This window comes from Micrococcus sp. iso_229 (genome assembly GCF_058072725.1).
Window position 1 is genome coordinate 621,595 of the sequence record NZ_CM176514.1, and the last position, 55,506, is coordinate 677,100.

Below are 55,506 nucleotides of genomic sequence, written 5' to 3' on the forward strand. Positions count from 1 at the left end.
GTGCCCCGGGTGACGACCAGGCCGGCCCCACAACGGTTGCCGGCAAGCGCGGGCCGATCCCACGGCCCCTCTCGACGGCGCCGGGTCATCTCCGGCACCTCGACGACGCCGGTCCCCGGATCGGCACGTCGGCCGGCGGGCGGGGCGGACGGGTCCGGCCCCTGAACCCTTCAGGAGGGTCCGCCATGACCGACCAGCCCACCCCGACCCCCGACGCCTGGGGCTTCTCCACCGCGCAGGTCCACGCGGGCGTCGCCGTCGGCCAGCACGCCTTCGGTGCGACCGCCCTGCCGATCTTCCAGACCACCTCGTACGACTTCCCGTCCGCCCAGGTGGCCGCGGACCGGTTCGCCCTCAAGGACCTCGACCCGCTCTACACCCGCATCGGCAACCCGACGCAGGGCCCGGTGGAGGAGAAGATCGCCGCGCTCGAGGGCGGTGTGGGCGCGCTGCTGCTGGCCTCCGGTCAGGCGGCGACGACGTTCGCGATCCTCAACCTCGCCGGCGCCGGCGACCACGTGGTCGCCTCGGCCAGCCTCTACGGCGGCACGCAGAACCTGTTCAAGCACACCCTCGCCAAGGTCGGCGTCGAGACGACGTTCGTGACCGACCCGGACGACCTCGAGTCCTGGCGCGCCGCCGTGAAGCCGAACACCAAGGCGTTCTTCGGCGAGACCCTCGGCAACCCGCGCGGCGACGTCCTGGACGTGCGCGCCGTCGCCGACGCCGCCCACGAGGCCGGCGTGCCGCTGATCGTGGACAACACGCTGGCCACCCCGTACCTGCTGCGGCCGATCGAGCACGGCGCCGACGTCGTCACCCACTCCGCCACGAAGTACCTCGGCGGGCACGCCGCGGCCATCGCGGGCGTGATCGTCGACGCCGGCACGTTCGACTACGCGCAGCACGCCGAGCGGTACCCCGGCTTCAACGAGCCGGACGAGTCCTACCACGGCCTCGTCTACGCGCGGGACCTCGGGGTGGGCTCGCCGCTCGGCGCCAACCTGGCCTTCATCCTCAAGGCGCGCGTGCAGCTGCTGCGCGACTACGGCTCGGCCATCTCCCCGTTCAACGCGTTCCTGGTGAACCTCGGCCTGGAGACCCTGTCCCTGCGCATGGAGCGGCAGGTGGCCAACGCGGCCGCGGTGGCGCGCTGGCTGGAGGGCCGCGACGACGTCGAGCACGTGGTCTACGCCGGCCTGGAGTCCAGCCCGTGGCACGAGCGGGCCCAGCGCTACCTGCCGAAGGGCGCGGGCGCGTTCGTCTCCTTCGAGATCGCGGGCGGCCGCGAGGCCGGGGCCGCGTTCGTGGACGGGCTCACCCTGCACCACCACGTGGCCAACATCGGCGACGTCCGCTCCCTCGTCGTGCACCCGGCCTCCACCACCCACGCCCAGCTGACCGACGACGAGCAGCGCGCCGCGGGCGTCACCCCCGGCCTGGTGCGGCTCTCGCTCGGCGTGGAGGACGTCGAGGACATCCTCGCCGACCTCGAGCGCGGCTTCGCGGCCGCCGCCCGCCGCGGCGACGACGACGCGGGGGAGCGGGCGTGACCGCCGTCGCCACGCGTCCGTCGCGCACCGCGCTGCCCCGCGGCGGCCGCCACCGCCTGCGGGTCGGCGAGCTGCACACCGAGACCGGCGGGCTGCTGCCCGACGTCGAGCTGGCCTACGAGACCTGGGGCACCCTCGCCGCCGACGGCTCCAACGCCGTGCTCGTGCTGCACGCCCTCACCGGCGACGCGCACGTGGCCGCGCACGAGCAGGACCCGACGCCGGGCTGGTGGGACGCCCTCGTCGGCCCGGGCCGCGCCGTGGACACGGACCGGTGGTTCGTGGTCGCCCCCGCCATGATCGGCGGCTGCCACGGCTCCACCGGGCCCTCGACGCCGGCCCCCGACGGGCGGCCCTGGGGCTCCCGGTTCCCGTTCCTCACGCTGCGGGACGCGGTCGAGGCCGAGCGGCGCCTGGCCGACCACCTCGGGATCGGCGCCTGGCGCGCCGTGATCGGCGGATCGATGGGCGGGGCCCGCGCCCTCGAGTGGGCCGCGACCCACCCCGCGCGCGTCGCCGGGGTGGGTGTGCTGGCCGCCACCGCGGCCTCCTCCGCCGACCAGATCGCGTGGGGGCAGGCGCAGACCGCGGCCATCCGCCTCGACCCGGACTTCCAGGGCGGCGACTACTACCCCGGCCCCGGCCCCGTGGCCGGCCTGGGCATCGCCCGGCGCATCGCCCACACCACCTACCGCACGGCCGGCGAGCTCGGCCAGCGGTTCGGCCGGGAACCGCAGGGCGTCGAGGACCCGTTCGGCGCCGTCGTCGGGGTGCCGGGCGGGCGCGGGCGCTACGCCGTGGAGTCCTACCTGGACCACCAGGCGGCCAAGCTCGCCGACCGGTTCGACGCGAACTCCTACCTCGTGGTCACCGAGGCCCTCATGGGCCACGACGTCGGGCGCGGGCGCGGCGGCGTGGCGGCGGCGCTCGCGGACTACCGCGGCCGGGCGTTCGTGGCCGCCGTCGACTCGGACCGGCTCTACCTGCCGGCCGAGTCCGAGGCGCTCGCGGCGGCGCTGCCCGCGCGGCCGCCGGTGCACACGATCGCCTCGCCCATCGGCCACGACGGCTTCCTCACCGAATACGGCCAGGTGGCCGACACGCTCAAGCGCGCCCTCGCCCTCTGAACTTTCGTTCGGAAAACGGCGGCGTGTCGCGGCACTGTCGTTCGAGAAACGGCCACCGGCCCCCGCCGGCCGGGCTCAGGGCTCGACGATGTCCAGCGGCTCGGTGTGGTCCGAGCCCTGCGGCATCGGCGCCCCGAAGAGCGGCTCGGGGACGGGGCGCTTGGCCGTGACGCCGTCGCCGGAGGAGACGCCGCGGAGGCGGCGGACCACCCACGGCGCCAGGTGCGTGCGCACCCACGCGGCGTCCGACGCGCGGGCCTCGCGCCACGTGCGCGGCGCCGGCGGGGCCAGGCGCAGGTGCTCGAGGCCGTGCTCCACGCCGAGGGTGTCCAGCACCATCGCGGCGATCGTGTGGTGGCCGAGCGCGGAGAAGTGCAGACGGTCCTCGGCCCACATCTCCCGCCGGGCGAGGTCCTTGAGCGACCACATGTCCGGCACCAGCGCGTCGTGCCGCAGGGCGATGGTGCGCACGTTCTCGTTGTAGATCGCCACGGTGCCGCGGATGCGGCCGATGACGGGCGTGCCCTTCACGTCGGTCGCGTTGAACAGCAGCACGGTGGCGCCGTCGGAGGCCAGACGCTCGACGACGGCGTCCAGCCGGGCCGCGATCTCGTCCGGGTCCGCGCCGCGCAGGATGTCGTTGCCGCCCGCGCAGACGCTGATGAGGTCCGGCCGCAGGGCGAGCGCCGGCTCGACCTGGTCCTCGGCGATCTGGTCCAGCAGCTTCCCGCGGACCGCCAGGTTGGCGTAGGCCAGGTCCTCACCGGCCGGGGTCAGGCGGGAGAGTTCCTCGGCCAGGCGGTCGGCCCAGCCTCGGTGGTAGCCGGGGCGGTCCGGGTCCGGGTCGCCGATGCCCTCGGAGAACGAGTCCCCGATGGCGACGTAGCGGCGCCACGGATGGGCGGCGGGGTCGTCGACCGGGGTCGCGTCGGAGGCGTGCGGAGGCTGGGAGGAAGATGGGTTACCCACGGGTAGGATTCTGCCCGCCCCGCGCGGGAGGGGTCAACCGCCGGGCGGGGCCGACCGCGCCGCTCGCTAGGCTGGCGGGCGTGAACCCGAACCCCACCCCCGCCGTCGAGCCCGTCGTCCGCTGGTCGCGCCCCGAGGGCGAGCGCACCGAGGACCTGCTGATCGTCCTGCACGGCTACGGCGCGAACGAGGACGACCTGTTCGGCCTTGTCCCGCACCTGCCCGAGCACGTCACGGTGGCCGCCGTGCGCGCGCCCCTGCCCCTGCAGCCGGGCTCCCACGCCTGGTTCCCGCTCTCCCAGGACCCGGTCACGGGCGAGCTGGGCTCCACCGCCGAGCCGGTCCGCGAGGCCGTCGAGGCCCTGCACGCCTGGGTGCAGGCCGTGCGCGGGGACTTCCGCACCGTCTCCCTGCTCGGCTTCTCCCAGGGCATGGCGATGGCCACGTCGCTGCTGCGCCTGGACCCGGAGGCCTACGCGTGCATCGTGGCGCTGTCCGGCTTCGTGGTGGACCCGGAGCTCACCGAGCCGCGGCTGCGCGAGCTGTTCACCCGCGACGACGACGTCGCCCGCGCCCGACCGAAGGTCTTCTGGGGCCGCGGCCAGGAGGACCCGATCATCTCCGAGCCCCGGGTCGAGGAGACCCATGCCTGGCTGAACGCCCACGTGGACCTCATGAAGATCGTCTACGCCGGGCTCGGCCACGCGATCAACGAGCAGGAGCTGGGCCACGTGAAGGAGTACCTCGCCCACATGGTGCCGCCCCGCGGCTGACCCACCGGGCCTGTTCGACGACGGCGCCGCGGCCGCCCGCCGGTGCGTCGGCTCAGGCCTGTTCGGCCTGGACCACGAACGCCTCGCCGTTGAACTCCACGACGTCCCCGTCGTGCAGCTGGGCTCCGCGACGCGTCTCGACCGCGCCGTTGACGGTGACGAGACCGTCGGTGACGACGTCGCGGGCCATGGCGCCGTCCTCCACGAGGGAGGCGAGCTTGAGCGCCTGGCCGAGGCGGATGGATGCGTCACGGATGGGCAGGGGCTGGGCGTCGGGTGCGTTCGTCTCGGTCATGGTGTCCATCATGGCCGGTAGGCTGGACGGGATCGACCGGCGCGCCGCGCCGGAACGGGCCCGCCGCGTCGAAGGCGGCCGGGTGCCGTCGTCGTCGTGATCCCCTCCCGCCCCGCCGATGAGTACGGAAGTGATGCCCCCATGGCTGCCAAGTCCCCGCTGGACAACGTCATCAACCTCGCCAAGCGCCGAGGCTTCGTGTTCCAGGCCGGTGAGATCTACGGCGGTTCGCGCTCCGCGTGGGACTACGGGCCCCTGGGTGTGGAGCTGAAGGAGAACATCAAGGCCGAGTGGTGGAAGACCTTCGTGCGCTCCCGTGAGGACATGGTGGGCCTGGACTCCTCCATCATCCTGCCGCGCGCGGTGTGGGAGGCCTCCGGCCACGTCGAGACCTTCACCGACCCGCTCGTGGAGTGCACCCAGTGCCACAGGCGGCACCGCCAGGACCACCTGCTCGAGGCGTTCGAGGCCAAGAAGGGCCGGCCGGCCGAGGGCATGGCCGAGATCGTGTGCCCGGACTGCGGAACCAAGGGCGCCTGGACCGAGCCGCAGCTGTTCTCGGGCCTGGTCAAGACCTACCTCGGCCCCGTGGACAACGAGGAGGGCCTGCACTACATGCGCCCGGAGACGGCGCAGGGCATCTTCGTGAACTTCCTCAACGTGCTGGGCGCGGCCCGGAAGAAGCCGCCGTTCGGCATCGGCCAGATCGGCAAGGCGTTCCGCAACGAGATCACCCCGGGCAACTTCATCTTCCGCACCCGCGAGTTCGAGCAGATGGAGATCGAGTACTTCGTGCCGCCGGCCGAGGCGGGCCAGCACTTCGACCGCTGGGTGGAGGACTGCTGGGGCTGGTTCATCGACCTCGGCATCGACCCCGCGCACCTGCGGAAGTTCGACGTCCCCGCGGACGAGCGGGCCCACTACTCGGACGCCACGATCGACCTCGAGTACGACTTCGGCTTCACCGGCGGCGACGGCTGGGGCGAGCTGATGGGCATCGCGAACCGCACCGACTACGACCTGGGCCGGCACACCGAGCACTCGGGCACCAAGATGCAGTACTTCGACCAGGCCAACAACGAGCACTACACCCCGTACGTGATCGAGCCGTCCTTCGGCCTGACCCGCGCCATGATGGCGTTCCTCGTGGACGCCTACGCCGAGGACGAGGCCCCGAACGCCAAGGGCGGGGTGGACGTGCGCACCGTGCTCAAGCTGGACCCGCGCCTGGCCCCGGTCAAGGCCGCCGTGCTCCCGCTGTCGAAGAAGCCCGAGCTGCAGCCGGCCACCCAGTCCCTCGCGGCGGAGCTGCGCACCCTCTGGAACATCGAGACGGACGACTCCGGCGCGATCGGCCGTCGCTACCGCCGCCAGGACGAGATCGGCACCCCGTTCTGCATCACCGTGGACTTCGACACCCTCGAGGACCAGGCCGTGACCATCCGCGAGCGGGACACCATGGCCCAGGAGCGCGTGGCGCTGTCCCAGGTGAAGTCCTACCTGCTGGAGCGCCTGGTCAAGTGAGCGGGGACGTGACGGGAGCCGCCGGGGCCGCGGGGCACGACGACGGCGGCGCGCTGTTCGACTCCGCCGCGGTCGCCGGTGGGGAGATCGTGCTGCGTCCCTGGCGGCCCGGGGACGACCTGGCCCTGCTCGAGGTGTGGGGTGACCCGGCCAACGCGCAGCAGCACCAGGACCGGGCGATGCTCGCCGAGGACGCGGAACGGCCCTGGCGCCGCGCGCTCGTGGCCGAGGCCGCCGGTGTGCCGGTGGCGGCCGGCGTCGTCTACGCCTCGTCCGTGCACCCGCGGCGGCTGTGGCTGTACGTCGAGACCGCGGCCGCCGAGCGGCGCCGGGGCATCGGCCGGGCGCTCGTGGCGGCCCTGCGGGGGCTCGCCGCACAGGCGCACGCCGCCGGCGCCATCCCGACGACGGCCCTGAAGGCCAGGTTCGCCAAGGACGCCCTGGTGCCCGGCGTGGCCGGCGCCGACCCGCAGACCGAGGCCGACGGTGCCACGGGCCGCCCGCCCGTGGACACGGACGCCGTGCGGTCCCAGACCGCCGCCCTGGCCGCCGGCACCGAGGCGTTCCTCGTGGCCGAGGGCTTCACCCCCGTGCAGCGCTCCCGCCGCGTCGCGATCGCCCCGGGGGCCATCGGCCTGCCGGACGTGCGCGGGGAGGAGCACCCGGACGGCGTGGTCCTCGAGGAGGCCTCGACCGGCTCCGTCGAGCTGACGCAGGCGGTCACCGCGTTCTACGACGCCGTGCACGCGTGGGACCCGTCGACCCTGAGCGTCGGGGCCGCCCAGCAGCTGCTGCTGGGACCGGCCACCGGGGCCGCGGGCGCCGTCGTGCTCCGCGACGCGCCGAAGGCCGAGGGCGGGCGCATCCGCGCGTTCGCGGTGTCCTACACGCCGGAGCGCCAGGACGCGCCGGCCGATGTGCTCGTGGGCTGGGACCCGGAGCTGGGGGAGGAGGACGCGCTGCAGGCCGTGGCCGACCTGCTCGCCCTGCTCGTGGCCCAGTACCCCGTGCAGATCGAGGTGGACGAGGCGATGGCCCCGCTGGAACGGATCGTGGACGGGCTCATCGGCGGCAACGCGGCGCGGACCCTGGTGGACACGTACGTGTTCGTGGACGACGCGCCGGGCGCGTGAACCGGGCGGCCGCAGCGGACCGCCGGCGCGCCCGCGCCCTGCGGGGCACCGTCCTCGCGGTGGCCCTGCTCAACGGCGCCTACCTGGTGGTCGAGATCATCCTGGCCCTGGGGATCGGCTCGGTGGCCCTCGTGGCGGACTCCGTCGACTTCTTCGAGGACTTCGCCGTCAACCTGCTGATCTTCGTGGCGCTGGGGTGGACGGCGGCCCGGCAGGCGGTCATCGGCAAGGTCATGGCCGGGATCATCGTGCTGCCGGCCGTGGCGGCGCTCGTCATGGCGGCCACGAAGGTCGGGGACCCCGAGCCGCCGGCCGCGGGCGTGCTGCTGGGGGTGGCCGTCGGCTCGATCCTCGTGAACCTCGTGTGCGTGGCCCTGCTGTCCCGCGTCCGCACCGACGGCGGCTCCCTCACCCGGGCGGCGTGGCTCGCGGCGCGCAACGACCTCGTGGCCGGCGCCGTGCTGATCGCCCTGTCCGGGATCACGGTGCTGACGGCGTCGGGCTGGGCGGACATCATCGTGGGCGTGCTGCTCGTGCTGCTCGTGCTGCTCAACGGCTCCGCCGCCAAGGAGATCTGGGAGGCCGCGACCGAGGAGCACCTGGCGGCCCAGGCCCTCGCCGGCGAGGTCGACGACGACTGAGCGGTTCCTGCCGAACCCCGGGCCGGGCCCCGGCACAGAGTGGTCACGACACGCCGCGTGCACCCTCGCGAGACGGCGTGTCGTGACCACTCTGCGGGGCGGCGGGCAGCCGGGCGGCCAGCACCGCCCCGACGGCGGCCAGGCCCAGGAACACCGTCAGCGCCGGCGCCAGACCGACGGCGCCGGCCAGTGCCCCGACCGCCGGGCTGAGCCCGACCCCGGCCAGCCGCATGCACCAGCTCGTCACCGCCAGCCCGGTCTGCGGCCGGAGCCCGGGCGCCTCGTCGCCGAGCGCATAGGCCACGGGCACCACCACGGCGCAGCCCAGCCCCGCCAGTGCCAGCCCCGCGAACGCGGCAGGCACGGCCACCGGCCCCGGCAGCGGCGCCAGGGCCAGTCCCAGCCCCACGACGACGGCGCCCAGCCCCGCCGTCAGCGCCCCGCGTCGTCCCAGGGCGGCGAGGGTGCGGTCGCCCGCGAGGCGGCCGATGAACTGCGCGCCCAGCAGGGTCGACGCGCCGAGCACCGCCGCGGCCGGGTCCAGGCCGCGCTCGGTGATCAGGAACAGGGTGGCCCACGCGTTGCCGAACTCCTCCACGCCGAACCCGGCCATCCCGATCACCACGGCGGGGAGGAGCGCGGCCAGCGCGGCACGCGGCGGGAGCACCCTGCTGCGGGCCGCTGGGGCGGGCGGTGCGGACGTCTCCGACGGCGCGGATGGCTGGTCCGCGGCGTCGCGGGCGGACGCCGAGTCCGTGGGCGCCTCCGCCAGGAACAGGCGCCGGACCCCCAGCAGCACCGCGACGCACACGGCGCCGTTGAGCCCCAGGTGCAGGGCCGCGGGGCCGCCCACGGAGATGACCGCCGCACCGAGCCCGGCACCGGCGGCCGCTCCGAGGCTCCAGCCGGCGTGCATGGTCGTGAGCACGGGCCGGGCCAGCCGGGTCTGCACCTGCAGGCCCTGCGCGTTCTGGGCGGTGTCCACGACGGCGTCGAGCACGCCCGACGCCAGGACGAGGCCCGCGAAGACCCACAGCGGCCAGCCCGCAGCCGTGCCCGCACCGTGCCCGGCCCCCGCGCCCGCCCCGGCGATGTCGAGGACGAGACCGGCCGCCGTCGTCAGCAGGGCGATGGCCACGCTGCCGGCGAGCATGACGCGGCGGGCGCCGAACCGGCGCAGGATCGGCGCGGGCAGGGGCCCGGCGAGCGTGCCGCCCACGGCGAGCGCGATGACGAGCAGGCCGAACCCGGCCGGGTCCAGTCCGAACGCGGCCTTCGCCTCCGGGTAGTGCGGGATGAGCGCGCCGAGCAGGGCGCCGTTCGTCGCGAAGGCGGCGGTGACGGCCCAGCGCGCGCGACGGGCTCGGGCGAAGCCGTCGTCGGCGGCCGGGACGTGCGGCGCGGCCTCGCTCATGCATCCCAGCCGAGCAGGCGCCAGACCTCCGCCCAGCCGGCGAAGATCTTCGCGTTGTACTCGACCCCGAGCTGGTTGGGGTTGGCGAACAGGACCCAGTCGGCGGCGGCGACGGCGTCGTCGGCGGCGAGCTTCTCCGCCACCTCCTCGGCGGACCCGGCGTAGGTCGGGCCGGAGCGGGCGGCGCCGCCCTCGAGCATGCCGGAGGAGTCGCGCGAGGCCCGCTCGCGGCCGAAGTACAGCTCGTCCTCCCGGTCCTGGATGACGAACGCGGAGCGCGTGACCGCCGTGCGGCCCGGACCGGCGTGGCCGGCCGCGGCGAAGGCCTCCCGGTAGCGGGCGATCTGGTCGGCCTGCTGGACGTGGAAGGGGCGGCCGTCGTCCTGGAGCAGGAGCGTGGAGGAGAGCATGTGGTACCCCTCGCGCCCCGCCTCGACCGCCGACGGCGTGGACCCCGACCCCCACCAGATCCGGTCCGCGAGCCCGGGGGAGTGCGGCTCGACCCGCAGCGGCTGCGAGCTGTGCGCCCAGCCCGAGGTGAGGTCCGGCGTCGCGATGCCCTCACCGCGCACGGCGGAGAGGAACCGGCGTCCGCGCTCGCGGGTCACGTCGGCCCAGGTCCGCCCCTCGGCGAGGGTGTAGCCGAACTGCGCCTGGCCGTCGAGGGCGGCCTCGGGTGAGCCGCGGGAGACGCCGAGCTCGAGCCGGCCGCCGGAGATGAGGTCCGTGGTGGCCGCGGCCTCGGCCATGTACAGGGGGTTCTCGTAGCGCAGGTCGATCACGCCCGTGCCGAGGCTGATCCGCTCGGTGCGGGCGGCCATCGCGGCGAGGATCGGGAACGGCGAGGAGAACATCCGCTGGAAGTGGTGGACGCGGAGCCAGGCGCCGTCGAGTCCGGCGTCCTCGGCGGCCACGGCCATCGCGACGACGTCGTCGAGGGCCTGCCGCGCGTCCGGCGCGGTGCCGGGCCGCTGGATCCAGTGGCCGAAGTTGAGGAAGCCGAGGTGTTTGCGGGTCATGCCGGGTGCAACCGCGGGGCGGGCGGGGCTGTTCCCGGGGGCCGGTCCTCGTCTGACCGCCGGCCCGCGACATCACCTGCGGGCAGACCCGCGGAGATGTCGCTGCGGCGCGGTCGATCGCCGCGGCGTCCGCCATACTGGCGGGCATGAGCGAGCAGTGGAGCGAGAAGGACATCGAGCTGGCGAACCGGCTCTTCGACATGGCGCGTGACGGGGACACGGCCCAGCTGAAGGCGTACCTGGACGCCGGGGTGAGCACGCGCCTGCGCAACCACGCGGGCGACTCCTTCCTCACCCTCGCCGCCTATCACGAGCACCCGGACACCGTGGCGATGCTGATCGAGGCCGGCGCCGAGATCGAGCACGCCAACGACCGCGGCCAGCGCCCCCTGACCTGCGCCACGTTCAAGCGGGACGTCGCCTCCATGCGCCACCTCCTGGCTGCCGGTGCGGACCCGGACGCGGGCACCCCCTCGGCGCGCCAGACCGCCCAGATGTTCGCCGGCGATGACCTGCTGGCGGTGCTCGACGGCGGGGACACGGCGCCGTCGTCCGAGGCCTGACCCGCCGGGAGGACGGTCTGCCCGTCCTGGCGGGGCGCCTCGGCGATCGCCTCCCAGCGGGCCTCGTGGTGGGGCACGGTGACGCGGGTGCCGGGCGGAATGGAAGAATGGACCCGACATGACTTCTTCCCACACCCTCCCCGCCGCGGCGGCGGTCGACGGCGCCCCCGACGTCGTCGACCCCCACGCCGCGCACTACGCCAAGTCCGCCGGTGCGGGCCGCCGCATCGCCGACGACGACCAGCTCCACGAGGGCCGCCACGCGGCGCCCGCGACGGACCGCCTGACCCTGCCCGCGCTGACGCTCGGCCCGCTGACGATCGAGACGCCCGTGGTCCTGGCCCCCATGGCCGGCATCACCAACACCGCGTTCCGCCGCCTGTGCCGCGAGTACGGTGGCGGCCTCTACGTCAACGAGATGGTCACGGCCCGCGCGCTGGTCGAGCGGAAGCCCGAGTCGATGCGCATCATCCAGCACGACCCCGACGAGGTGCCCCGCTCCGTCCAGCTCTACTCCGTGGACCCGGTCACCACCGGCGCGGCGGTGCGGATGCTGGTCGAGGAGGACCGCTGCGACCACATCGACATGAACTTCGGCTGCCCCGTGCCGAAGGTGACCCGGCGCGGCGGCGGCTCGGCCCTGCCGTGGAAGTCGGAGCTGTTCGCCTCGATCGTCAAGGCGGCCGTCACCGAGGCCTCGAAGAGGGACATCCCGGTGACCGTGAAGATGCGTCGCGGCATCGACGAGGACCACCTGACCTTCCTCGACGCCGGCCGCACGGCCCGCGACCTCGGCGTCGCCGCCGTGGCCCTGCACGGCCGCACCACGCGCCAGTTCTACTCGGGCACCGCCGTGTGGGACGACATCGCCCGGCTGCGCGAGGCCCTGCCGGACATCCCCGTGCTCGGCAACGGCGACATCTGGTCTGCGGAGGACGCCATCGCGATGGTCGAGCAGACCGGCGTGGACGGCGTCGTGATCGGCCGCGGCTGTCAGGGCCGGCCGTGGCTGTTCGGCGACCTGCAGGCCGCGTTCGAGGGCCGCCAGGACCGGTTCCAGCCGACGCTCGGCATGGTCGCGGACACGCTGTACCGCCACGCCGAGCTGCTCGTGGACACCTTCGGCGGCGACGAGCTCAAGGCCCTGCGGGACATCCGCAAGCACGTGGCCTGGTACTTCAAGGGCTACCCCGTGGGCTCCGAGATCCGCACCGCCCTGTCCACCGTCCCGGACCTGGCCACGATGCGCGAGATCCTCGCCCGCGTGGACCGCGACCAGCCCTACCCGGGCGAGGCCGCCGAGGGCCCGCGCGGCCGCTCCGGTGCCCCCAAGCGACCGCACCTGCCGGACGGCTGGCTGGACTCCCGCGAGCTCAACCCCGAGCAGCAGGCCATGATCGCCGCCGCCGAGCTGGACGTCTCCGGTGGCTGAGCCCACGACGCCGGTGCCCGCCGCCGGAACGCCCGCCGCGCCGTCGTCGCCCTGGACCGGCGCCGCCCACCAACCGGTGCTGTTCGGCCCGGAAGGCCGGCCCCCGTATGCCGGCCGCGCCGTGCAGACCCCCGGCTACACGCCGTGGGACCGGGAGCGGTGGTTGCCCGAGCCGCCCAAGTCCTCGTACCGCTCGGACTTCGAGCGGGACCGTGCCCGCGTGCTGCACTCCGCGGGCCTGCGCCGGCTGGGGGCCAAGACCCAGGTGGTCGCCCCGGACGCGGACGACTTCGCCCGCACCCGCCTGACGCACTCGCTCGAGGTGGCGCAGGTGGGGCGTGAGCTCGGTAGGTCGCTGGGCTGCGACCCCGACCTCGTGGACACCGCCTGCCTGTCCCACGACCTCGGCCACCCGCCCTTCGGGCACAACGGGGAGAAGGCGCTCGACGCGGCCAGCGAGGACGTCGGCGGCTTCGAGGGCAACGCCCAGACCCTGCGGCTGCTGGCCCGCCTCGAGCAGAAGAAGCTCTTCGCGGACGGCTCCTCCGCGGGCCTGAACCTCACGCGCGCCGCCCTCGACGCCGCGTGCAAGTACCCGTGGACCCGTGAGGACGCCCCGCTGCGCCCTGACGGCACGCGTTCGCGGAAGTTCGGCGTCTACGAGGACGACCTGCCCGTGTTCCGCTGGTTCCGCGCCGGGGTGCCCGGCACGCGCACGTCCATGGAGGCGCAGGTCATGGACCTCGCGGACGACATCTCCTACTCCGTGCACGACGTCGAGGACGGCGTGGTCAACGCCGTGTTCCAGCTCAAGTGGCTGGCCATCCCGGAGCACCGGGAGCGCGTCGTGGAGACCACCCGCCAGTGGTACCTGCCGCACACGGACCCGGCCGAGGTCGACGCGGCCCTGGCCCGCCTCGAGGCCACCGACGTGTGGGTCTCCGAGATGGACGGCTCCCGGCGGGCGCTCGCGGCGATGAAGGACATGACGAGCCAGCTGATCGGCCGGTTCTGCAGCGCCGCCTTCGACGCCACGCGCCAGGTGTTCGGCAACGAGCCGCTGACCCGCCACGGCGCCGACGTCGTGGTGCCCGAGGAGACGGAGACCGAGATCGCCGTGATGAAGGGCATCGCGGCGGCCTACGTGATGACCGCCGAGCAGCGCCAGCCGCTCTACGCGCGGCAGCGCGAGGTGCTCGCGGAGCTCGTGGCGCTGCTCGACGCGACGGGGGACCGGTACCTCGAGCCGATGTTCGCGTTCGACTGGGCGCAGGCCCCCGACGACGCCGCCCGCCGGCGCGTGGTGATCGACCAGATCGCCTCGCTCACCGATTCGACCGCCGTCGAGTGGCATCACACCCTGGTGCAGGGCGCGCAGTTCCGGCGCGTCTGGCTCTGACCGGCGGGTCCAGCAGCGCGGGCAGCACAGCCCCGGCGGGACCCCGCAGGACGTGCGTGACCGCGCCGCTCAGCTCGGTCTCCACCGGATTCACCTCGACGACGGCAGCCCCGGCCCCCAGCGCCACGAACGGCAGGGACGCCGCCGGCTGGACGATGCCCGACGTGCCGACGACGACGCACAGGTCGCAGTCCTCGAGCGCGGCGAACGCGCGGTTCCAGGGCTCGGCCGGCAGCATCTCCCCGAACCACACGATCCCCGGGCGGATCAGCCCGTCCCCGCACACGGTGCAGGTCGGCGGTGCCTCGCGGAGCATCGCCTCGAGGTCGGCCTCGGAGCCGGCCGTCGCCTCGTCCGCGGGCGCGCCCGGGTCGACGTCGGCGGGGGCCCCGCAGTCGGCGCAGCGGTGCTCGAAAAGGGAGCCGTGCAGGTGCGCGAGGACCCGGGCGCCGGCGCGCTCGTGCAGGTCGTCCACGTTCTGGGTGACCACCTCCAGGCCGGGTGTGCGGCGCTGCCAGGCGGCGACGGCGTCGTGCCCCGGGTTGGGCCGACGGGCCCGCACCATCCGGGCACGCCACCGGTACCAGGACCACACGAGCGCGGGATCCGCGAGGAACGCCTCCTCCGTGGCGAGCTCATCCGCGGAGAACCGCTCCCACAGGCCGGTCTGGGCGTCGCGGAACGTGGGGATGCCGGACTCGGCGCTCATCCCCGCCCCGGAGAGCACCACGGGACGCTCGGCGGCGGCCACGAGCCCGCGGACGGCGTCCAGCGCGTCCGGGTCGAGGTCGGGAGCGGAGGCGGCGAGGACGGGGTGCGGATCGGCCATGTCCCCAGCCTAGGCAGGCAGCACGGGTGGGTGCCCCCCTCGTTCGGGGGCGGTTTGCGGCGGTATTCCGTCGGAATACCGCCGAATATCGCCCCCGAAACCTCTGGGTGGGGTCAGGCGACGTCGGGCGCCGTCGTCGGCAGGCCCGTTCCGGCGGCGCGGGCGAGGGCCCGGCGCAGGCCGCGGGCCTTGAGGAGGACCTCGTCGTGCTCGGCGGCCGGGTCCGAGTCCGCGACGATCGCCCCGCCGGCCCCCACCGACCACCGGCCCCCGGCGAGCACGGCCGTGCGGATCACGACGGACAACGACGTCGTCCCGTCTGCGCCCAGCATCCCCAGCGCCCCGGAGTACACGCCGCGCGGAGAGGCCTCCCACGCGGCCAGCAGCTCGACGCTGCGGCGCTTCGGCGCGCCGGTCATCGACCCGCCGGGGAAGAGGGAACGGACCACGTCCACGGGTGCGACGCCGGCCCGCGCGGTCCCCGTGACCGTGGAGACGAGCTGGTGGACGGTCGCGTAGCTCTCCACCGCCATGAGGGAGGGCACCTGCACGGAGCCGGGCGCGCACACCCGCGAGAGGTCGTTGCGCAGCAGGTCCACGATCATGAGGTTCTCGGCCCGGGTCTTGGGGTCGGCGGCGAGCGCGCGGGCGGCCTCGGCGTCCGCGGCCGGGTCTGGCAGGCGGGCGGCGGTGCCCTTGATCGGCTTGGTGCTGTACCGGCCCTCGCGCCCGGCGAGGAAGCGCTCGGGGGAGGCGGAGACCACGGCCCACCTGCGGGAGCCCGTGCCGTGCTCCAGCAGCGCCGCATACGGGGCCGGCTGGTGCGCAGCGAGCTCGTGGAACAGGACCAGCGGGTCCACGCGCAGCCCGGGATCGGCGTCGAAGCGGGTGGTCAGGCACAGCTCGTAGGAGTCGCCGGCATACAGCGCGGCGCGGCAGCGGTCGATCTGCTCGGCGTACGCCGCCCGGTCCTCGCGCCACGTGCCCGGTGCCTCCTCGTCGGCCCGGGGTTCCGGGCCGGCGTCCTGCGGGGGCGGCACGACGGCGTCGCCCGCCGCCGTCTCGAGATCGCGGCGGGCCGCGGCGAGGGCGCGGCGCACGTCCGCCGCCCAGCGGTCGGCCCCGGCCTCGGCGGCGGTCGGGTCGAGGGAGACGACGCAGCAGTGCAGCACCCCGGCCGAGTGGTCGGCCACGGCGTAGCGGGACGGGCGCACCCAGAACTGCGCGGGCAGGGACGCGGGGTCCCCGGGTCGACGTGAGGGCGGGGACACCCCCAGATCCGCCAGACCGAGCTCGTAGCCGAGCCACCCGACCAGGCCGCCGCGCAGGGGCAGTCCCTCGCCGCCGACCACCGGCCGGGGTGCGGCTGCGGCCGCGAGGTCCGCCCACGCGCGGTCCGGATCGGCGGGGTCGTCGTGCCGGACCAGCCGCGGGCCGGGGGAGGGCACGCGACCCTGCTCCTCGCCGAGCACGTCCAGCCCGTCGCCCGCCACGGACCAGCGCGCCTCGGCCGGGTCCGGCAGAGCGGAGTCCAGCCAGAACGACGCGGCCCCGCGCATGACGGCGTGCGCATAGACCGCGGCCACGGCGGTCGCCGCCGTGTGCCCGGCCGCCGCGAGCGCCGCGACGTCGAGCGTGCGCACGGCCACGTGCAGCGGGGTGGCGGCGGCCTCGGGCGGTGCGGGGGCGGTGGGCATGGCCCCCAGCGTAGGGGTCAGCCCCCGCCCGGATCGCTCCGTACGCTGGCGGCATGCCGTCCTCCCCGCCCCGCCGCGCCCTGGTCGCCGCGCTCGAACGCCACCAGGTGGCGCTGTACCTCGCGGGGATCGCCGCGGGCGCCGTCGTCGGATGGGCCGTGCCCGGGGCCGACGCGTGGGCGGTGCTCGTCGAGCCGGTCCTCGCGCTGCTCCTGTTGGCGACGTTCCTGGCGGTGCCGTTCGCCGCGCTGGGCGCGGGCCTGCGGGACGGGCGGTTCCTCGGGGCACTGCTGGTCCTGAACTTCGTGGTGGTGCCGGCGGTGGTGTTCGGGCTGAGCCGGTTCGTGGCCCACGACGACGCGCTGCTCGTGGGCGTGCTCCTCGTGCTGCTGGCCCCGTGCGTGGACTACGTCATCGCGTTCACCGCACTCGCGGGCGGGGCGGCCGAGCGGCTGCTGGCGGCGGCTCCGCTGCTCATGCTCGTCCAGCTGGTCGTGCTGCCCGTGCTGCTGCGCGTCGTCGCCGGCGAGGCGGCGGTGGCCGCGGTCGACGTCGGGCCCTTCGTCCGTGCCCTGGTCATGCTGATCCTGGTGCCGCTCGCGCTCGCGGCGCTGCTCCAGTGGGGTGCGGTGCGCGGCCGCGGTGGGGTGCGGGACACGGCGGCCGGGGTGGTGCGCGGGTTCACGGCGGCGATGGTCCCGCTCATGGTCGTCACGCTGTTCACGGTGGTCGCCTCGCAGATCCGCGGGGTGGGGGAGCGGCTGCCCGCGCTGGCCGCCGTCGTGCCCCTGTTCGCGGCGTTCGCCGCCGTGATGGTGGCCCTCGGCGTGGTGGCTGCGCGGTGGGCGCGTCTCGACGTGCCCGCAGGACGGGCGCTCGTGTTCTCGGGCGTGACGCGGAACTCCCTGGTCGTGCTGCCGCTGGCGCTGTCCCTGCCGGCGAGCCTGGACCCGGCCCCGCTCGTGGTGGTGACGCAGACGCTCGTGGAGCTCGGGGCGATGGTGAGCCTCGTCCGGCTGGTGCCCCGGCTGCTGCCGCTGCACGGGCAGTCCGCGGGGGCGGGCGCGCGGCGAACCGTGACCTGACCGCCCAGAATGTTGCCTTTCCGTGACCGGAATCACGGCCCCGGGTGGCTATCGTGGGCGACATGAGCCTCTCGTTCGTGTCCTCGGCGCGCCGCCGTCACGGCGGCCTGGCGTCGGCAGCACTGTTCCATCCGCTGGTCGAGGCGGCCACCGGCGCCCTGCCCGTCATCGACCCCGCCACCGGGCGCCCCGCGTCCGAGGGGGCGGACGCGGCGCGGACCGAAGCGCCCCGCGCGGCGGGGACCGGTCCTGCACAGGCCGCAGCGGAGACCGAGCCGTCCACGGAGGCCGGTTCCGCTCGGGGCTGACCGCCCCGCCCCGTCCCTAGAATGGTCCGCATGGCTGGACTGATCGTGCGCAAGGACATCGACCTCGTCCGCGAGCGCACGGACCTGAAGGCCGTGGTGGAGGAGTTCGTCACCCTGCGCTCGGCGGGCGTGGGCTCGTTCAAGGGACTGTGCCCGTTCCACGACGAGCGGACGCCGTCGTTCCACGTTCGCCCCGGCGTGGGCACCTATCACTGCTTCGGATGCGGCGCGCACGGGGACGTCATCAGTTTCCTCATGGAGCTCGAGCACACCACGTTCATGGAGACCGTGGAGCGGCTGGCGTCCCGGGTGGGGGTGGAGCTGCACTACGAGGACGGCGGCACCGGCCCGGACAAGGCGGAGACGGGGCGCCGTCGTCGCCTGTTCGAGGCGAACAAGGTGGCGGACGAGTTCTTCCGTCGGGCCCTCGGCTCGCCCGAGGCCCAGGCCGCCCGCGACTTCCTCACCCAGCGCGGGTTCACACAGGAGCACGCGGCGCAGTTCGGCCTCGGGTACGCCCCGCAGGGGTGGTCGCATCTGCTGGACCACCTCCGGCAGCGCGGCTTCCGGGACGAGGAGCTGCGCGCCTCCGGGCTGGTGTCCGAGGGGCAGCGCGGCCTGTACGACCGGTTCCGCGGCCGCCTGCTCTGGCCCATCCGGGACATGACCGGCGCGACCATCGGCTTCGGCGCCCGCAAGCTCTACGACGACGATCCCGGCCCCAAGTACCTGAACACCCCCGAGACGCCGCTCTACAAGAAGTCCCAGGTGCTCTACGGCATCGACCTGGCCAAGCGCACGATCGCCAAGGAGCGCCAGCTGGTGCTCGTCGAGGGCTACACGGACGTGATGGCGGCCCACCTGGCCGGCGTCGGGACGGCCGTGGCCACGTGCGGCACCGCGTTCGGCGCGGACCACATCAAGGTGGCCCGCCGCCTGATCTCCGACGACGGCACGGGCGGCGAGGTGATCTTCACCTTCGACGGCGACGAGGCCGGGCAGAAGGCCGCCCTCAAGGCGTTCGACGAGGACCACCGGTTCCTCGCCAAGACGTTCGTGGCCGTGGAGCCCAGCGGCATGGACCCGTGCGACCTGCGCATGCAGAAGGGCGACGAGGCGGTGCGCGCGCTCATCGCCTCGCGGCGCCCGCTCTTCGAGTTCGCGATCCGGGCCGGGCTCAAGGACTACGACCTGAACACCGTGGAGGGCCGCGCCGGCGCCCTGCGCCACGCCGCGCCGATCGTGGCGGGGATCAAGGACGCCGTCCTGCGCCCGGGCTACGAGCGGGAGCTGGCCGGCTGGCTCGGCCTGGACCCGAACGCCGTGCACCGGGCCGTGGCCGCGGCCGGGCGCGCACCGCGGCGGGGGCCCGAGCCCGAGGCGCGGCCGACCCCGGCGAGTGACGGGCAGGCGGTCGGGCCCCAGGGCCGCCACGGAGAGGCCGCCGCCCCGGCGCCGCGGATCGTGGTGCCGGTGGACCCGCGCGACCCCGTCGCCCGCCGGGAGCGGGAGTCCCTCGAGGTGGTGCTGCAGCACCCCACCCTGCTCTCTGCGGAGCAGTGGACCGCGCTGTACGCCGCCCGCTTCACGGTCCCGCAGTACGCCGCCGTCCACCAGGGCGTGAAGGTGGCCGGCTCGGCCGGGGCCACGCCGCAGCGCTGGGTGGACGCCGTGCGGGACGCGGTGCCCCAGGAGGTGGCCGGCGTCGTCTCCGAGCTGGCCGTCCGCGACCTGCCCGCCCGCACTCCCGAGGATGTGGACCGGTACTGCCGGGACATCATGAACCGCCTGTTCGCCCTGCAGATCGTGCACCGCAAGGAGGAGCTGCTCGGGCGCCTGCAGCGGCTCGGACCCGAGGGCGACCCCGCCGAGTTCACCCGCCTCAACAGCGAGCTCATGGAACTGGAGGCGCGCCGCCGTGCCCTCCGCGCCGACGACTGACCCCCACTCGTTTTCGTTCGCGAAACGGCGGCTCCAGGGGCGTTTTCGTTCGGGAAACGGCGGTCCGTCGGCCGCGCAGCGTCAGCGCTCGTCGACCGTGAGCACCTCGCCGGACGTGGCGTCGATCTCGACCTCGGGGCCGTCGGAGCCGTCCTCGCGATCGAACCCGACCTCCCACTGGAGGGTGCCGTTGTCGTCGTCCAGGTCCATCTCGTCCAGGGTCACCCCATCACGGCCCTCCCGGGCGGTGTCGAGGGCCTGCTGGGCGGTGACCTCGGCCTCCTTCGCCTTCTGGACGTCCTCGGGATCCGATTCGCGGTCGGTCTCGGTGATGTCGCCGTCGGCGGTGACGTCCAGCTCCTTCACCTCCTCGCCCACCACGACGTCGGCCTCCCAGGTCGTGTCATCGTCGTCGGCATCCACCGCGACGATGATGCCGTCGCCGTCCTCCTCCAGGACCGCGTCGATCACCGCGTAGGCGGGATCGTCGGCCTGGCCGGTGGCCGAGCCGCTGCCGGCCGCGGCGGCCGTTGACGAAGCCGAGGCGGAGGACTGCGTCGATGCCGACGACGACGCCGAGCCCGACGCCTCGTCCGTGGCGGGGGTGTTCGCCACCGCCGAGGGGGCGTCGACCTCCGGCGAGGCGGAGCCGTCGTCGCCGTTGTCGGCCGTGGTGCCGCAGGCCGCGAGGGCAAGCGCGGCCAGCACGCCCGTTCCGGTCAGCGCGGTCTTGCGCGTGAGGGTCGTGATGGTCATGGACACGTCTTTCCTTCGGGTTCGTTCCTGATGGTTCTGGGAATGTCCTCGCACCGTAGGCCCGCCGGAGCCGTGCCTGGCAAGGGCCTGGTCCCCGGGCGTGGGCGGGACGACGACGGCGCCCCGCGGCCGGGTGGCGCGCAGGCAGGGGCTCTGGTAAAGTTCCATCCGTTGTCCGAACGGCTCCGGCGGTTCGCGGCACATTCCCCCGTAGCTCAACGGCAGAGCATTCGACTGTTAATCGAAGGGTTGTTGGTTCGAATCCAACCGGGGGAGCCGAGCAGAGGCCCCTGCACCGACCATGTCGGTGTGGGGGCTTCTTCGTGCCTGGAGGACGACGGAGCCTAGAGTGCGTCTGGCAATGGATCCAGGGGCCAGCTGACGCCCCGGATCGCATCTCTCGTATCCAGACGGTCTCCGACGCCATTGGGAGCCGACCACTTCGATGCTCCCGGCCCGGGCCAGCCGGCAGGGCCGGCCGTTCGCCGATGTCAGGGCGATGATCGAGGCGACCATCTACCCGCATCGGCACGAGATTCCGTAGCGGGATATGCCCGAGGTCTACGGGCCCTGGCAGACCGCGCTGACCTGGTGCTGGCGGATGGCAGCTGAGGGCACCTGGGATGAGGTGCTAGCAACATTGGCGGCCGCCAGCGACGCTCAGGGCCTCATCGATGGATCGGTCCGGACTGGACTCCGCGATCGCCCACGCCCATCAGCAAGCCACGGACATTGCCCGCCATGCAGGGGATGGATCGAACTACGGGAATCTGCGGGATGAACCTGCCGGTCGCGGTATCGGACGCTCACGTGGCAGGTTGAGCACGAAGATCCATCAGCTCGACGCGGGGGCAAAAATGCCATTGGCCAGCTTGATCGCCTGAGCCAGGCAGGGGATTGACCGATGCCGACTCCACTGCGTGGCAGCCGCGGCGGTCATCCCCGTGTGAGCTGGCCATCAGGGCCACCGCAGGCGTCGTGGCTGCAGCAGCGGGTGCCCCGTCGGCTTCGACGCAGTCGCCTGTAGGGGCCGCAATGTCATCGAACATCAGTATGCGCCCCTGCAGCAGTCGCGCGGACGGGTGGCCAGGTATGACGAGTGCACGATCATCTACCGGCCCGCCGAGCGCCTGACCACTGGGGTCACATGGTTGAAGCTGGTGTCAGACACGCCCTGGGCGCGCCCGGCGCCGTAGTTCTGCTCCGCATGCTGCCCACCTCTTCGAGGCCGATAGAGGAGCGGGAACGGACTGAGGGCGTCATCAACACCCGCACCATTCCCATCCCTTGATCAGCGCGCTCGAGAGAGCCTCAGCGTCCTAGATGTGATGTCCAGGGACGTTGTTGCGTGAATAGCTGACAGGCGAAGGCCTCCTGTTGCGAGAGTGGAGTTGTCGAGAAACCGCTCACGCGAACAGAAGGCCTTCATGCCCCACGCTAACGCCGCCCTGACCCCTCGCGCCCGCCTACGCCTGGCCAAGCTCATCGTCGAGGAGCACTGGCCGGTCGCCACCGCGGCCAAGATGTTCATGGTCTCCCCACCCACCGCACGCAAATGGGCCACACGCTTCCGGGCCGAGGGACCTGCAGGGATGGCAGACCGGTCCAGCCGGCCGTCCACGATGCCGACCAGAACACCGCCGGCGGTGGTGAAACAGATCGTGGCCGCCCGATGGCGCCGACGCCTGGGGCCGGCACAGATCGCTGGAGAACTCGGGATGCCGGCCTCCACCGTCCATGCCGTGCTCGTGCGCTGCCGGATCAACCGCCTCGCCCGTCTGGACCGGGTCACCGGCGAGCCGATCCGCCGCTACGAGCACCCCCACCCCGGCTCGCTGATCCACGTCGACGTCACCAAGTTCGGGCGCATCCCCGACGGGGGCGGACACCGATTCGTCGGGCGCCAGCAGGGCATGAAGCACCGCGCGGCGACCTCGGACCGCGAAGGAACCCGTGATGCCCGATACCAGCCCCGGCTCGGGGTGGGCTTTCTGCACACCGTGATCGATGATCACTCCCGCTTCGCCTATGTCGAGATGCACTCCGATGAACGCAGCCAGACGGCCATCGCGGTGTTGCGCCGCGCGGTCGCCCACTTCGCACGCCTGGGAGTGGAGGTGGAGCGGGTGCTCTCGGACAACGGCTCGGCCTACCGCTCGCATGCCTGGCGTGATGCCTGCACCGAGCTCGGGATCAAGCCCAAGCGGACTCGGCCCTACCGGCCGCAGACGAACGGGAAGATTGAGCGGTTCCATCGCACGCTCGCTGACGGGTGGGCCTACGCCCGGTTCTATAGCTCAGAGACGGAGCGCAGGGCCGCGTTGCCTGGATGGCTGCACTTCTACAATCATCATCGCGTCCACTCCGCGATCGGCGCCGCGCCTGCCACCCGGCTCAACAACCTCCCTGGACATCACACCTAGACGCATGCCGTCGTGCTCCAGGGCCGCCAGCGCACGCTCGATGAAGACGGGAGCAAGAGTCTCTACATACGTTGGGGTGAGGTGGTTGTCGTCCCAGTACACATGGACGTTGCCCACCGTGGGCTGGCACTGACGGCCCGGGCAGATCATGTCGTTCAGCTGCACCTGCGCGATGCGGGGATGAGCATCGGCCAGTCCGGTCAGGGGGCTGGTGTTCGGATCGAGCACGGTATGCGTCCAGCGGCATGTCGCCGCATCGATCCCGTGTGTCCTTCCGCAGGTTGTGGGTGATCCGGCCGCGAACCGGGGGTTGTCCCGGAGTGCGAGGACATGGGCACCCGTCCCCGCAATCTCCTCCATCCGCCCGACCATCCCCGGGGTGAGCATCTCCTCGTCCTCATAGGTGCTGCGTGTGCCCTGCATGAAGACGACGTCCGGGCGTACATGCTCCACGACCAGGTTGAGGTCCGCGAGGAAGTCCGGGCACTTCGGGGAGTCGTCCACCTGCTCCTCCATCGGCGCTACCAGGCAGCTGCCCCGCGTATAGCTGACGACCTCCAGCCGCCTCTCCTCGCCGAGGTGCCGGAGAGCGGGGGACCACTGCATCACGTGGCTGTTGCCGGCCATCAGCACGACGCCGGCCGGATCTGCTTGTGGGACGAGGACATGGCACGACTCGGCTCCGACCTCGGTCAACCGTGCTTCCAGGGCGGGGTCGCACTCCTCGGGGTACTCGGGGAAGGGGTACCGGCCCTCCACCACGGGCAAGACAGGGGCGCCGGGATCGCCAGCCGGCTCGTAGTCGGGGCGCAGGACGGCGGCGCCCGGGTTGTTCCGGTCGGCCGCCACGAGGACGCGTGCGGACTCCGCTGCATCGGCGCCGCGCCACAGGGCCACCGGCGCCACAACGAGAGCGGCGCAGGCCCCCAGTACGACGGCGGACCGCCAGGCGGCCGTCTGGGGCCAGCCCCACGCCCGCAGCGGACGCTCCACGCGCGCCGAGAGGAGGATGGCCGTGCCGAGGGAGACAAGGACGAGAGCAACGCCCGCGGCTGCGCCGGGCTTCTGCGATCCTGTGAGGACGGAGTAGGTGATGAGCAGCGGCCAGTGAACGAGGTAAAGGGCGTAGGCGGAGTCACCCAAGCGGGTGAGGGGCCGGGAGGCCAGTATCCGGTCCACACCGAAATGGGAGCCGCTGGTGCCCGCGACGATCACAGCAGTGGCCGACATCAGCGGCCACAGCGCGATCCAGCCGGGGAAGGCGCCCTGGACGTCCACCACGACGCCGACGGCGATCATGCTCGCGAGCCCTGCCCAGCCGAGGAACACCCGTGTGCGCCGTCCCAGGTGAAGGAATGGAAGGGCAAGCGCGAGGAGGGAACCGAGGGCGAACTCCCATAGGCGCGCCCGGGTGTCGAAGTACGTGAACGCCTGGTTCTGGGAGGTCTGGGTCACCGACCACAGCAGGGACACGACGAACACCGAGGCGAACGCAGTCGTGAGGACGGCTCGGGGCCGCGCCCCGGTGCGGCGGGCCACCAGGGCTGAGACAAGGAAGAGGAGCGGCCACAGGATGAACACCTGCCCCTGGACCGACAGCGACCAGAAATGCTGGAAGGGGGACAGCGAGGTGTTGTCGGCGGCGTAGTAGTCGACGGCGTTGAACGCCAGGGTCCAGTTTTCCACGTAGAGGGCCGACGCCAGCGCCTCCGTCCGCCACGAAGCACGGTCGGCCAGCGGATACACCGTGGCAACGGCAACCAAGGTAAGCAAGATCGTCAGCACCGCCATGGGCATGAGGCGCGTGAAGACGTGAAGCCAGTAGCGCCCCACCGCGAGGGGCCTTCCAGCCTCCATCTTGCGGGTGAAGGAGCCTGTCAGGAAGAAAGCCGAGATGAACAGGAAGATGTCGACGCCGCCCGACACCCTGTCCGTGAAGATGTGGAACACCACCACCAGGAGGACTGCGACCGCGCGCAAGCCCTGGATCTCCGGTCGCCAGTCTGCCTGCCTTCGGGCCACCACAGGAGTCGAATCGGGCCCATCAGCCGCGTGTCGGGGGCGGTAGCCGCGGGGATAGACGGACGGATTGGTCATGGTGGCCTCGGCAGTGTCAGAGGGGTGGGAAGGCAAACGGCAACATCATGCCTGAGGGTGGTTCTTTCGAACGGGAAGCTGACCAGCGGATTAAGGCTCGTGGTCCAGCCCTCACGTCGCACAACGGCGCCCGCACCCTCGCGGGGTAGGGCGCGGGCGCCGTCGTGGGGGTGAAAGGGAACGCCTCAGGCGCAGGCGTCGTCCGCCTCCTCGGACTACTGCTCGCCGAACACGGGGTTGGGGGCTTGCACCTCGCGGAGGTTGATAGGCGCCGTCTGCTGATCGGCGTGGAAGTCGACCGCGCGGCAACCGCCCCCCATGGCCCAGGCCGGAGGCCCTCACGCCGCCGAACGGGGTGCGCAGGTCGCGCACGTTGTTGGAGTTCAGCCCTGCGCCCCGGGGCCGTCTGTCGTCACTGCCACCATGTATCTCCCACGACAGGCAGTCCCATTCCCTGGAGCGCTGTCAGCAACTCGGCGTACTCCCGAGCTAGCGCCTCTCGCACCGCTGCGGGCCACCTCTCCGGCTCAAGTCCCTCGCCGTGATGCCGGTAGTCGAAGGCGTCGCTCATCCTGCTGTCCCAGGCGTCGATCCTGGCCTGGAGATCACGGGGGATTGCCGCGGATATCTGCGCCGCCATAGTCGGACCCTCAGTGTCTGATCTATAGACGTCTATGAAGTTTTCGTCTCCATGAAGGTAGGTGAATCGAACGGACCCTTCCTCCGGTCCAAAATTCTTCGACATCACCATGAGGACGTCGGGAACGACGACACGACCATCTCGTGGTTCATGGACACGGTGACGCGCGGATATCGGGTATACACATGCTGGGGCTTGGCGCTGACGATCCGATCCTGCTGGCGCCGGGCGTGGATGTGCCCGCCTCCGCTGCGGCCGCAACGCGGGGGGATCATCCCGTCGTGCTTTGAACTGAACTTTTCGATCGCGTGAGTCGACCGGCCGGCATTGCGGAGGCCGATGGAGATCGGATTGAGCAGAGGTTGGATTGCCATCGCGTCCCTCCGTAACTGGTTTGTCGTCGATGTGCGCTCGTCCGGGTTGATCCTTCCATCCAGCATGACTGTCTCCGTAGGACCGACCGCGTACCCGGCGCCAGCGCGTGCTCCTGCCGGGAGAGTCGGCGCTTGCGAGGATCCTGTGCCACCGGCGGCTTCCATCGAGACGGGCTCGTCACCGGCTAGGGCTCGTCACCGGCTAGAGGGTCGGCGGGGGGATGAGCCGGTTACGAGGAGAGGAGACAGGACGACGGCGGTGATGACGTCCCTATCTGTCATCTTCGCGAGAAAGATGAGATGAGCAATGCCAAGGAAGTGATGCAAATCCACATTCATCGTTTCCGACACGATCTTCTTGCCCGACTATCTGGGGCGAGCCAGTAGCACGCGATGAACCGGACGTTCTCAGGCCTGGGCCAGCAGAAGTGCCCGAAGACGCATCAGAGGCTGCGGATGGGCGTGGGCGGTCCCGGCGTCGTCGGACGTTGTGCAGGACTCAACCGAAGCGTGGCTGCGGGACGAACATGAGGCCGATCCAGGCCAGCGCCCCGAGAATGGTGGGACCGGCGTATATGTCTGCGGGGCCACCCATGTACCAGGCGAAGCCGGCGACTGCGGCGACGGCGAACGCAATGAACTTGGCCATCGCGAGGAGCGAGCTGATGGGGCGGAGGATGAAGCCGATCACGGCCATGACTGCGAGGGCGATCAGAAACCACATGGCGGGCCTTCCTAGTGCGGAGTGACTGGTCCGTTCAGACTGTGCGCCGGCGCGGACGCGTTAAGACGAGCGTGAGGGCGATGGTCCACTTCACTGTGTCGTTAATGAGCTTGGGGGACAAGTAACCGAAGGGTTGTTGGTTCGAATCCAACCGGGGGAGCCGAGCAGAGGCCCCTGCACCGACCATGTCGGTGTGGGGGCTTCTTCGTGCCTGGAGGACGACCGGGCCGAGCAGCTCAGCCAGGGTGATGTCGAGCCACGCCGCGATCGACGTCGACTCGGGGTGATGCGCTTGGGCGCTGGCGCAGGGTCGCACGAGACAATGCGTACTTGGGTTCACAGGCAGGGCTACACAAAGCAGCACCAGATCGGGGTTGCACTTCTTCGCCACTGTGGTGTGACCATCTGATTGCCTGATTTTCATTGCCCGCCTGCCCTCGCGCACCGGCGAGGGCAGGCAGCTGTCTGAACGGAGTTCTTCATGGCGGGGTCGGTACCGATTCACGGAATGCGCAGCGCAGCTGTGGCTTGGTTGGTTGAGGCAGGGGTGGACCCGGCGGTCTTCCATCCGCGACAGAGTCCAGTGTTCAGCGAGAATTCCTTCTCCGCGGGCCGCGACGACGTGGATGATCTTTGGCGTACGGGCGCACGGATCAGCTGGTTGGGCGGGCCGGCCGTCTCACTCGGGGGGTGGCCTCGGACCGCCGCAGGCTCAGCAATGGCCCACGTCGCGACCTTCCACCTGGGCGATGCCCACGCTGCGCTCGGGGATCCGAAGGAGCGCGGCTGGCCTGACGAAGCCGCGGAATTGCTGCCGGAGGACGGGTACATCCAGGTCTTCCATGATCTGGAGACCTGTGGGTATGAACCGGACGACGTTGAAGCGCGAGGCTGGCTGGTCACATGGCACGCGGACGACCCCAGTCAGGCCCGTCCACCTCTCGTCGAATGCGATGACGACTCCAATGCACCTGGTTCAACGGCTCAGCTCGGACTGTTCTATCCAGGCTGGACGATCCCCTCGCCTCTGGATTTCGACGGGCTGACGGACGGGACGTTCACAGCGGCTGACGCGGCCATCGATGAGCTGGACTCTGCATGGGTGGCGCAGCGCCACCCTGCCCAGCAGGAGCCGCACCCCATTCCTTCCACGCGCTTGCTGGGTCATAGCTCCACCGGGGACTTGGGGCCACGAGAGGAGATCTTGCCCGCCGCGTTGCCGCTGGCTGCCGAGGGCAACGATTACGTCCTCCTCGCCGAGATTGAATCGTGGACCACCTTGAATGGCTGGTTCGGTGACGCTTCCAGTCTCGAAATCTGGATGCGGCGAGATGATCTGCGTGCGCGACGGTTCAGCGAGTGCTGGTGCATCATCCGCACGGATTGACTTCGGCAGGAGCCGCTTGCTGCAGCATGAACGTGGCCTGGGTCCTCACCCGTCGCCGCCACGGCCATGTGTCGCGGTGCCGTAGATCAGGCGTGTCGGACTCGGACAAACATGATCCCAACCCAGGACAGGGTCCCAAGGATGGCCGGCGCGGCGTACATGTCTGCGGGGCCACCCATGTACCAGGCGAAGCCTGCTACGGGCGCCACACGGCGAAGGCCACGAATCTAGCCATCGCCAGGAGCGAGCTGATGGGGCGGAGGACGAAGCCGATCACGGCCATGGCTGCCGTGCCGATCAGAGACCGCACGGTGGGCGTCCGTCGACGAGGGAGGCGAGGCAGTCCTGTACGGGGTCCTTCCGGAGGGGCCGAGGCGGCCCGGACCGGCCCGGAGCGCACGGGGCGCACGGGGCCGGCCAGACAAGCCTACGGGCCGGACGGCTCAGCCCTGGGCCGCCACGACGTCCTCGTCGACCCAGTCGCGGGAGCGTTCCACGGCCTTCTTCCACAGCCGCAAGGCGCGCTCAGCCTCCTCCTCGTCCATGGTGGGCTCCCAGCGCTTGTCCTCCTCCCAGTTGGCCACGAGCTCGTCCTGGGACGCCCAGAACCCCACCGCCAGGCCTGCGGCGTAGGCGGCGCCGAGGGCGGTGGTCTCGATGACCTTGGGGCGCACGACGGGCACGCGCAGCAGGTCCGCCTGGAACTGCATGAGCAGCTCGTTGGCGACCATGCCGCCGTCGACCTTCAGTTCGGTGAGGTCCACGCCGGAGTCCGCGTTCATGGCGTCCAGGACCTCGCGGCTCTGGAAGGCGGTGGCCTCGAGCGCCGCGCGGGCGATGTGCCCCTTGTTGACGTAGCGGGTCATGCCCACCATGGCGCCGCGGGCCGCGGCGTCCCAGTGCGGGGCGAAGAGGCCGGAGAACGCGGGGACGAAGTACACGCCGCCGTTGTCCCCCACACCGGCGGCCAGGGTCTCGACCTCCGGGGCGCTGCCGATCATGCCGAGGTTGTCCCGCAGCCACTGGATCAGCGAGCCGGTGACGGCGATCGAGCCCTCCAGCGCGTACACCGGCTTCTGGTCGCCAATGCGGTACGCCACCGTGGTGAGCAGGCCGTTGTCCGAGTGCACCGGCTCCTCGCCGGTGTTGATCAGCATGAAGTTGCCGGTGCCGTACGTGTTCTTGGCCTGGCCGACCTCGAAGCACGCCTGGCCGAAGGTCGCCGCGTGCTGGTCGCCCAGGATGCCGGTGATCGGCGTCTCGCGCAGCAGCTGCTGGCCGGACACGGTGCCCACCTCGGCGGAGGAGCTGACGATCTCCGGGAGCATGGACATCGGGATGCCCATGTCTGCGCAGATCTCCTCGTTCCAGTCGAGGGTGTCCAAGTTCATCAGCATGGTGCGGGAGGCGTTGGTGACGTCGGTGACGTGCCGGCCGCCCGCGCCGCCGCCGGTGAGATTCCACACGAGCCACGAGTCCGTGGTGCCGAAGATGAGGTCGCCGTTCTCGGCGGCCTCCCGGGCCCCGTCCACGTTCTCCAGGATCCAGGCCACCTTGGGGCCGGAGAAGTACGTGGCCAGCGGCAGCCCGACGCGCTCCTTGTAGCGGTCCGCGCCGGCGTCGCCGGCCAGGCGCTCGCAGAGGCGGTCGGTGCGGGTGTCCTGCCACACGATGGCGTTGTACACCGGCCTGCCGGTGTTGCGGTCCCACACCACGGTGGTCTCACGCTGGTTTGTGATGCCCACGGCGGCGACGTCGTGCCGGGTCACCTCGGCGCGGGCCAGGGCCTCGCCGATGACCTCGCGGGTGTTCGTCCAGATCTCCACCGGGTCGTGCTCCACCCAGCCGGCGCGCGGGAAGATCTGCTCGTGCTCGCGCTGACCGGTGGACACGATGGCCCCACTGTGGTCGAAGAGGATCGCGCGCGTGGACGTGGTGCCCTGGTCGATGGCCATCACGTAGCGGGGGGTGGTCATGTCCTACTCCTTCGAAAGGGGGGTAAGGGGGGTGGCGGGCACGTTCCCGTAGGGGAACGTGTCCGCCCGGGACGGACGGGCGGACTGCTTGAGAGGGACGGGCTGCTCAGACGAACAGCGGCGCGGCGAGGCCGGCCAGGACGGCGCCGACGAGCGGGCCGACGATCGGCACCCAGGCGTAGCCCCAGTCCGAGCTGCCCTTGTGCCGGATCGGCGCGACGGCGTGGAACAGGCGGGGGCCCAGGTCGCGCACCGGGTTGATGGCGTACCCCGTGGGGCCGCCCAGGCTCGCGCCGATCGCGACGACGAGCAGGGCCACCGCGAGCGGGCCGAGTCCGGAGGGGGTGGAGCCGAAGCGCAGGATCACGAACACCAGGACGAACGTGGCGATCACCTCGGTGACCATGTTCCACAGCGGGTTGCGAATCTCGGGGCCTGTGGCGAAGGTGCCCAGGATCGCCCCCTGGTCGGTCTCCGCCTGGTAGTGGTCGCGGTAGGCCAGCCAGGCCAGGGCCGCGCCGAGGAAGGCACCGATCAGCTGTGCCGCGAAGTATGCGATCGTGGTGCCGAGGGTCACGGCGATGCCGGGGGCGTACTCCTCGGCGCCGCTGACGAGCAGGCCGACGGTCACGGCGGGGTTCAGGTGCGCGCCGGTCGCGGAAGCGACGTAGACGCCCGCGAAGACGGCCAGCCCCCAGCCGAAGTTGATGAGCAGCCAGCCTCCGCCGTTGCCCTTGGTCTTCGTCAGGACGACGTTGGCGACGACGCCGACGCCGAGCAGGAGGAGGACCGCCGTGCCGGCGATCTCATGCAGGAAGATCGTGCCCATGGACGGGCTCCTTTCAGTGGGTGGGGGCGGCGTCGGCGGCTGCGAGCGCGGCGGCGGCGGTGACGTCGTCGTGGGCGGTCTCGCCGCGGAGGCGGGCGGCGACGAGGTCCTTGTACGCGCGGATCTCACCGGCGATGCGCGCTTCATCCCAGCCCAGCTCGGGGGCCACGAGGGACGCGATCTCCTCGGCCGCCGCGACGCCGCGGTCGCGGACCTCGGTGGACAGGCGCGTGCGGCGCTCGATGACGTCGTCCAGGTGGACGACGCCCTCGGCCCGGGCGGCGTGGACGATCTCCGCGCGCAGGTAGCGCGGCGCCTCGGCGAGAGGGACGCTCAGGGACGGGTCGGCGTCGATCAGGTCGAGCACGTGGCGCAGCACGGTGCCGTAGCGGAACAGGAGCCGGTCCACGCGGGCCTCGTCCAGGCTGTAGTCGGCGGCGATGCGGTCCGCCTCCGCCTCGATCTCCGAGTAGCCGAGGCCGCCGAGCACGGGGATGTGCTCGGTGAGGCTGGGACGGGTCGGGTGGGTCTCGCGCACCACGAAGTCCACGACGTCCTCGGCCATGGCCCGGTACGTGGTCCACTTGCCGCCGGCCACGGCGGTGAGGCCGGGGGCCACCTCGGTGACGGTGTGCTCACGGGAGATCTTGGTGGAGGCGCCGTCGGAGCCGGCGACCGGCTGCAGCAGCGGCCGCAGGCCGGCGTACGTGGCGACCACGTCGTCACGCGTGAGGTCCTCCTTCAGCACCGCATTGGCGTGCTCGAGGATGTAGTCGATGTCGTCCGCGGTGGCGGCCGGATGGGCCACGTCCTCCGCCCACGGGGTGTCCGTGGTGCCGATCACCCAGTACTCGTCCCACGGGATGAGGAACAGCACGGACTTCTCCGTCTTGGTGATCACGCCGGTGGCGGCGTCGGCGCGGATGCGGTCGCGCGGCACGGTGATGTGGGCGCCCTTGGAGGCGAGCACTTCCAGGCCGCCGTCGGCCTCGGCCAGCTCCTGCTGCTCCTGGGTCCACACGCCCCCGGCCAGGATGACGGCGCGCGCGTGCACGTCGAACTCCTCGCCGGAGGTCTCCTCGCGGACACGCACGCCCTGCACACGGCCGTCGTCGCCGCGCAGGTAGCCGGTGACGGCGGTGTAGTTGGCGGCCACGGCGCCGTGGTCCACGGCGGAGCGCACGAGCATCATGGCCAGGCGGGCGTCGTCGAACTGGGCGTCGGCGTACTCCACCGCGCCGACGATCTTCTCGTCGTCGAGGGAGGGGAAGGTCGCGGCCATGGAGCGGCGGCTGAGATGGCGGTGCGCGCCCATCGCGCGGCGGCGGCCGAGCGACTGCATGGCGTCGTACATGGTGACGCCGGCGCCGATGAAGCCGCGGTCGATCACCTTGTGGAAGAACGGGAAGACGAAGCGCAGGGGGCGCACCAGGTGGGGCGCGGTCTGGGTGAGCAGCAGGTCGCGCTCCCGCAGCGCCTCGTACACCAGCTTGACGTCCAGCATTTCGAGGTAGCGCAGGCCACCGTGCATGAGGCGGGAGGAGCGGGACGAGGTCCCGGAGGCCCAGTCGCGGGCCTCGACGATGCCCACGTCGAGGCCGCGCGTGGCCGCGTCGAACGCGGCGCCCACGCCGGTGGAGCCGCCGCCCACGATCAGGATGTCGAGGGGGGCCTCCGGGCTGGTGGCCCGGAGGCGGGCGAGGTGGTCCTCCCGCGTGGCGGCGGAGAGGGGGACGGTTCGCAAGGTCGGCATGGAGGGGTTGCTCCTTTATCGGTGGAGACACAGTGTAGTGGCGTGGCTCACGATACCCGGTGTCACATCACGAGATCCGGTATCAGCACGAGCCGAGGTCCATGATGTCACTCCCGGGCCGCGGGTATGCAGGCGCGGCGGCCACGCGCCGGGTGGGCGTGGTCAGGCCACCCACCACATGCCGGTGAGGTCTTCGGTGCCGTAGGCGGTGACGGGCCCGGTCTCGCGGAACTCGAGCCGCACGTCCAGGGGCACGTTGGCGCGCGTGGAGGACTCGAGGTAGACGCCGACGCCGGCCCGCCGTGCGTCGCGCTGGCGACGCTCCACGAGGGCCCGGCTGCCACGGGCCGGATCGGGCCGCAGGGTGCCCCGGATGATGCGGTCGAACATGTCCGCGAGCCGCTCCCGCCGGCGACTGCGGGGCAGGAAGAACACCGTGTACGGGTCGGTGAGTAACGCCTCGGTGAGGACGCCGGCCACCCGGGCCACGGCGTCGTCGCCCGCCTGCGCGCGGAACTCGGCGCCGGAGATGTCCACGCCGCCGACGACGACGCCGCGCGCCTGCCGGAGACGGGAAGTGGTGCGTCGGCCCTCGTCGGTGCAGCAGCCCTCTCCTCCGGATGCAGATCGTCCGACCATTCCGTGCGTGGCTAGCATTCGACCATGGTTGAATCCTCTTCGTTCGTGCCGTCGAAGCTCTCCGTGCAGCCCGACGTTCGCGTTCGTGGCGCCCGCGAACACAATCTGCAGGATGTCGACCTCACGGTGCCGCGCGATGCAACGGTCGTCTTCACCGGTGTGTCCGGCTCGGGAAAGTCCTCGCTGGCGTTCGGGACGCTGTACGCCGAGTCTCAGCGACGCTATCTGGAGTCGGTCGCACCGTACGCCCGCCGCCTGATCGATCAGGCGGGAGTGCCCGATGTCGACTCGATCACGGGGATGCCGCCGGCGGTCGCCCTGCAGCAGCAGCGGGGTTCCGGGAACGCCCGATCGACCGTGGGCAGCATCACCACATTGTCGAGCTTGGTGCGGATGCTGTACTCCAGGGCCGGGGACTACCCGGAGGGACAGCCGATGTTGTATGCGGAGGACTTCTCCGCGAACACGGTCCAAGGGGCCTGCTCGGAATGCCACGGCATCGGCCGCGTGTACGCGGTGAACGAGCAGCAGATGGTCCCGGACCCATCGCTCACCATCCGCGAACGCGCCATCGCTTCCTGGCCGACTGCGTGGCACGGCCATCAGCTGCGCGATGTGCTGGTCGCCCTCGGGTACGACGTCGATGTGCCGTGGCGGGATCTTTCGAAGAAGGACCGGGACTGGATCCTGTACACCGATGAGACCCCCTCCGTCCCGGTCCACTCCCGGCTCACGCTCTCCGAGTCCAAAGCTGCGATCGACGCAGGCGTGGAGCCGAGCTACTCGGGCACATTCGTCGGGGCTCGCCGGTACATTCTGGACACGTTCGCGAACACGAAGAGCGCCTCGATGAAACGGCGCGTCGCGCAGTTCCTCACCGCTGCGATCTGCCCGGTCTGCGATGGCAAGCTGCTGAAGCCCGAGGCGCTGTCTGTCACGTTCGAAGGATTCGACGTCGCCGAATTCTCCCAACTGCCGCTCCGGGAACTTGCCACGATCCTCTCGGGAGTCGTCGCACGCGTGGAGGACCACGAGGCCACCTCTTCCGATGTGCGACCCACCCCAAGCCGAGCACCAGAGAAGCATGCTGCTGCGGTCCAGCTCGCTTCAGGGGTACTGCAGCGGCTTCGTCCACTGGTCGATCTGGGACTGGGCTACTTGTCATTGAGTCGGACGACGCCAACGCTGTCAGGCGGCGAGCTGCAGCGACTCCGGCTCGCGACGCAACTCAGCTCTGATCTCTTCGGGGTCGTCTACGTCCTCGACGAGCCATCGGCGGGGCTGCATCCGCAGGACGTGGCGGCGCTCCTCCAGATTTTGGATGGACTCAAGGGGCGAGGGAACAGCCTGTTCATCGTCGAACACTCCGTGGCTGTGATGCGGCACGCGGACTGGCTGGTCGACATCGGCCCCGGTGCCGGTGAACACGGCGGCCGCGTGCTCTACAGCGGCCCGCCCGACGGTCTCGCCGGTGTGACGGAGTCCGTGACACGTGGATACCTCTTCGGCGGCCGAGGTCTCCCTCTTCGCACACCCCGTGAGGCACGCAGTTGGCTGCGCCTGGAGAACGTGACGCGGAACAACCTGCATGACCTCACCGTCGATATCCCTCTGGGTGTCTTCACCGCGGTGACGGGCGTGTCCGGGTCCGGCAAGTCGAGTCTGGTCAGCCAGGCCCTTCCGTCGCTGCTTGGCGATCGCCTTGGCCAGGCTGTCCGGGGCGATGACGAGCCGGTCAGCGACGAGTCACTGCTCGCGGATGCGCCGGAACATCTCGAAGGGCGCGTCGCCGGGCCCGTCACCGGTGTGCAGCGGCTGGTCGTCATCGACCAGCGGCCCATCGGCCGGACCCCGCGGTCGAACGTCGCCACCTATACCGGGCTGTTCGATCACGTGCGTCGTCGATTCGCAGACACCCCGGAAGCTCGTTCCCGCGGGTACAAGCCTGGCCACTTCTCCTTCAATGTCGCCGGCGGGCGCTGCCCGACCTGCGAGGGCGAGGGATCGGTGATGGTCGAGCTCCTCTTCCTGCCGTCCGTGTACACCGAATGCCCCGACTGCCACGGCACCCGATACAAGGCATCAACGCTCGAGATCGCGTGGCGCGGGCGCACGATCGCTGACGTGTTGTCGATGAGCGTCGAGGAGGCGAACCTGTTCTTCGTGGGCGATGAGAAGATCACTCGATCGCTGGCAGCTTTGTCGGACGTCGGACTCGACTACCTCCGGCTGGGTCAACCGGCAACCGAGCTTTCCGGGGGTGAGGCGCAGCGTGTCAAGCTCGCAACCGAGTTGCAGCGCGCGCAGCGCGGAGACACGCTGTACGTCTTGGACGAGCCGACGTCCGGGCTCCACTGCGCCGACACGGATCGTCTCGTCGCGCACCTGCAGACGCTGGTCGATGCGGGCAACACGGTCGTCGCGGCGGAGCTGGACATGCGCGTTGTCGCGGTGGCCGATCACGTGATCGATCTTGGACCCGGCGCGGGCGACGCCGGCGGGACCGTGGTTGCAGCTGGTACGCCCGCCCACGTCGCGGATCAGGGCGTCGGTGCTTCCTCGGGCTACCTCGCCGCCGCACTGCAGGCAGCCACCAACGTGACCCCAACGTGACGAGCGTGCCGCTGTGCGATATGAGAATCGCACAGCGGCACGCTCGACGGGGTCGTGGTCTCAGGCGGGGAGCTTGGAGGCCAGGACGTCCAACTTCTCGATCGTCGGCTCGCTGAACAGTTTGCCGGTCTGCTCGCCGAGAGCGGTCGCAACTGCGCCGGACAGGTGCGCGTCGCGGCCGGCGTCGTCGGGGAACACGTCGAAGATCCCGAAGGAGGACGGGCCGAGACGGATCGCGAACCACGCGACGGTGGCCGGCTCCTCCTCGACGAGCCCTCGCCCGATGCCGAGGAATTCCTGGACCTCGTCTTCTTTGCCGGGCAGGGCCTCCAGCCTGACAAGCAGTCCCTTCGTCACGCTCATGCCATCACCTCTTCCTGGGTCGAATCGCTCGCAAATGACGCCCCGATCGTAGCGCAGATCACAGTCAGGTCATCGGGTGAGCAGCTGGCGATCAGGTTCCGTCCACCACGACGTCAGCACCGGCGTCACCCAGGTCCGTGCGGATGCTCGGGAGGACGTCAAGGTGCGACCTTCGACCACACGGGCCTCGTTCAGCGTCCACGGCCCGTGACAGGCGGCGGTGCAGCCGTGGTGGCCGGGTGCCTGGTGCACTCGGACCGGGGCTCGCAGTTCCGATCTGGACTTTTTCAGGACGCGCGCACCCGTCATGGGCCGATCGGCACGATGGGCCAGGTCAGCCCAGTCGGGGACAACGCGGCCATGGAGTCCTTCTTCGCGCTCCTCCAGAAGAGCGTGCTCGACCGATGTCAATGGGCCACCCGGGACGAGCTGCGGGCGGGGCTCACCACCTGGATCGAGAGGACCTATCACCGCCGCCGACGGCAAGACCGTCTGAGCCGGCTGACCCCCATCGAGTACGAGCTGGCCATGGACCACACGCCCGCTCACACGGCGTGACGACGACTGTCACCTACACGTGCATCAGTCCCGGTCCTCGCACTTCCTCGGGGGATTCACCCAGCCCTTCTCCCTGCGGTCTTCTGCAGTCATGTCTCGAGTCATCTGCGTGGTCTTCCCCCATGCCTCCTGAACCTCAGCCGCACTCATGCCCGGCTTCCAGACCTTCACCCACACTGCTTCAGCGGCGAAGACGAGGAACATCGCGACAGCGCCGCACACGGCAACCCCCGCAGAGACAAACCAGCCGACGATTCCTCCCACGATCGGGGGAACCACGAAGCTCCACACGGCATAGCCCCAGCCGCCCGGGGAAGGGTGGGCCGCTGCGACCACAAAAGGCCGCTCACCACAGGCGACCAAGATCGAGCTGACCACCACAGCGGTCACAGCGAGCCCCAGCGAGAACCATCCACCGAGAGGTGTGGCGAGGGCCTGGCTGAGCAACCACCACAGCAGCCACACCCCCGGCATGAGGGCAAGACCCGTGCTCAGGTGACCCACTGTCGCCCAGGGGAGCGAGATGACTTCCGGGGCACCGCCCCCACCCGACACCTCGTCGGATTCCGTTCGCTGGCGCTTCATCACTTCTCCCTCACCACCCCGGCCACGTTCTCGACCACACGCAAACACCACCTGCACAGTGCAACGACGGGACTGGTGTGCGATCAGGTGCCCGCTGGATCGGGCCGCCTGCCTGACGTCGGACGGGACCGGGACACGACGCCGTCGGTGACGTCGGAGGCGCAGGAGAAGGCGTGCCTTCCCGTAGCGTGGCCGTTCGCTGCGGGGCCGGCCGGGGATCTGCTCGGCTTCGGTAGGTGCGCCTCGCTGTGGAGGGAGCTTCGTCGATGACGGTCATCGGGATCATCTGGCTCAGTGTGCTCACCCTGGTGAGTGGGGTGGCCGTGCGCGGCCTCCTGCAGAACGCGGCTGCGCGAGAGGGCGGGTCCAAGGGCGGCTCCACGGCGGTGCTGTGGTTCCTGCTGGCTCTGGCGTTCCTCCTCACCACCCTGCCGTCTGGAATCGACCCGTTCCGGGCCGCAGGCCTCCATCTGGGGGCAGCCGCGCTCATCGGCTTCGTACTCGACGTCCTGACGCGCGGTTCTGCCGGCCGGGCAGCCTGATCCCACCCTCCGTGTGGTCACGGCGTCGTCGGATCGAACCTGACAGGTCAGCGTCGGCGCCGCGGTGGGCGGCATGCACCACCCCCGCGAGCGCCGTGTCGCGTCCCGCACTCGGATGCGCCCGCCCGCGCCCTCACTCCGCCAGGAACTCCAGCAGGATCCGGTTGAACTCCTCGGAGTGGCTGATGCTGAAGCCGTGCGGGGCATCGTTGACCAGTTCGACGCGGCTGCCGTCGATCGCCTTGTGCGTCCGCTTGCCGGAGCCCTTGAACGGCACGATCTGGTCGGCGTCGCCGTGCAGGACCAGGGTCGGCACGGTCACCGCCGGCAGGTCGCGGCGGAAGTCGGTGGCTCCGAACGCGTCCATGCAGGCCAGCGCAGCCGTCTGGTCGGACTGCAGCGCCATCCGGATGGCCTCCTGGCGCTGCTCCTCGGTGACCTTGAGGCTGCTGGTCAGGCCGGCCAGCTTGGGGGTGGAGAAGAACGTCGTCGTGAAGTCGTCGAAGAACGACTCGCGGTCCTTCTCGAGGCCCGCGCGCATCTCGGCGGCCTGCTTCTCGGTCAGCGGGCCGTCGGGGTTGTCGTCGGTCTTCAGCAGGTACGGGGGCACCGCGCCGGCGAACACCACCGAGTGGATCCGGTCCGCGCCGAACCGGGACATGTAGCGCGCCACCTCGCCACCGCCCATCGAGAAGCCCACGAGCGTCACGTCACGCAGGTCGAGCTCGGTGAGCAGACCGTGCAGGTCGGCGGTCATCGTGTCGTAGTCGTAGCCGCCGGCGGGCTTCTCCGAGGCGCCGAAGCCCCGCCGGTCATAGGTGATCACGCGGTAGTGCGGGGACAGGGCGGCGACCTGGTCCTTCCAGGAGTCGAGGGTCAGCGGCCAGCCGTGGATGAGGACCACGGGACGCCCGTGGCCGGCCTCCTCCACGTTCAGCCCGACCGTGCCGTGGTCCGTGGGGATCTGCATGAGGGTCATGTGCGTCTGCCTTCCTGTGCTCTCGGGGGACGACGGCGGCGCTCGGCCGCCGCTTCCTCCTCACGCTAGGCATGCGCTCGGCATGTGTCAGGCTTCGGTCTCCGCCATCCTGCGCAGCGTCAGCGCGTTGAACGCGGCGTGGCCGTGGTTGTCGTTGTTGAAGTAGACGTAGGCGGGCCGCGCGCCCGCCGCGTCCCCGGCCGGGCCGCCGTCGTCCGCGCCCGTCAGCTCCCGCAGCCGCCCCACCCAGGGTGCGAGCTCGGCGTCGGAGAACGAGCCGCCGTAGCGCCAGTCCGGGTCCGCGTTGTGGAAGCGCACGTAGGCGAGGCGCCCGGTCGCGCGCAGCACCGGCTCCCGCCCGGCGATCACCGAGACCACGAACCCCGCCCCGTGCCGGTCGAGGAGGTCGAACACGTCCTCGTCCAGCCAGGACTCGTGCTGGACCTCCACCGCCACGCGCACCCGCTCGGGCAGCAGGCCGAGGAACCCGGCGAGCCGGTCGTCGTCGCGGTGCAGGTTGGCCGGCAGCTGCAGCAGCAGCGGCCCGGCGTGGTCGCCGACCAGGTCCAGGGTGTGCACGATGCGCTCCACCCAGTCCTGCGGCTCGTTGAGCTTGCGGTAGTGGGTGAGGTAACGGGAGGCCTTGACGGCCATCTCGAAGCCGGCGGGCAGGCGCTCGCGCCATGCCTCGACGGTGCTGTCCGCCGGCCAGCGGTAGTGGGAGCCGTTGAGCTCGACCGTCCGGAAGCGCTCCGTGTAGTGGTCGAGCTGATCGGCGATCCGCAGCCCCTGCGGGTAGAAGGTCCCGCGCCAGTGCTTGTAGGTCCAGCCGGAGGTCCCGATCCGCACGTCCATCCCCCGACGATAGCCCCGGCCCGGGTCACCGGGTCTTGCTTTGACCCGCCGCGGCAGGCGTAGCGTCCCGCTGATCATCGCGGTGGCTCAGAGGTACGACCGGAAGATGGGCATCGGCTCCCTGATCGCCACGATGCTCCCGTCCTCGATCGCCTTCCTGCCCGCGTGCACCGGCATGGTCATCGGCTGGAGGTGGCTGGGCCTGCCGCTGGGCCCGAACGCCCGGTCCAGTACACACCGTGACCGGCCCGGTGCCCGCCCGCGACCCGGGCGCCCGTCCACTACTGTGACAGGAATGGACACGACGCGATTCGACGACGACCTGCGCGCGATGCTCGGCGAGGTGGAGTCCGACCGCCGCGGCGAGCCCTCCGACTACCTCGAGGACGTCGCCGGCCAGCATGTGGACGGCCTCGCCGTGGCGGTGTGCACGGTGGACGGCCACCAGGCCGCCGCCGGGGAGACCGAGCACGCCTTCGCGCTGCAGTCGGTCTCCAAGGCCCTCACCTACGCGGTCGTGCTGCAGGAGATCGGCCTGGACCACGTGCTGGAGGACGTGGGCGTCGAGCCCTCCGGTGAGTCGTTCAACCACCTGTCCCTGCACGACGACGGCCGGCCGTGCAACCCGCTGATCAACGCCGGCGCCATCCTGGTCCACTCCCTCCTGCCCGCCGGGGACGAGGACGAGCGGACGGCCCTGCTGCTGCGCCGCTACAGCGCGCTGGCCGGCGTCGAGCTGGAGGTCTGCGAGGACGTCCTCGACGCCGAACGCACCCGCGCCGACCGCAACCTGGGCCTGGCCCACCTGCTCGCCGACGCCGGCCGGCTGCCCATCTCGGCCCGCGAGGCCGTGGCCGGGTACCTCGCGCAGTGCTCGGTCCTGGTCACCGCACCCCAGCTGGCCGTCATGGGCGCCACCCTCGCCGCTGGCGGCACGAACCCCGTGACGGGGGAGCGGGTGCTGGACGAGTGGGTGGCGCAGCAGACGATGTCCGTGATGCTCACCTGCGGCATGTACGACGCCAGCGGCCAGTGGGTGGCCGAGGTCGGCGTGCCCGCGAAGTCCGGCGTCTCGGGCGCGCTGCTCGGTGCCGTGCCCGGGGCCCTGGGCCTCGCCGCGTGGTCGCCGCGCCTGGACGAGCAAGGTAACTCCCGGCGTGGCATCGGGTTGTTCGAGGGGCTCAGCTCGCGCTGGGACCTGCACGTGCTCCAGCACCGTGGCGCCCTGCGCGGCCTCAGCGGGCCCCGCTGACGCCTAGGGCATGTCTGACAATCGTTTTGACCATGCGAGCACAGCATTCAGGACCAGAGCGGCCCTGTAGATGATCGCGTACTTGTCATACCGGGTCGCCAGACCCCGCCACTGCTTCAGGTGAGCGTACTGACGCTCGATGACGTTGCGGCCCTTGTAGGCGTCCGCGTCGAGGCTGACGGGGCGCCCGCCGCGGGCACCGCGCCGTCTGCGGTGGCCCTGCTGGTCGGCCGGTTCGGGGATGACCGCTTTGATCCCACGGGCACGTAGGTGGGTGCGGATCGCCCGGGAGGAGTACGCCTTATCGCCCAGCACGGCCTCGGGGCGGGTCCGGGGCCGCCCTACTGGCCGGGTCACGCGCAGCTGCTCCAGAAGAGGAAGCAGCATCGGGGAGTCCCCTGCCTGGCCGGGGGTGATCAGGCTGACCAGCGGCAGCCCGGTCCCATCGACGAGCTGATGGATCTTCGTGCTCAGCCCGCCACGGGAGCGCCCGATGCCGTGATCGGCCGGCTCCTCACGCGGATTCTTGTAGTTCGATCCATCCCCCTGTGTGGCGGGTGATGTTCGTCGCGTGCTGGTGGGCGCGGGCGATCGTGGAGTCCACCGAGACCGACCAATCGATCAGGCCTTCGGCGTCAGCGGCGGCGGTCAGCGTGGCCAGCACCGTGTCCCAGGTGCCCTCTTCAGCCAAGCGCCGATGCCAGGTCCACACGGTCTGCCAGGGCCCGTAGACCTCGGGCAGATCCCTCCAAGCGATTCCGCACCGGTACCGGTAGATGATCGCCTCCACCATGGTGCGGGCGTCGGCGAACGGCCTGCCGGCGCGGCCGGTCCGGGTCGGGAGCATCGGGGCGATCAACTCCCATTGGGCGTCGGAGAGCATCTGGAACCGGGACATGTCCCCAGGGTCTCAGCTGACTCGTGCATCTATTCTCAGACACGCCCTAGCCGCCGCCGCCAGGGCCACGCCGACGACGCCGCGCCCCGTCCCTTGTCACCCTCTGACGCGCGCCGCGTAGCATCGGGCCCATGACCACTCCAGAGAAGAAGGACGACGCCCCCGCGATCCCCGTGCAGGACTCCCAGCTGGCCCACGACGACCCGCGCACCCGCCACCCGAAGCTCCACATCACCAAGCAGCGCCAGCCCGAGCCCGGCCTGGACGTGAAGACGGATCCCGTCCCGGACATCGGTCTGGACTCGTACCGGGGGACGGGCCGGCTGACCGGCCGCAAGGCCCTGGTCACCGGCGGCGACTCCGGCATCGGTGCCGCGGTCGCCATCGCCTACGCCCGTGAGGGCGCGGACGTCGCCATCGCCTACCTGCCTCAGGAGCAGCCCGACGCCGACCGCGTCCTGGCGGCGATCGAGGCCGCCGGGCGCACCGCCGTCGCGTTGCCGGGCGACCTGATGGACGCGGACTACCGTGCCGCCCTCGTGGACGAGGCGGCGCAGCGCCTCGGCGGCCTGGACATCCTCGTGAACAACGCGGGCAAGCAGTTCATCTCCGATGACCTGACCGATCTCACCGACGAGCAGGTCCACGAGACGTTCCAGATCAACATCATGTCCATGTTCACGCTCAGCCGCGCCGCGCTGAAGCACATGGGCCCGGGCAGCACGATCGTGAACACCACCTCGGTGCAGGCCTACAACCCCAACCCGAGGCTCCTCGACTACGCCGCCACCAAGGGCGCCATCAACAACTTCACCAAGGGCCTGGCCGAGCAGCTCGGCCCGAAGGGCATCCGTGTCAACGCGGTGGCGCCCGGGCCGATCTGGACGGTGCAGCACGTGTCCTACGGTGAGCCCGAGGAGAAGCTGCCCGAGTTCGGCCACAGCACCCCCATCGGCCGCGCCGGCCAGCCCGTGGAGATGGCACCCGCCTACGTGTTCCTGGCCTCGGGCGAGTCCAGCTACGTCAACGGTGAGACCCTGAACGCCAACGGCGGCACGCCCACCCCGTGACGCCCGACGGCCACGGACCCAGGGAGGACCACGCCTGATCGGTCGGGCGGTCGCGACGGCACTACAGTGGCCGCCGTGACCGCCCGACTCCTCGCCGACGTCGACACCGGCATCGACGACGCCTGCGCCCTGCTCCACCTCGTGGGCGCCCACCGCCTCGGCGCCGGCCCCGAGCTCGCGGCCGTCACCACCACGGGCGGCAACGCGACCGCCCGGGACTGCGCCCTCAACACGGCCGCGGTGCTCGACCTGGCCGGCCGGGCCGACGTCGAGGTGGCCGTCGGTGCCGAGACCCCGCTGCGCCGCCCCGCGGTCACCACCCCGGAGACCCACGGCGACGGCGGTCTCGGCCATGCCCGGATCGTTCGACACCCCGAGCGGCTCTCGCCCCGGCCCGCCGTGGACGTGTGGCTGGACGAGCTGCGGGCCCACCCCGGGGAGACGACGATCCTCTGCACCGCGCCGCTGACGAACCTGGCCCTCGCGCTGCGCGCCGAGCCGCGCCTGCCGTTCCTCGCCCGCGGCATCGTGATCATGGGCGGCTCCTTCTATCATCCGGGCAACACCACGCCCACCGCCGAGTGGAACACCTGGGTGGACCCGGACGCCGCGAAGGAGGTGTTCGCGGCCTTCGAGGGACTGCCCGAGGACCGCCTGCCGATCGTCTGCGCGCTCGAGACCACGGAGCGGATCGAGTACACGCCGGCCCTGCTGGACGGACTCCTGGCCGACGCCGGGGCCCGTCCCGTCGGCTGGTCCGCGGACCGACCGCGGGTCGCCGGGCCGGACGCCGCGACCGGCAGCCCCGTCCTGGACGTGCTCGCCGACGCGCTGCGCTTCTACTTCGAGTTCCACCTCGACTACGACCAGGGCTACATCGCGCACCTGCACGACCTCTTCGCCGCCCAGGTGGCCGCGGGCCAGGCCCGCATCACCACGCGGGCCACCGTCGTCGACGTCGAGGCGGACTCGGAGCTGCTGCGTGGCACGACCGTCCACGACACGCGGGACATCTGGGGCAGGCGCCCCAACGCCCGGCTCGTCACGGCCAACGACCCCGCTCAGGTGTTCGCGGCCTTCGCCCGCGCGGTGGGCGCCGTCGTCGCGGGGGAGCGCACGCCCGACGGCGGCGCCCCGGCCCGGTGACCGCCGTCGGGAATGCCGGCCGCCCGCGCGAGGTTGCACCCGACGCATCCGCCCGACCCCGACCTTTCAGGAGCTCCTTCATGACCAGCGTGCCCACCGTCCCCTTCCACGACGGACAGCAGATCCCGCAGCTCGGATTCGGCGTGTGGAAGGTCGAGGACGGCGTCGCGGCCGACGTCGTCGAGCAGGCGATCCGCGCCGGCTACCGCCACATCGACACCGCCGCGATCTACGGGAACGAGGAGGGCGTGGGCCGCGGCATCGCCGCGTCCGGCGTCGCCCGCGAGGAGCTGTTCCTCACCACCAAGGTGTGGAACTCGGACCAGGGCTACGAGGAGGCGCTCGCCGCCCTCGACGTCTCGCTCGACAAGCTCGGCACCGACTACGTGGACCTCTATCTCATCCACTGGGCCAAGCCGGCGCAGGGGAAGTACCTGGAGACGTGGAAGGCCCTGATCGAGGCGCAGAAGCAGGGCAAGGTGCGCTCGATCGGCGTCTCCAACTTCCCGGCCGCCCAGCTCGAGGAGATCATCGAGGCCACCGGTGTGGTGCCCGTGATCCACCAGGTCGAGACCCACCCGTACTGGCAGCAGCGCGAGCTGCGCGAGGTCGAGGGCCGCCACGGCATCGTCCACGAGTCCTGGTCCCCGCTCGGTCAGGGCGGCGACCTCCTCGCCGACCCCGTGGTCACCGAGATCGCCGAGGCCCGCGGCGCGACGCCGGCCCAGGTGGTCATCGCGTGGCACCTCGCCCACGGCTTCGTGGTCATCCCCAAGTCCGTGACGCCCGAGCGCATCGTCTCGAACCTCGAGGCCGCGGGGGTGGAGCTGACCGCTGACGACGTCGCCCGGATCGACGCGCTGGACCGCGAGGACGGCCGCCTCGGCCCCGACCCGGCGGTCATCGACTTCTGATCCAGCCGCCACCGCGCGCACCCGGCCCGTCCCCCTGGGGGCGGGCCGGTGATAGTTTTGCTCGAGAATGCCCGGCGGCCGCGGCGCCGCCCGGGCGCATCTGTCCAGGCACTCCACGGAAGGCATGCACCATGTCCCACCAGGCTCCCCCCGCCGATGCGTCGAAGGCCCGCGCGCTGCGGACCGCCGTCCCGGTGACCCCGCAGACCCGCGCGAGCTCGCTCACCGACCTGCTCGGCGCCGTCGTGCGCCTGTTGCCCCTGCAGATGAAGGACGAGCTCGCGCTCGCCAAGGGACACGTGGCCGCGAAGGGCAAGAAGGCCGGCATCGGCGCCGGCGTCGCGGTGGTGGGCCTGTTCTTCCTCGCGCTCATGGTGGTCGCCCTCGTGGTGACGCTGATCGGCGCCTTCGCCGACCCGAGCTTCTGGTTCCCGGCGCTCATGGTGGCGCTCGCGTTCCTCGTGCTCGGCCTGATCTTCGCCGGCGTCGGCCTCGTGATGGTCAAGGGCGCCATGCCGCTCGTGCCGCAGGAGACCGTGCGCAACCTCGAGTACGACCTCGGCTACCTCAAGGAGGGCAACGCCTTCGACCCGGCCGAGTACGACCGCCTCAAGGCGGAGCGCGCCGAGGCCAAGCGTGTCGAGGCCGCCCGTGAGGCCGAGCGGAAGAAGGTGGAGAAGGAGGAGAACAAGAAGGCCCGCAAGAACGGCGAGGCCGCTCCCCACCCGGACCGCGACGACGCCACCGAGGCCGAGATCCGTCGCCGTGCCGACCTGCGCCGCCGCCACCTGGGCGACATCCGCTCCGGCCTGGATGAGAAGACCAACGTGAAGGGCCAGCTCGCGGCCTTCGCCGCCCAGCGCAAGGGTCGCGGCGTCACCCCCGAGACCACGCACGCCACCGAGCAGACCGCGCCGTTCACCGGTGCCGCCCGCGCGGGGGAGCGGACCGCCGAGGCCGAGGACTACGTGAAGGACAACTGGCAGCCGCTCGCGCTGCTCGGCGCCTCCTCCGCCGCGTTCGTGGCGCTCGCCGGCCGCCTGCGCCGCCGCTGACCCGGGGGCGCCCGCCCTCCCCAGCCCCCGAGGCCCCGATCCCCACGGATCGGGGCCTCGTCGTCTGCGGGCAGGGGCGACGGCGTCGGTAGGCTGGGCGTGTGGGGCGCCCGGCGGGGGCGTCCGCCCGCGGACCCTGGAGGAGTGACCCATGCGTGTGATCGACGTCGGCCTGCGCGAGGGCCACGAGTACCGCGTCCGCGACACCTGGCTGACCGTGCCGAACCTCATCACCCTGGCCCGCTTCGCCCTGGTCCCGGTGTTCGTGTGGCTCACCGTCGACGGCCGGCACCTGGACGCGTTCGTGATCCTGGCGGTGCTCTCCGGCACGGACTGGGTGGACGGCTACGTGGCGCGCCGGTTCGACATGATCTCCACGGTCGGGCGGTGGCTCGACCCGGTGGCGGACCGCCTCTCCCTGCTGGTGGTGGCCGTGACGTTCGTGGCCACCGGCATCGCCCCGCTCTGGCTCGCCCTGGCCATCGCGATCCCGGACGTCGTGCTCGCCGCCGTGTGCCTGTGGCTGTTCGGCGGCAGCCCAGACCTGCCGGTCACGGTCCTGGGCAAGATGCGCACCGCGCTGCTGCTGGTGGGCACGCCCCTGCTCCTGCTCGCCCGTGTGCCGGGGGTCGACGGCGGCCCGTGGAGCGGCGTGGCCCTGGCGCTGGTCGGCGCCGGCTGCCTGCTGCACATCCTCGCCGCGGGGGACTACCTCGTGCGCGCCGTGGGCAAGGCCCGGGACCTGCGGGCGGACGGTCAGGACCCGCGCGAAGAACCGTCCCGCCGGGGCTGACCCTGGCGCATGGTCGTGCCGGCGCCGACGGTTGCTACCGTGGGACGCGCGCCGTGCCCGCGGCCGACCCTCACGGCACGGGCCGGACGTCGTCGTGCCATCGCCACCACAGAGAGGGACCGCCGTGTCCGACCGTCCCGGGACCGCCGCCGACCGCCCCCTGAAGGTGCTGATCGCCGCAGACACCTATCCGCCCCACGTCAACGGGGCTGCCACCTTCGGCCACCGCCTCGCCACGGCGCTGCACGCGCGTGGCCACGAGGTCCACGTGGTGATGCCGCGCACCGAGGCCGGCCCCGACACCGTGGAGCACCGGCCGGAGGCCACCGTGCACCTGCTGCGCTCCCTGCCGGCGCCGACGCACGAGTACTACCGCGTGGTGCTCCCGCGGCACGCCAAGACCTCCTTCCGCCGCATCTACCGCGAGGTCCAGCCGGACGTCGTGCACGCCCAGTGCCACTACATGATCGGCGAGGCCGCCATCAACGAGGCCGAGCGGCGCCGCATCCGGATCGTCTCCACGAACCACTTCATGCCGGAGAACCTCGAGCCGTTCCTGCCGTTCCCGCAGTGGTTCCTGGACATCGTCTCCCGGGTGTCGTGGACGGACATGGGTCGACTCATGGGCAAGGGCGCGGTGGTCACCACCCCCACGGCCCTCGCCGCGCAGGCCATGGCCGAGCACGCCGGCCTGGACAACGTCCTCCCGGTCTCCAACGGCATCGACGCGAGCGCCTACGAGCTGCAGCCGGGGGAGAAGGTGGACCATCCCGGCCATCCGGTCGTGCTCTTCGTGGGGCGGCTGGCCGTGGAGAAGAACGTGGAGGTGCTGATCCGTGCGATCGCACACCTGGCCCGCACCCGCCCCGACCTGGACGTGCACGCCGAGATCGTCGGCGACGGCGAGCAGCGCGACCGCATCCGTGCCACGGTGGACGAGGAGGAGGCGGCCGACCGCGTCCTGCTGCGCGGCCACGTCTCCGAGGAGGAGCTGCGGGCGGCCTACCTGCGCGCCGACGTGTTCTGCCAGCCGGGCACGGCGGAGCTGCAGTCCCTCGTGACCCTCGAGGCGCTCAGCGCGTCCACCCCGGTGGTCCTCGCGGACGCCCTCGCGTTGCCCCACCTCGTGGACGAGGGCGTCAACGGCCACCTCTTCCCGCCCGGGGACCACGTGGCCCTGGCCGATCGGATCGCCCGGATCCTCGACCTCTCGGACGCGGACCGCGCCGCCATGGGCGAGGCATCCCACGCGAAGGCCCTGCACCATTCCGCCCAGAAGACGGTGGACATCTTCGAGCGCCTCTACCGCGGCGCGACGGCCGCCGAGGTCCGCGCGCTGCTCTGAGCCCCGTCGGTAGGATGGGCGGGTCCCGCGCGGTGCCGCGGGGGGAGGGGCGTTAGCTCAGTCGGTCAGAGCAGGGGACTCATAATCCCTGGGTCGCGGGTTCAAGTCCCGCACGCCCTACGAGGAACGGCCCCCGGCCGCGCGGTATGGCGCGGGCCGGGGGCCGTCGTCGTGCCGGTGCTCAGTAGCGGGCGGCCACCGCGAGCATGTCGGACTTCATGATCGTCGTGGAGGTGAACACCAGGCCCGCGTCCTCGTTGAGGGCGTGGGCGAGCTGGCCGCCGCCCATGTACATGGCCGCATGGTAGATGCGGCCGGTGGACTGGTTCGCGTAGAACACGAGGTCGCCGGGCTGGGCCTGGGAGATCGGCACGTAGGACTTCGCGGCGAGGTACTGGTCGCCGGCGCGGCGCGGGATGGAGATGCCGGCCTGGGCCATGGCCTGCTGGGTGAGGCCGGAGCAGTCGAAGCCGGAGGGGCCGTTGCCGCCCCACACGTAATAGGAGGACGGGTTCCGGACGGCGGCGCGCACGTAGTCGACGGCAGCCTGCTTGGACGCGGGCGCCGGCGCAGGGGCGACGGCGGGGGCGCTGGAGGTGGAGACCGAGGTGGTCTTCAGGACCATCCCCGGGTGGAGCATGGTCGAGGAGCTCATGCCGTTGATGGACTGCAGGACCGAGGCGGACACCCCCGTGCGGTAGGAGATGATCCACCAGCCGTCGCCGGCCAGCACGGTGTAGGTCGAGCCCGAGGTGGACGGCGCCGGGGCCGGGGCCGGGGTGGCGGTGCCGGAGGTCTTGAGGACCATGCCGGGGTGCAGCACGGTCGCGGCGGTCATGCCGTTGAGCGACTGCAGCGTGGACATGGAGACGCCGGTGCGCTGGGCGATGATCCACCAGCCGTCGCCGGAGCGGACGGTGTAGGTGGTCTCGGCGGCCTGGGCGGTCTCGGCGACGGACACGGTGCCGACGCCGGTCAGGGCGGCGGCGCCCAGGGCGAGGGCCACGGAGGCGGCGGCGGTGCGGGGGGCGCGGCGCGAAGCGGCGTGCGAGGAGGTCACGGACATCGGATCTTCTTCCCGGACAGGACCTGCGGCCATGAGGGTGGTGCCTCGGGGCGATGCCCGGAACGAGGCCGGGCCGCGGGTGCGAGTTGACGAGCAGTGCGGATGACCGGGTACGCGAGGATGCGGAGGAAGCCCCGGTGTGGCGGACCGGCTGTAACCGATCCGTGATCAAGATACACGATCGTTATCGAAACGCAATCAGAAATTCGGATGACGCCCAGGTGGCCGATCGGCGCGCGACGCGCCCCGCCCGTCACCCTCCGCGCGCGGCTGTCCCTGCCCCTCTCCGGCGCGGCGCTAGCGTGGTCCGGGTGAGCCCCTCCCGCCCCCTGCGCCTGCTGATGGACGCCCGCTACACCCGCACCGACTTCCACGACGGCATCTCCCGCTACGGCGCGAGCCTCATCGAGGCGGTCGCCCGCCGGACCGACGCGCCGGGACCGGAGGGTGCCGACGTCGAGGTCGAGGTCGCGATGCTGATCTCGGACGAACGACAGCTGGCCCTGCTCCCGGACGGCGTGCCGTGGCACCTCGTCTCCGGCCCCACCTCCCCACGCGAGCCGTTCGTGGCCCGTCAGGTCGCGCGCCTGCGACCGGACGTCGTCTTCTCGCCCATGCAGACCATGGGTTCGTGGGGGCGGGACTACGCCCTGATCCTCACGCTCCACGACCTCATCTACTACGAGCACCGCACCCCGCCACGGAACCTGCCCGAACCGATCCGCTGGCTCTGGCGGGCCTACCACCTGACCAGGACCCCGCAGCGGATCCTGCTCGACCGCGCGGACGCGGTCGCCACGGTCTCCCGGACGACAGCGGAGCTCATCGCCCGGCACCGCCTCACCCGGCGTCCGGTCCACGTCATCGCGAACGCGGCGCAGGCGGTCCCGGAGCCACGGGACCCGGACGAGACCCCGGAGCGCACGCTGCTCTACATGGGCTCGTTCATGGACTACAAGGACGTCGAGTCCCTCGTGGCCGCCGCGCCCCTGCTGCCGGGTTACGCGCTGCACCTGCTCTCCCGCATCAGCCCGGAGCGCCGCGGGCAGCTCGAGGCCCGGCTGGCCGCGCGCCGCGCCGCCGCGGGGGCCGCCGGCGCGGACGTGGTGTTCCACGACGGCACCGACGAGGCCGAGTACGTGCGCCTGCTCCGCCGGGCCACCGCGGCCGTCACCCTCTCCCGCGCCGAGGGCTTCGGCCTGCCCGTGGCCGAGGCGATGGCCCATGGCACGCCGGTGGTGTGCTCGGACCTGCCGATCTTCCGCGAGATCGCCGGCGCGGGCACCCCGTCCTTCCGGGGTGTCCCGCTCGAGGGGGACCGGGCGGCCGCGCTCGCGGCCCGCGTGCGGGAGCTCGAGGACCCCGCCGAGTTCGCCGCGGCCTCCCGGGCGAGCGTCGCCCAGGCGGCCCGGTTCAGCTGGGACGAGTCCGCCCGCCGACTCCTGGACCTCACGGCCGCGCTGGGTACGGCGCGGCGTGCGGCCAGAGCACGGACGGACCGCTCCAGCCGATGAGCACCAGCGGGTCGAGGTAGCGATCGAAGGCCGCGTCCCCCACCCGCCAGCCATCGGGCTCCCGCACACCCCAGTGCACGCACGCCCGCGGGCAGTGGGGTGACGCCTCGGCCAGTCGCCCCACCGGGTCGCCCGCGGCGACGACGGCCCCCACGGTGACATCCGCCTCCACCGGCTCGAGCGAGCTGCGGGTCCCGTCCGCGTGCTCGAGGGTCAGCACGGGGCGGTCGACCACGACCCCGGCGAACACGACCCGGCCCGCCGCCGGTGCTCGGATCGCTGCGCCGGACGGCACGGCGAGGTCCACGCCCCGGTGCCCCCGACCCCACGGTCGCTCCGGCGCGACGAACGCGCGGAGCACATCACCCGGTGCGGCGCCGGCCACGGGCGCGTGCCACGCGACCGGCGCGGCCGTCGATCCCGGACCTGCCGGGGACGCCGCGACAAGCAGCCGCGCGTCGCGCCCCGACGGTGCGGACGAGGCCCGCGGCACGGGGTCGAGGCCGCCCACCCCCAGGGCGAGGAGGAGCCAGGCGAGCAGGGCCGCCGCGACGCACCCCGCGATGTGCGGGCGCGGGAGCTGACGGGGGAGGCGGGTGCGAGGGGTCATGGCGTCAGCCTGACGTCCCGGGCGGCCGCGCGGCGGGCCCGCAGTCCGATCGTGGAGAGCGCCCGCCGCACCGGCCCCTGTGCAGGAGTCGGCGATGGGAGCGGTCGCCCACCTGGGGTAGGATTCACCTCAGCGGTGTCCTGTGACCGGCCCTGTGCTGTGCCCCGGACGCCGACTCCGCGCATCGCGGTGGGTCGCTCCAGCGGCCCAGCCCCCACGCTCGGTCCCGCCCCCGCCGTCCTCCTGGAGAGGACGTCGGCGCGGGTGCTCGTGGGGCCCGGCAGCCCGCCGTCGTGATGCCAGGGGCCGCCCGACCGGGCCGGCCGCCAACCGTCAAGAAATCGACCGGCAGACCGCCCGCGCGTGAAGTGCGGGGTGCCACGGCTGCCACAGAAGGGAACGTCATGCCCGTCGTGACCATGCGCCAGCTCCTCGACTCCGGTGTCCACTTCGGCCACCAGACCCGCCGCTGGAACCCCAAGATGAAGCGCTTCATCTTCACCGAGCGCAACGGCATCTACATCATCGACCTCCAGCAGTCGCTGTCCTACATCGACCGCGCCTACGAGTTCGTCAAGGAGACCGTCGCCCACGGCGGCACCATCCTGTTCGTCGGCACCAAGAAGCAGGCCCAGGAGGCCATCGCGGAGCAGGCCGGCCGCGTGGGCATGCCCTACGTGAACCACCGCTGGCTCGGCGGCATGCTGACCAACTTCTCCACCGTCTCCAAGCGCGTGCAGCGCATGAAGGAGCTCGAGGAGATCGACTTCGAGGACGTGGCCGGCTCGCAGTTCACCAAGAAGGAGCTGCTGCTGCTCAACCGTGAGCTCGAGAAGCTGCAGGCCAACCTCGGCGGCATCCGCAACATGGCCAAGACCCCCTCCGCCGTGTGGGTCGTGGACACCAAGAAGGAGCACCTGGCCGTCGACGAGGCCCAGAAGCTCGGCATCCCGGTCGTCGCCATCCTGGACACCAACTGCGATCCGGACGAGGTCGCCTACCCGATCCCGGGCAACGACGACGCCATCCGCTCCGTGAACCTGCTGACCCGCGTGGTCGCGGACGCCGTCGCCGAGGGCCTGATCGCCCGCCAGGGCGGCAAGTCCGGCCAGGCGGCCGCCGAGCCGATGGCCGAGTGGGAGCGCGAGCTGCTCGAGCAGCACAACGCCCAGCAGGCTGAGCAGGCCGAGGGCCCCGCCGCCGAGGCGCCGGCCGAGCAGGCCGAGGCCCCCGCCGCCGAGGCCGCCCCGCAGGGCGAGTGATCCCGGCCGGCCCGTCGGCCCGGCCCCACCCGGCCGGGCCGACGGACCGGTTCAGACCCCGAACATCCCGCACAACCCACACCACGGGAAGGACCGAACGAGCATGGCGAACTACACCGCTGCTGACATCAAGGCCCTGCGCGAGCGCACCGGCGCCGGCATGATGGACGTGAAGAAGGCTCTGGACGAGGCCGACGGCGACGCCGAGAAGGCCATCGAGATCATCCGCGTGAAGGGCCTCAAGGGCGCCACCAAGCGCGAGGGCCGCTCCGCCGCCGAGGGCCTCGTGGCCGCGACCGTCGAGAACGGCGTCGGCGTCATGATCGAGCTCAACTGCGAGACCGACTTCGTGGCCAAGGCCGACAAGTTCATCGCCCTGGGCGACGTGGTGCTGCGCGCCGCCGTCGCCTCCGGCGCCACCGACGTCGACGGCCTGCTGGCCTCCGACCACGAGGGCCGCACCCTGGGCGACTACGTGACCGAGGAGGGCGCCCTGCTGGGCGAGAAGGTGGCCGTGCGCCGCCTGGCCCGCGTGGAGGGCGCCTTCGTGGACGCCTACCTGCACAAGACCTCCAAGGACCTGCCGGCCCAGGTGGGCGTGCTCCTCGCCGTGGACGCCGACTCCGCCGAGGCCAAGGCTGCCGCGCACGACATCGCCGTGCACACCGCGGCCTATTCGCCCACGTACCTCACCCGTGAGGACGTGCCGGCCGAGACCGTCGAGAACGAGCGTCGCATCGCCGATGAGACCGCCCGTGCCGAGGGCAAGCCGGAGCAGGCCCTGCCGAAGATCGTGGAGGGCCGCCTGACCGGCTTCTTCAAGGAGATCGTGCTCGTGGACCAGCCGTTCGCGAAGGACCCGAAGCAGACCGTCGGCAAGGTCGCCTCCGACGCCGGCACCAACGTCACCGGGTTCGCCCGCTTCCGCGTCGGCAACTGACCGCCGCACCCGGACCGGCCGCTCCCGGTCCACGCCCCGCGGGGGCGTAGGATCGGGAGCGACCCGAGGTCCACTCCGGCGCCGGACGGCGCCGACGACCACCGCATGACGGGGTGGCCGCCCCGACCGGGCGGCCACCCCGTCCGCGTGTCCGCCCCCGGACGGCCGTCCCCGGCCCGACCCCCACCGACCAGGAGATGCTTCCCATGGAGACGAACCGCGCCCCCGAGGACCCGACCACCGCCCACGCCCCGCAGACCTCGGACGACACCGGCCGCCGTCGCGTGCTCCTGAAGCTCTCGGGCGAGGTGTTCGGCGGCGGCAAGATCGGCGTGGACCCGGAGACCGTCCGCGGCATCGCCGAGCAGATCGCCGCCGCGGCGGACCAGGTGGAGATCGCGATCGTCGTCGGCGGCGGCAACTTCTTCCGTGGCGCGGAGCTGTCCGAGAACGGGATGGACCGCCGCCGGGCCGACTACATGGGCATGCTCGGCACCGTGATGAACTGCCTGGCCCTGCAGGACTTCCTCATCCAGGCCGGGGTCACCACGCGCGTGCAGTCCGCCATCCACATGGAGCAGGTGGCCGAGTCCTACATCCCGCTGCGCGCCATCCGCCACATGCAGAAGGGTCGCGTCGTGATCTTCGGCGCCGGCACCGGCCTGCCCTACTTCTCCACGGACACCGTGGCGGCCCAGCGCGCCCTCGAGGTCGGGGCGGACGAGGTCCTGATGGCCAAGTCCGGCGTGGACGGCGTCTACACCGCGGACCCCAAGAAGGACCCCACCGCCGAGCGCCTCACGCACCTGACCTACGACGAGGCGCTGCTGCGGAACATCCGCGTGATGGACCTGACCGCCATGACCATGTGCAAGGACAACGACCTGGACATGCGCGTGTTCGGCATGGAGGGCCCGGGCAACGTGACCCGCGCCCTGCTCGGCGAGCCGATCGGCACCACCGTCACCGTCTGAGGCCCGCCGCGTAGGATGGCGGCAGACCTGATCCACCACATCGAGGAGACACCGTGATCCAGGAGACCCTGCAGTCCGCCGAAGAGCAGATGGACCGCACCATCGAGGCCACGCGTGAGGACTTCGCCTCCGTGCGCACCGGCCGCGCCAACCCGGGCCTCTACTCCAAGGTGATGGTCGACTACTACGGCTCGTTCACCCCGCTGCAGCAGCTGGCGTCCTTCACCACCACGGACGCCCGCACGCTGCTCATCACGCCGTTCGACCAGTCGGCCCTGCGCAACATCGAGAAGGCGCTGTCCGAGTCCGAGGTCGGCGCGAACCCGTCCAACGACGGCAAGGTCATCCGCATCGTGATGCCGGAGCTGACCGCGGAGCGCCGCAAGGAGTACGTGAAGCTGGTCAAGTCCAAGGCCGAGGAGCACAAGATCTCCGTGCGCAACGCCCGCCGCAAGGCCAAGGAGGCCATGGACAAGGCCGTCAAGGACGGCGAGGTCGGCGAGGACGAGGGCGCCCGCGGCGAGAAGGAGCTGGACGCGCTCACCAAGCGCCACGTCGAGCTCATCGACGAGATGGCCAAGAACAAGGAGCAGGAGCTGCTGGAGGTCTGATCCTCCCGCCGTCCGCGCTCGCCCCATGCCCTCCGCCGTGTCCACCTCGCCCGCACCCCCGCGCGGCGGCCGCGACCTCAAGTCCGCCGTCCTCGTGGGGGTGGGGCTGCTGGCGACGGCGCTGGTCGGCCTCCTCTGGCTCGACTGGCTGCTGGTCGTGCTCGTGGTCGCCCTGCTGGTCGGTGCGGTGTCCGAGATCGCGACGGCGGTGCGCGGCATCGGCCTGGACGTGCCGCGGCCCCCGCTCTGGGTGGCCGCGGC

General features: G+C 71.9%; 50 protein-coding genes, 2 tRNA genes, 5 pseudogenes and 1 riboswitch (2 of these 58 cut by a window edge). Of the genes and pseudogenes, 34 read left to right on the top strand and 23 right to left on the bottom strand.

Translation table 11 applies throughout. From position 1 onward, the window contains the following. A riboswitch (SAM riboswitch) is annotated at positions 1-55 on the top strand; it begins 61 nt to the left of the window's first position. Between the two features lie 130 nt (positions 56-185). After that, positions 186-1,553 carry a bifunctional o-acetylhomoserine/o-acetylserine sulfhydrylase gene (locus AC3RKA_RS02895; RefSeq protein ID WP_489727465.1) on the top strand — a complete coding sequence of 456 codons (1,368 nt, stop codon included), beginning with the start codon at positions 186-188 and terminating at the stop codon, positions 1,551-1,553. Then, positions 1,550-2,680, top strand: a complete 1,131-nt coding sequence (metX, locus tag AC3RKA_RS02900) for a homoserine O-acetyltransferase MetX (RefSeq protein WP_489727466.1) — start codon at positions 1,550-1,552, stop codon at positions 2,678-2,680. The genes AC3RKA_RS02895 and metX overlap by 4 nt, the downstream gene beginning before the upstream one ends. A 75-nt stretch (positions 2,681-2,755) precedes the next feature. Here metX and AC3RKA_RS02905 read toward each other — a convergent pair whose 3' ends face one another. Beyond that, positions 2,756-3,649: an SGNH/GDSL hydrolase family protein gene (locus tag AC3RKA_RS02905; RefSeq protein WP_002856248.1), complete on the bottom strand. Its 894-nt coding sequence runs from the start codon at positions 3,647-3,649 to the stop codon at positions 2,756-2,758. Positions 3,650-3,729: 80 nt separating this feature from the next. Between AC3RKA_RS02905 and AC3RKA_RS02910 the strand changes: the two genes are divergently transcribed. After that, on the top strand, positions 3,730-4,422 hold the full coding sequence (locus tag AC3RKA_RS02910) for an alpha/beta hydrolase (RefSeq protein ID WP_489727467.1): 693 nt from the start codon (positions 3,730-3,732) through the stop codon (positions 4,420-4,422). Positions 4,423-4,474: 52 nt separating this feature from the next. On the opposite strand, the gene AC3RKA_RS02915 is transcribed toward AC3RKA_RS02910, so the two are convergent. After that, on the bottom strand, positions 4,475-4,717 hold the full coding sequence (locus AC3RKA_RS02915; protein ID WP_002856244.1) for an RNA-binding S4 domain-containing protein: 243 nt from the start codon (positions 4,715-4,717) through the stop codon (positions 4,475-4,477). A gap of 141 nt (positions 4,718-4,858) precedes the next feature. Between AC3RKA_RS02915 and AC3RKA_RS02920 the strand changes: the two genes are divergently transcribed. From AC3RKA_RS02920 to AC3RKA_RS02930, 3 genes are read left to right on the top strand one after another with little or no spacing between them, the layout of a single operon-like run. Continuing rightward, positions 4,859-6,241, top strand: coding sequence for a glycine--tRNA ligase (locus AC3RKA_RS02920; RefSeq protein ID WP_489727468.1), 1,383 nt, complete (start codon positions 4,859-4,861; stop codon positions 6,239-6,241). Then, positions 6,238-7,374 (top strand): GNAT family N-acetyltransferase, encoded by a 1,137-nt coding sequence (locus AC3RKA_RS02925; protein WP_489727469.1) that lies wholly within the window; start codon positions 6,238-6,240, stop codon positions 7,372-7,374. Before AC3RKA_RS02920 ends, AC3RKA_RS02925 begins: the two co-directional genes overlap by 4 nt. Further along, positions 7,371-8,015, top strand: a complete 645-nt coding sequence (locus AC3RKA_RS02930) for a cation efflux transmembrane domain-containing protein (protein WP_489727470.1) — start codon at positions 7,371-7,373, stop codon at positions 8,013-8,015. Before AC3RKA_RS02925 ends, AC3RKA_RS02930 begins: the two co-directional genes overlap by 4 nt. A 43-nt stretch (positions 8,016-8,058) precedes the next feature. Here the strand turns inward: AC3RKA_RS02930 and AC3RKA_RS02935 are convergent, their stop codons facing one another. Then, positions 8,059-9,429, bottom strand: a complete 1,371-nt coding sequence (locus AC3RKA_RS02935) for an MFS transporter (protein WP_489727471.1) — start codon at positions 9,427-9,429, stop codon at positions 8,059-8,061. Then, a complete protein-coding gene (locus AC3RKA_RS02940) occupies positions 9,426-10,448 on the bottom strand; it encodes an LLM class flavin-dependent oxidoreductase (RefSeq protein ID WP_489727472.1) in 1,023 nt (340 codons plus the stop codon). Before AC3RKA_RS02940 ends, AC3RKA_RS02935 begins: the two co-directional genes overlap by 4 nt. 146 nt (positions 10,449-10,594) lie before the next feature. Between AC3RKA_RS02940 and AC3RKA_RS02945 the strand changes: the two genes are divergently transcribed. From AC3RKA_RS02945 to AC3RKA_RS02955, 3 genes are all read left to right on the top strand, one after another. Further along, positions 10,595-11,011 carry an ankyrin repeat domain-containing protein gene (locus tag AC3RKA_RS02945; RefSeq protein ID WP_489727473.1) on the top strand — a complete coding sequence of 139 codons (417 nt, stop codon included), beginning with the start codon at positions 10,595-10,597 and terminating at the stop codon, positions 11,009-11,011. Positions 11,012-11,129: 118 nt separating this feature from the next. Further along, the gene (gene dusB, locus AC3RKA_RS02950) at positions 11,130-12,443 is read left to right on the top strand and encodes a tRNA dihydrouridine synthase DusB (protein WP_489727474.1); all 1,314 of its coding nucleotides are present in this window, start codon (positions 11,130-11,132) and stop codon (positions 12,441-12,443) included. Next, positions 12,436-13,842 (top strand): deoxyguanosinetriphosphate triphosphohydrolase, encoded by a 1,407-nt coding sequence (locus AC3RKA_RS02955; protein WP_043279825.1) that lies wholly within the window; start codon positions 12,436-12,438, stop codon positions 13,840-13,842. The genes dusB and AC3RKA_RS02955 overlap by 8 nt, the downstream gene beginning before the upstream one ends. On the opposite strand, the gene AC3RKA_RS02960 is transcribed toward AC3RKA_RS02955, so the two are convergent. After that, positions 13,769-14,671, bottom strand: coding sequence for an SIR2 family NAD-dependent protein deacylase (locus tag AC3RKA_RS02960; protein WP_489727475.1), 903 nt, complete (start codon positions 14,669-14,671; stop codon positions 13,769-13,771). The genes AC3RKA_RS02955 and AC3RKA_RS02960 overlap by 74 nt on opposite strands. A gap of 113 nt (positions 14,672-14,784) precedes the next feature. Beyond that, the gene (locus tag AC3RKA_RS02965) at positions 14,785-16,368 is read right to left on the bottom strand and encodes an anthranilate synthase component I family protein (protein ID WP_489727476.1); all 1,584 of its coding nucleotides are present in this window, start codon (positions 16,366-16,368) and stop codon (positions 14,785-14,787) included. Positions 16,369-16,421: 53 nt separating this feature from the next. Between AC3RKA_RS02965 and AC3RKA_RS02970 the strand changes: the two genes are divergently transcribed. The 3 genes from AC3RKA_RS02970 to dnaG all read left to right on the top strand — a co-directional run bounded on the left by AC3RKA_RS02970 (position 16,422) and on the right by dnaG (position 19,702). After that, a complete protein-coding gene (locus AC3RKA_RS02970) occupies positions 16,422-17,453 on the top strand; it encodes an arsenic resistance protein (protein ID WP_489727477.1) in 1,032 nt (343 codons plus the stop codon). A 62-nt stretch (positions 17,454-17,515) separates the two neighbouring features. After that, on the top strand, positions 17,516-17,761 hold the full coding sequence (locus AC3RKA_RS02975; RefSeq protein WP_036334668.1) for a hypothetical protein: 246 nt from the start codon (positions 17,516-17,518) through the stop codon (positions 17,759-17,761). 30 nt (positions 17,762-17,791) lie between these two features. Further along, positions 17,792-19,702, top strand: coding sequence for a DNA primase (gene dnaG / locus AC3RKA_RS02980; protein ID WP_002856228.1), 1,911 nt, complete (start codon positions 17,792-17,794; stop codon positions 19,700-19,702). 81 nt (positions 19,703-19,783) lie between these two features. Here dnaG and AC3RKA_RS02985 read toward each other — a convergent pair whose 3' ends face one another. Beyond that, entirely contained in the window at positions 19,784-20,458 is a 675-nt protein-coding gene (locus AC3RKA_RS02985; protein WP_489727478.1) for a PepSY domain-containing protein, read from the bottom strand. A 204-nt stretch (positions 20,459-20,662) separates the two neighbouring features. Here AC3RKA_RS02985 and AC3RKA_RS02990 point away from each other — a divergent pair. The 3 genes and pseudogenes from AC3RKA_RS02990 (at position 20,663) to AC3RKA_RS03000 (ending at position 22,881) form a co-directional block, all read left to right on the top strand. Then, positions 20,663-20,734 (top strand) — tRNA-Asn (locus tag AC3RKA_RS02990). A gap of 119 nt (positions 20,735-20,853) precedes the next feature. Then, positions 20,854-21,654, top strand: a pseudogene (locus AC3RKA_RS02995) (transposase). A 231-nt stretch (positions 21,655-21,885) separates the two neighbouring features. Continuing rightward, positions 21,886-22,881 carry an IS481 family transposase gene (locus tag AC3RKA_RS03000; protein ID WP_081091226.1) on the top strand — a complete coding sequence of 332 codons (996 nt, stop codon included), beginning with the start codon at positions 21,886-21,888 and terminating at the stop codon, positions 22,879-22,881. Positions 22,882-22,932: 51 nt separating this feature from the next. On the opposite strand, the pseudogene AC3RKA_RS03005 reads toward AC3RKA_RS03000, so the two are convergent. The 5 genes and pseudogenes from AC3RKA_RS03005 to AC3RKA_RS03025 form a co-directional block, all read right to left on the bottom strand. Beyond that, positions 22,933-24,978, bottom strand: a pseudogene (locus AC3RKA_RS03005) (acyltransferase family protein); the annotation flags it as partial. Positions 24,979-25,193: 215 nt separating this feature from the next. Then, positions 25,194-25,365, bottom strand: a pseudogene (locus tag AC3RKA_RS03010) (5-carboxymethyl-2-hydroxymuconate semialdehyde dehydrogenase); the annotation flags it as partial. 25 nt (positions 25,366-25,390) lie between these two features. Continuing rightward, entirely contained in the window at positions 25,391-25,729 is a 339-nt protein-coding gene (locus tag AC3RKA_RS03015; protein ID WP_400268968.1) for a hypothetical protein, read from the bottom strand. Then, the gene (locus tag AC3RKA_RS03020; RefSeq protein WP_400268969.1) at positions 25,723-26,058 is read right to left on the bottom strand and encodes a hypothetical protein; all 336 of its coding nucleotides are present in this window, start codon (positions 26,056-26,058) and stop codon (positions 25,723-25,725) included. Before AC3RKA_RS03020 ends, AC3RKA_RS03015 begins: the two co-directional genes overlap by 7 nt. 433 nt (positions 26,059-26,491) lie before the next feature. Next, positions 26,492-26,716 carry a hypothetical protein gene (locus AC3RKA_RS03025; protein ID WP_230278334.1) on the bottom strand — a complete coding sequence of 75 codons (225 nt, stop codon included), beginning with the start codon at positions 26,714-26,716 and terminating at the stop codon, positions 26,492-26,494. A gap of 508 nt (positions 26,717-27,224) precedes the next feature. On the opposite strand from AC3RKA_RS03025, the gene AC3RKA_RS03030 reads away from it, so the two are divergent. Further along, entirely contained in the window at positions 27,225-28,103 is an 879-nt protein-coding gene (locus AC3RKA_RS03030) for a DUF1963 domain-containing protein (RefSeq protein WP_489727479.1), read from the top strand. 443 nt (positions 28,104-28,546) lie between these two features. Here AC3RKA_RS03030 and glpK read toward each other — a convergent pair whose 3' ends face one another. The 4 genes from glpK to AC3RKA_RS03050 form a co-directional block, all read right to left on the bottom strand. Then, complete coding sequence (gene glpK / locus AC3RKA_RS03035; RefSeq protein WP_269600172.1) at positions 28,547-30,079, bottom strand: glycerol kinase GlpK; 1,533 nt, start codon at positions 30,077-30,079, stop codon at positions 28,547-28,549. A gap of 106 nt (positions 30,080-30,185) precedes the next feature. Further along, entirely contained in the window at positions 30,186-30,908 is a 723-nt protein-coding gene (locus AC3RKA_RS03040) for an MIP/aquaporin family protein (RefSeq protein ID WP_269600173.1), read from the bottom strand. Positions 30,909-30,921: 13 nt separating this feature from the next. Further along, entirely contained in the window at positions 30,922-32,661 is a 1,740-nt protein-coding gene (locus AC3RKA_RS03045) for a glycerol-3-phosphate dehydrogenase/oxidase (protein ID WP_489727480.1), read from the bottom strand. Between the two features lie 162 nt (positions 32,662-32,823). Then, positions 32,824-33,300 carry a hypothetical protein gene (locus AC3RKA_RS03050; RefSeq protein ID WP_216879980.1) on the bottom strand — a complete coding sequence of 159 codons (477 nt, stop codon included), beginning with the start codon at positions 33,298-33,300 and terminating at the stop codon, positions 32,824-32,826. A gap of 24 nt (positions 33,301-33,324) precedes the next feature. Here AC3RKA_RS03050 and AC3RKA_RS03055 point away from each other — a divergent pair, with 24 nt between their 5' ends. Next, positions 33,325-35,913: an excinuclease ABC subunit UvrA gene (locus AC3RKA_RS03055; RefSeq protein WP_489727481.1), complete on the top strand. Its 2,589-nt coding sequence runs from the start codon at positions 33,325-33,327 to the stop codon at positions 35,911-35,913. Positions 35,914-35,973: 60 nt separating this feature from the next. Here the strand turns inward: AC3RKA_RS03055 and AC3RKA_RS03060 are convergent, their stop codons facing one another. Continuing rightward, positions 35,974-36,276 carry a putative quinol monooxygenase gene (locus tag AC3RKA_RS03060; RefSeq protein ID WP_076697299.1) on the bottom strand — a complete coding sequence of 101 codons (303 nt, stop codon included), beginning with the start codon at positions 36,274-36,276 and terminating at the stop codon, positions 35,974-35,976. 243 nt (positions 36,277-36,519) lie between these two features. Between AC3RKA_RS03060 and AC3RKA_RS03065 the strand changes: the two are divergent. Continuing rightward, a pseudogene (locus AC3RKA_RS03065) lies at positions 36,520-36,834 on the top strand (IS3 family transposase); the annotation flags it as partial. 24 nt (positions 36,835-36,858) lie between these two features. On the opposite strand, the gene AC3RKA_RS03070 reads toward AC3RKA_RS03065, so the two are convergent. Beyond that, the gene (locus AC3RKA_RS03070; RefSeq protein ID WP_098471389.1) at positions 36,859-37,419 is read right to left on the bottom strand and encodes a hypothetical protein; all 561 of its coding nucleotides are present in this window, start codon (positions 37,417-37,419) and stop codon (positions 36,859-36,861) included. A gap of 266 nt (positions 37,420-37,685) precedes the next feature. Here AC3RKA_RS03070 and AC3RKA_RS03075 point away from each other — a divergent pair, with 266 nt between their 5' ends. Beyond that, a complete protein-coding gene (locus AC3RKA_RS03075) occupies positions 37,686-37,961 on the top strand; it encodes a hypothetical protein (protein ID WP_144824183.1) in 276 nt (91 codons plus the stop codon). Positions 37,962-38,094: 133 nt separating this feature from the next. Here AC3RKA_RS03075 and AC3RKA_RS03080 read toward each other — a convergent pair whose 3' ends face one another. Both AC3RKA_RS03080 and AC3RKA_RS03085 read right to left on the bottom strand, forming a co-directional pair. Further along, positions 38,095-38,940: an alpha/beta fold hydrolase gene (locus AC3RKA_RS03080; RefSeq protein WP_489727482.1), complete on the bottom strand. Its 846-nt coding sequence runs from the start codon at positions 38,938-38,940 to the stop codon at positions 38,095-38,097. Positions 38,941-39,027: 87 nt separating this feature from the next. Next, on the bottom strand, positions 39,028-39,789 hold the full coding sequence (locus AC3RKA_RS03085; RefSeq protein ID WP_081091253.1) for a DUF72 domain-containing protein: 762 nt from the start codon (positions 39,787-39,789) through the stop codon (positions 39,028-39,030). A gap of 46 nt (positions 39,790-39,835) precedes the next feature. Here AC3RKA_RS03085 and AC3RKA_RS03090 point away from each other — a divergent pair. Beyond that, a pseudogene (locus tag AC3RKA_RS03090) lies at positions 39,836-40,009 on the top strand (AbgT family transporter); the annotation flags it as partial. An 81-nt stretch (positions 40,010-40,090) separates the two neighbouring features. Further along, positions 40,091-41,047, top strand: a complete 957-nt coding sequence (gene glsA / locus AC3RKA_RS03095) for a glutaminase A (protein ID WP_053088839.1) — start codon at positions 40,091-40,093, stop codon at positions 41,045-41,047. A gap of 3 nt (positions 41,048-41,050) precedes the next feature. Here glsA and AC3RKA_RS03100 read toward each other — a convergent pair. After that, a protein-coding gene (locus AC3RKA_RS03100) for an IS5 family transposase (RefSeq protein WP_489727095.1) occupies positions 41,051-41,945 on the bottom strand; the annotation gives its coding sequence in 2 pieces (ribosomal slippage) (positions 41,051-41,587 and positions 41,589-41,945; 894 coding nt in all). Positions 41,946-42,076: 131 nt separating this feature from the next. On the opposite strand from AC3RKA_RS03100, the gene AC3RKA_RS03105 reads away from it, so the two are divergent. The 7 genes from AC3RKA_RS03105 (at position 42,077) to AC3RKA_RS03135 (ending at position 48,388) form a co-directional block, all read left to right on the top strand. Further along, entirely contained in the window at positions 42,077-43,015 is a 939-nt protein-coding gene (locus AC3RKA_RS03105; RefSeq protein WP_049159430.1) for an SDR family oxidoreductase, read from the top strand. A gap of 75 nt (positions 43,016-43,090) precedes the next feature. Then, positions 43,091-44,161, top strand: coding sequence for a nucleoside hydrolase (locus AC3RKA_RS03110; RefSeq protein WP_489727483.1), 1,071 nt, complete (start codon positions 43,091-43,093; stop codon positions 44,159-44,161). A gap of 80 nt (positions 44,162-44,241) precedes the next feature. Further along, positions 44,242-45,075, top strand: a complete 834-nt coding sequence (locus tag AC3RKA_RS03115; protein ID WP_144824186.1) for an aldo/keto reductase — start codon at positions 44,242-44,244, stop codon at positions 45,073-45,075. A 131-nt stretch (positions 45,076-45,206) separates the two neighbouring features. Then, the gene (locus tag AC3RKA_RS03120; protein WP_489727484.1) at positions 45,207-46,130 is read left to right on the top strand and encodes a phage holin family protein; all 924 of its coding nucleotides are present in this window, start codon (positions 45,207-45,209) and stop codon (positions 46,128-46,130) included. A gap of 151 nt (positions 46,131-46,281) precedes the next feature. Next, on the top strand, positions 46,282-46,923 hold the full coding sequence (locus tag AC3RKA_RS03125) for a CDP-alcohol phosphatidyltransferase family protein (RefSeq protein ID WP_489727485.1): 642 nt from the start codon (positions 46,282-46,284) through the stop codon (positions 46,921-46,923). A 124-nt stretch (positions 46,924-47,047) separates the two neighbouring features. Beyond that, positions 47,048-48,268 (top strand): glycosyltransferase, encoded by a 1,221-nt coding sequence (locus tag AC3RKA_RS03130; protein WP_489727486.1) that lies wholly within the window; start codon positions 47,048-47,050, stop codon positions 48,266-48,268. 46 nt (positions 48,269-48,314) lie between these two features. Further along, positions 48,315-48,388 (top strand) — tRNA-Ile (locus AC3RKA_RS03135). Between the two features lie 61 nt (positions 48,389-48,449). On the opposite strand, the gene AC3RKA_RS03140 is transcribed toward AC3RKA_RS03135, so the two are convergent. Continuing rightward, on the bottom strand, positions 48,450-49,334 hold the full coding sequence (locus AC3RKA_RS03140) for a peptidoglycan endopeptidase (protein WP_065573774.1): 885 nt from the start codon (positions 49,332-49,334) through the stop codon (positions 48,450-48,452). 311 nt (positions 49,335-49,645) lie between these two features. On the opposite strand from AC3RKA_RS03140, the gene AC3RKA_RS03145 reads away from it, so the two are divergent. After that, the gene (locus AC3RKA_RS03145; protein ID WP_065573773.1) at positions 49,646-50,848 is read left to right on the top strand and encodes a glycosyltransferase family 4 protein; all 1,203 of its coding nucleotides are present in this window, start codon (positions 49,646-49,648) and stop codon (positions 50,846-50,848) included. Here AC3RKA_RS03145 and AC3RKA_RS03150 read toward each other — a convergent pair. After that, on the bottom strand, positions 50,784-51,458 hold the full coding sequence (locus tag AC3RKA_RS03150; RefSeq protein WP_081304997.1) for a murein hydrolase activator EnvC family protein: 675 nt from the start codon (positions 51,456-51,458) through the stop codon (positions 50,784-50,786). The genes AC3RKA_RS03145 and AC3RKA_RS03150 overlap by 65 nt on opposite strands. A 404-nt stretch (positions 51,459-51,862) precedes the next feature. On the opposite strand from AC3RKA_RS03150, the gene rpsB reads away from it, so the two are divergent. The 5 genes from rpsB to AC3RKA_RS03175 form a co-directional block, all read left to right on the top strand. After that, on the top strand, positions 51,863-52,720 hold the full coding sequence (rpsB, locus tag AC3RKA_RS03155; RefSeq protein ID WP_065573772.1) for a 30S ribosomal protein S2: 858 nt from the start codon (positions 51,863-51,865) through the stop codon (positions 52,718-52,720). A gap of 103 nt (positions 52,721-52,823) precedes the next feature. Continuing rightward, entirely contained in the window at positions 52,824-53,660 is an 837-nt protein-coding gene (tsf, locus tag AC3RKA_RS03160) for a translation elongation factor Ts (protein ID WP_002857708.1), read from the top strand. A gap of 206 nt (positions 53,661-53,866) precedes the next feature. Beyond that, positions 53,867-54,634 carry a UMP kinase gene (gene pyrH, locus AC3RKA_RS03165; RefSeq protein WP_002857706.1) on the top strand — a complete coding sequence of 256 codons (768 nt, stop codon included), beginning with the start codon at positions 53,867-53,869 and terminating at the stop codon, positions 54,632-54,634. Between the two features lie 53 nt (positions 54,635-54,687). Continuing rightward, entirely contained in the window at positions 54,688-55,245 is a 558-nt protein-coding gene (frr, locus tag AC3RKA_RS03170) for a ribosome recycling factor (protein ID WP_002857704.1), read from the top strand. A gap of 25 nt (positions 55,246-55,270) precedes the next feature. Beyond that, positions 55,271-55,506: the start of a phosphatidate cytidylyltransferase gene (locus tag AC3RKA_RS03175; RefSeq protein ID WP_049159409.1), read on the top strand. It continues 601 nt past the right edge of the window; 236 of the gene's 837 nt are visible here — the first part of the coding sequence; its start codon is at positions 55,271-55,273; the stop codon falls past the right edge of the window.

What these genes read in the sequence shown, in the direction of transcription:
- AC3RKA_RS03040 (WP_269600173.1), bottom strand. Translation starts at nt 30,908, where the DNA reads ATGGGCACGATCTTCCTGCATGAGATCGCCGGCACGGCGGTCCTCCTC.
- AC3RKA_RS03115 (WP_144824186.1), top strand. Translation starts at nt 44,242, where the DNA reads ATGACCAGCGTGCCCACCGTCCCCTTCCACGACGGACAGCAGATCCCG.
- dusB (WP_489727474.1), top strand. Translation starts at nt 11,130, where the DNA reads ATGACTTCTTCCCACACCCTCCCCGCCGCGGCGGCGGTCGACGGCGCC.
- AC3RKA_RS03140 (WP_065573774.1), bottom strand. Translation starts at nt 49,334, where the DNA reads ATGTCCGTGACCTCCTCGCACGCCGCTTCGCGCCGCGCCCCCCGCACC.
- AC3RKA_RS03070 (WP_098471389.1), bottom strand. Translation starts at nt 37,419, where the DNA reads ATGAAGCGCCAGCGAACGGAATCCGACGAGGTGTCGGGTGGGGGCGGT.
- AC3RKA_RS03125 (WP_489727485.1), top strand. Translation starts at nt 46,282, where the DNA reads ATGCGTGTGATCGACGTCGGCCTGCGCGAGGGCCACGAGTACCGCGTC.
- AC3RKA_RS02945 (WP_489727473.1), top strand. Translation starts at nt 10,595, where the DNA reads ATGAGCGAGCAGTGGAGCGAGAAGGACATCGAGCTGGCGAACCGGCTC.
- AC3RKA_RS03120 (WP_489727484.1), top strand. Translation starts at nt 45,207, where the DNA reads ATGTCCCACCAGGCTCCCCCCGCCGATGCGTCGAAGGCCCGCGCGCTG.
- AC3RKA_RS03045 (WP_489727480.1), bottom strand. Translation starts at nt 32,661, where the DNA reads ATGCCGACCTTGCGAACCGTCCCCCTCTCCGCCGCCACGCGGGAGGAC.
- glsA (WP_053088839.1), top strand. Translation starts at nt 40,091, where the DNA reads ATGGACACGACGCGATTCGACGACGACCTGCGCGCGATGCTCGGCGAG.
- AC3RKA_RS02960 (WP_489727475.1), bottom strand. Translation starts at nt 14,671, where the DNA reads ATGGCCGATCCGCACCCCGTCCTCGCCGCCTCCGCTCCCGACCTCGAC.
- AC3RKA_RS02935 (WP_489727471.1), bottom strand. Translation starts at nt 9,429, where the DNA reads ATGAGCGAGGCCGCGCCGCACGTCCCGGCCGCCGACGACGGCTTCGCC.
- AC3RKA_RS03015 (WP_400268968.1), bottom strand. Translation starts at nt 25,729, where the DNA reads ATGGTGATGTCGAAGAATTTTGGACCGGAGGAAGGGTCCGTTCGATTC.
- AC3RKA_RS03020 (WP_400268969.1), bottom strand. Translation starts at nt 26,058, where the DNA reads ATGCTGGATGGAAGGATCAACCCGGACGAGCGCACATCGACGACAAAC.
- glpK (WP_269600172.1), bottom strand. Translation starts at nt 30,079, where the DNA reads ATGACCACCCCCCGCTACGTGATGGCCATCGACCAGGGCACCACGTCC.
- pyrH (WP_002857706.1), top strand. Translation starts at nt 53,867, where the DNA reads ATGGAGACGAACCGCGCCCCCGAGGACCCGACCACCGCCCACGCCCCG.
- AC3RKA_RS02920 (WP_489727468.1), top strand. Translation starts at nt 4,859, where the DNA reads ATGGCTGCCAAGTCCCCGCTGGACAACGTCATCAACCTCGCCAAGCGC.
- AC3RKA_RS03050 (WP_216879980.1), bottom strand. Translation starts at nt 33,300, where the DNA reads ATGGTCGGACGATCTGCATCCGGAGGAGAGGGCTGCTGCACCGACGAG.
- AC3RKA_RS03060 (WP_076697299.1), bottom strand. Translation starts at nt 36,276, where the DNA reads ATGAGCGTGACGAAGGGACTGCTTGTCAGGCTGGAGGCCCTGCCCGGC.
- AC3RKA_RS03075 (WP_144824183.1), top strand. Translation starts at nt 37,686, where the DNA reads ATGACGGTCATCGGGATCATCTGGCTCAGTGTGCTCACCCTGGTGAGT.
- AC3RKA_RS02915 (WP_002856244.1), bottom strand. Translation starts at nt 4,717, where the DNA reads ATGACCGAGACGAACGCACCCGACGCCCAGCCCCTGCCCATCCGTGAC.
- AC3RKA_RS02895 (WP_489727465.1), top strand. Translation starts at nt 186, where the DNA reads ATGACCGACCAGCCCACCCCGACCCCCGACGCCTGGGGCTTCTCCACC.
- AC3RKA_RS02970 (WP_489727477.1), top strand. Translation starts at nt 16,422, where the DNA reads ATGCCGTCCTCCCCGCCCCGCCGCGCCCTGGTCGCCGCGCTCGAACGC.
- AC3RKA_RS03150 (WP_081304997.1), bottom strand. Translation starts at nt 51,458, where the DNA reads ATGACCCCTCGCACCCGCCTCCCCCGTCAGCTCCCGCGCCCGCACATC.
- AC3RKA_RS03030 (WP_489727479.1), top strand. Translation starts at nt 27,225, where the DNA reads ATGCGCAGCGCAGCTGTGGCTTGGTTGGTTGAGGCAGGGGTGGACCCG.
- AC3RKA_RS02940 (WP_489727472.1), bottom strand. Translation starts at nt 10,448, where the DNA reads ATGACCCGCAAACACCTCGGCTTCCTCAACTTCGGCCACTGGATCCAG.
- AC3RKA_RS03000 (WP_081091226.1), top strand. Translation starts at nt 21,886, where the DNA reads ATGCCCCACGCTAACGCCGCCCTGACCCCTCGCGCCCGCCTACGCCTG.
- rpsB (WP_065573772.1), top strand. Translation starts at nt 51,863, where the DNA reads ATGCCCGTCGTGACCATGCGCCAGCTCCTCGACTCCGGTGTCCACTTC.
- AC3RKA_RS02975 (WP_036334668.1), top strand. Translation starts at nt 17,516, where the DNA reads ATGAGCCTCTCGTTCGTGTCCTCGGCGCGCCGCCGTCACGGCGGCCTG.
- AC3RKA_RS03080 (WP_489727482.1), bottom strand. Translation starts at nt 38,940, where the DNA reads ATGACCCTCATGCAGATCCCCACGGACCACGGCACGGTCGGGCTGAAC.
- AC3RKA_RS02965 (WP_489727476.1), bottom strand. Translation starts at nt 16,368, where the DNA reads ATGCCCACCGCCCCCGCACCGCCCGAGGCCGCCGCCACCCCGCTGCAC.
- AC3RKA_RS03025 (WP_230278334.1), bottom strand. Translation starts at nt 26,716, where the DNA reads ATGTGGTTTCTGATCGCCCTCGCAGTCATGGCCGTGATCGGCTTCATC.
- AC3RKA_RS02985 (WP_489727478.1), bottom strand. Translation starts at nt 20,458, where the DNA reads ATGACCATCACGACCCTCACGCGCAAGACCGCGCTGACCGGAACGGGC.
- dnaG (WP_002856228.1), top strand. Translation starts at nt 17,792, where the DNA reads ATGGCTGGACTGATCGTGCGCAAGGACATCGACCTCGTCCGCGAGCGC.
- tsf (WP_002857708.1), top strand. Translation starts at nt 52,824, where the DNA reads ATGGCGAACTACACCGCTGCTGACATCAAGGCCCTGCGCGAGCGCACC.
- AC3RKA_RS03105 (WP_049159430.1), top strand. Translation starts at nt 42,077, where the DNA reads ATGACCACTCCAGAGAAGAAGGACGACGCCCCCGCGATCCCCGTGCAG.
- AC3RKA_RS03055 (WP_489727481.1), top strand. Translation starts at nt 33,325, where the DNA reads ATGGTTGAATCCTCTTCGTTCGTGCCGTCGAAGCTCTCCGTGCAGCCC.